Source organism: Streptomyces sp. MUSC 14, assembly GCF_001866675.1.
Classification (GTDB): Bacteria; Actinomycetota; Actinomycetes; order Streptomycetales; family Streptomycetaceae; genus Streptomyces.
On record NZ_MLYN01000012.1, the window covers coordinates 1 to 48,898 of the forward strand.

General features: G+C 68.5%; 43 protein-coding genes. 24 read left to right on the forward strand and 19 right to left on the reverse strand.

All coding sequences use genetic code 11. The features are described from left to right. Window positions 1-246 precede the first annotated feature (246 nt). From BIV25_RS05920 to BIV25_RS05970, 13 genes are all read right to left on the reverse strand, one after another. Window positions 247-972 carry a DUF6308 family protein gene (locus BIV25_RS05920; protein WP_256255608.1) on the reverse strand — a complete coding sequence of 242 codons (726 nt, stop codon included), beginning with the start codon at window positions 970-972 and terminating at the stop codon, window positions 247-249. Between the two features lie 85 nt (window positions 973-1,057). Then, complete coding sequence (locus BIV25_RS05925; RefSeq protein WP_071371087.1) at window positions 1,058-2,494, reverse strand: DUF6177 family protein; 1,437 nt, start codon at window positions 2,492-2,494, stop codon at window positions 1,058-1,060. A gap of 375 nt (window positions 2,495-2,869) precedes the next feature. Beyond that, window positions 2,870-3,517, reverse strand: a complete 648-nt coding sequence (locus tag BIV25_RS46440) for a hypothetical protein (protein WP_177235168.1) — start codon at window positions 3,515-3,517, stop codon at window positions 2,870-2,872. A gap of 9 nt (window positions 3,518-3,526) precedes the next feature. Beyond that, window positions 3,527-5,899 (reverse strand): hypothetical protein, encoded by a 2,373-nt coding sequence (locus BIV25_RS05930; protein ID WP_079176439.1) that lies wholly within the window; start codon window positions 5,897-5,899, stop codon window positions 3,527-3,529. Continuing rightward, a complete protein-coding gene (locus BIV25_RS05935; protein WP_071371088.1) occupies window positions 5,899-6,300 on the reverse strand; it encodes a DUF6507 family protein in 402 nt (133 codons plus the stop codon). Before BIV25_RS05935 ends, BIV25_RS05930 begins: the two co-directional genes overlap by 1 nt. Before the next feature lie 409 nt (window positions 6,301-6,709). Continuing rightward, complete coding sequence (gene eccCa, locus BIV25_RS05940; protein ID WP_071371089.1) at window positions 6,710-10,717, reverse strand: type VII secretion protein EccCa; 4,008 nt, start codon at window positions 10,715-10,717, stop codon at window positions 6,710-6,712. Further along, a complete protein-coding gene (locus tag BIV25_RS05945; protein WP_256255609.1) occupies window positions 10,714-12,021 on the reverse strand; it encodes a type VII secretion protein in 1,308 nt (435 codons plus the stop codon). The genes eccCa and BIV25_RS05945 overlap by 4 nt, the downstream gene beginning before the upstream one ends. Window positions 12,022-12,031: 10 nt before the next feature. After that, window positions 12,032-13,396, reverse strand: coding sequence for an EsaB/YukD family protein (locus BIV25_RS05950; RefSeq protein WP_079176441.1), 1,365 nt, complete (start codon window positions 13,394-13,396; stop codon window positions 12,032-12,034). A gap of 13 nt (window positions 13,397-13,409) precedes the next feature. Then, the gene (locus BIV25_RS52390; RefSeq protein ID WP_079176442.1) at window positions 13,410-13,718 is read right to left on the reverse strand and encodes a hypothetical protein; all 309 of its coding nucleotides are present in this window, start codon (window positions 13,716-13,718) and stop codon (window positions 13,410-13,412) included. Between the two features lie 211 nt (window positions 13,719-13,929). Next, window positions 13,930-14,529, reverse strand: coding sequence for a hypothetical protein (locus BIV25_RS05955; RefSeq protein ID WP_071371117.1), 600 nt, complete (start codon window positions 14,527-14,529; stop codon window positions 13,930-13,932). Window positions 14,530-14,721: 192 nt separating this feature from the next. After that, window positions 14,722-15,036: a hypothetical protein gene (locus BIV25_RS05960; RefSeq protein ID WP_256255611.1), complete on the reverse strand. Its 315-nt coding sequence runs from the start codon at window positions 15,034-15,036 to the stop codon at window positions 14,722-14,724. Window positions 15,037-15,603: 567 nt separating this feature from the next. Then, window positions 15,604-15,915 carry a pore-forming ESAT-6 family protein gene (locus tag BIV25_RS05965; protein WP_071371090.1) on the reverse strand — a complete coding sequence of 104 codons (312 nt, stop codon included), beginning with the start codon at window positions 15,913-15,915 and terminating at the stop codon, window positions 15,604-15,606. 58 nt (window positions 15,916-15,973) lie between these two features. Continuing rightward, complete coding sequence (locus BIV25_RS05970; RefSeq protein WP_071371091.1) at window positions 15,974-16,306, reverse strand: hypothetical protein; 333 nt, start codon at window positions 16,304-16,306, stop codon at window positions 15,974-15,976. A 554-nt stretch (window positions 16,307-16,860) separates the two neighbouring features. Here BIV25_RS05970 and BIV25_RS05975 point away from each other — a divergent pair. The 5 genes from BIV25_RS05975 to BIV25_RS05995 all read left to right on the forward strand — a co-directional run bounded on the left by BIV25_RS05975 (window position 16,861) and on the right by BIV25_RS05995 (window position 22,638). Then, window positions 16,861-17,637 carry a class I SAM-dependent methyltransferase gene (locus BIV25_RS05975; protein WP_071371092.1) on the forward strand — a complete coding sequence of 259 codons (777 nt, stop codon included), beginning with the start codon at window positions 16,861-16,863 and terminating at the stop codon, window positions 17,635-17,637. A gap of 5 nt (window positions 17,638-17,642) precedes the next feature. Further along, a complete protein-coding gene (locus BIV25_RS05980) occupies window positions 17,643-20,288 on the forward strand; it encodes an SUMF1/EgtB/PvdO family nonheme iron enzyme (RefSeq protein ID WP_256255618.1) in 2,646 nt (881 codons plus the stop codon). Beyond that, window positions 20,285-20,551: a hypothetical protein gene (locus BIV25_RS05985; RefSeq protein ID WP_071371094.1), complete on the forward strand. Its 267-nt coding sequence runs from the start codon at window positions 20,285-20,287 to the stop codon at window positions 20,549-20,551. The genes BIV25_RS05980 and BIV25_RS05985 overlap by 4 nt, the downstream gene beginning before the upstream one ends. After that, window positions 20,548-21,831, forward strand: a complete 1,284-nt coding sequence (locus tag BIV25_RS05990; RefSeq protein WP_071371095.1) for a hypothetical protein — start codon at window positions 20,548-20,550, stop codon at window positions 21,829-21,831. The genes BIV25_RS05985 and BIV25_RS05990 overlap by 4 nt, the downstream gene beginning before the upstream one ends. A 210-nt stretch (window positions 21,832-22,041) precedes the next feature. Next, entirely contained in the window at window positions 22,042-22,638 is a 597-nt protein-coding gene (locus BIV25_RS05995; protein ID WP_071371096.1) for a nucleotidyltransferase family protein, read from the forward strand. A gap of 251 nt (window positions 22,639-22,889) precedes the next feature. Here BIV25_RS05995 and BIV25_RS06000 read toward each other — a convergent pair whose 3' ends face one another. Then, window positions 22,890-23,447, reverse strand: coding sequence for a GNAT family N-acetyltransferase (locus tag BIV25_RS06000; RefSeq protein WP_071371097.1), 558 nt, complete (start codon window positions 23,445-23,447; stop codon window positions 22,890-22,892). Then, a complete protein-coding gene (locus BIV25_RS06005; RefSeq protein ID WP_256255612.1) occupies window positions 23,447-24,757 on the reverse strand; it encodes a hypothetical protein in 1,311 nt (436 codons plus the stop codon). The genes BIV25_RS06000 and BIV25_RS06005 overlap by 1 nt, the downstream gene beginning before the upstream one ends. Window positions 24,758-24,931: 174 nt before the next feature. Between BIV25_RS06005 and BIV25_RS06010 the strand changes: the two genes are divergently transcribed. The 19 genes from BIV25_RS06010 (at window position 24,932) to BIV25_RS06100 (ending at window position 41,896) form a co-directional block, all read left to right on the forward strand. After that, window positions 24,932-25,465, forward strand: coding sequence for a hypothetical protein (locus BIV25_RS06010; RefSeq protein ID WP_071371119.1), 534 nt, complete (start codon window positions 24,932-24,934; stop codon window positions 25,463-25,465). 4 nt (window positions 25,466-25,469) lie between these two features. Next, on the forward strand, window positions 25,470-26,036 hold the full coding sequence (locus BIV25_RS06015; protein ID WP_107485948.1) for an ATP-binding protein: 567 nt from the start codon (window positions 25,470-25,472) through the stop codon (window positions 26,034-26,036). A 230-nt stretch (window positions 26,037-26,266) separates the two neighbouring features. Next, window positions 26,267-26,479, forward strand: coding sequence for a hypothetical protein (locus BIV25_RS50260; RefSeq protein WP_143076585.1), 213 nt, complete (start codon window positions 26,267-26,269; stop codon window positions 26,477-26,479). Window positions 26,480-26,832: 353 nt separating this feature from the next. Further along, the gene (locus BIV25_RS06025) at window positions 26,833-28,053 is read left to right on the forward strand and encodes a phosphotransferase (protein ID WP_071371100.1); all 1,221 of its coding nucleotides are present in this window, start codon (window positions 26,833-26,835) and stop codon (window positions 28,051-28,053) included. Further along, window positions 28,050-28,976 carry a lactate dehydrogenase gene (locus tag BIV25_RS06030; RefSeq protein ID WP_079176445.1) on the forward strand — a complete coding sequence of 309 codons (927 nt, stop codon included), beginning with the start codon at window positions 28,050-28,052 and terminating at the stop codon, window positions 28,974-28,976. Before BIV25_RS06025 ends, BIV25_RS06030 begins: the two co-directional genes overlap by 4 nt. Further along, window positions 28,973-30,109 carry a hypothetical protein gene (locus BIV25_RS06035; RefSeq protein WP_071371101.1) on the forward strand — a complete coding sequence of 379 codons (1,137 nt, stop codon included), beginning with the start codon at window positions 28,973-28,975 and terminating at the stop codon, window positions 30,107-30,109. Before BIV25_RS06030 ends, BIV25_RS06035 begins: the two co-directional genes overlap by 4 nt. A gap of 451 nt (window positions 30,110-30,560) precedes the next feature. Then, window positions 30,561-31,055, forward strand: coding sequence for an ATP-binding protein (locus tag BIV25_RS06040; protein WP_079176446.1), 495 nt, complete (start codon window positions 30,561-30,563; stop codon window positions 31,053-31,055). A 273-nt stretch (window positions 31,056-31,328) separates the two neighbouring features. Then, on the forward strand, window positions 31,329-31,874 hold the full coding sequence (locus BIV25_RS06045) for a hypothetical protein (RefSeq protein WP_256255613.1): 546 nt from the start codon (window positions 31,329-31,331) through the stop codon (window positions 31,872-31,874). A gap of 293 nt (window positions 31,875-32,167) precedes the next feature. After that, window positions 32,168-32,719 carry a hypothetical protein gene (locus tag BIV25_RS06050; RefSeq protein WP_256255614.1) on the forward strand — a complete coding sequence of 184 codons (552 nt, stop codon included), beginning with the start codon at window positions 32,168-32,170 and terminating at the stop codon, window positions 32,717-32,719. Between the two features lie 224 nt (window positions 32,720-32,943). After that, the gene (locus tag BIV25_RS06055; RefSeq protein ID WP_256255615.1) at window positions 32,944-33,498 is read left to right on the forward strand and encodes an SAF domain-containing protein; all 555 of its coding nucleotides are present in this window, start codon (window positions 32,944-32,946) and stop codon (window positions 33,496-33,498) included. 41 nt (window positions 33,499-33,539) lie between these two features. Further along, on the forward strand, window positions 33,540-34,352 hold the full coding sequence (locus BIV25_RS06060) for a hypothetical protein (protein ID WP_256255616.1): 813 nt from the start codon (window positions 33,540-33,542) through the stop codon (window positions 34,350-34,352). After that, window positions 34,349-35,698 (forward strand): CpaF family protein, encoded by a 1,350-nt coding sequence (locus BIV25_RS06065; RefSeq protein ID WP_071371103.1) that lies wholly within the window; start codon window positions 34,349-34,351, stop codon window positions 35,696-35,698. Before BIV25_RS06060 ends, BIV25_RS06065 begins: the two co-directional genes overlap by 4 nt. Continuing rightward, window positions 35,698-36,615, forward strand: a complete 918-nt coding sequence (locus BIV25_RS06070) for a type II secretion system F family protein (protein ID WP_071371104.1) — start codon at window positions 35,698-35,700, stop codon at window positions 36,613-36,615. Before BIV25_RS06065 ends, BIV25_RS06070 begins: the two co-directional genes overlap by 1 nt. Further along, window positions 36,612-37,511 carry a type II secretion system F family protein gene (locus BIV25_RS06075; RefSeq protein WP_079176449.1) on the forward strand — a complete coding sequence of 300 codons (900 nt, stop codon included), beginning with the start codon at window positions 36,612-36,614 and terminating at the stop codon, window positions 37,509-37,511. Before BIV25_RS06070 ends, BIV25_RS06075 begins: the two co-directional genes overlap by 4 nt. A gap of 49 nt (window positions 37,512-37,560) precedes the next feature. Next, a complete protein-coding gene (locus BIV25_RS06080; protein ID WP_071371105.1) occupies window positions 37,561-37,758 on the forward strand; it encodes a hypothetical protein in 198 nt (65 codons plus the stop codon). A 3-nt stretch (window positions 37,759-37,761) separates the two neighbouring features. Beyond that, window positions 37,762-38,178, forward strand: a complete 417-nt coding sequence (locus tag BIV25_RS06085; protein ID WP_071371106.1) for a TadE/TadG family type IV pilus assembly protein — start codon at window positions 37,762-37,764, stop codon at window positions 38,176-38,178. A 50-nt stretch (window positions 38,179-38,228) separates the two neighbouring features. Then, window positions 38,229-38,609, forward strand: coding sequence for a TadE/TadG family type IV pilus assembly protein (locus tag BIV25_RS06090; RefSeq protein ID WP_071371107.1), 381 nt, complete (start codon window positions 38,229-38,231; stop codon window positions 38,607-38,609). Then, on the forward strand, window positions 38,606-39,055 hold the full coding sequence (locus BIV25_RS06095; protein WP_371272994.1) for a Tad domain-containing protein: 450 nt from the start codon (window positions 38,606-38,608) through the stop codon (window positions 39,053-39,055). Before BIV25_RS06090 ends, BIV25_RS06095 begins: the two co-directional genes overlap by 4 nt. A 45-nt stretch (window positions 39,056-39,100) precedes the next feature. Then, entirely contained in the window at window positions 39,101-41,896 is a 2,796-nt protein-coding gene (locus tag BIV25_RS06100) for a BTAD domain-containing putative transcriptional regulator (RefSeq protein WP_071371108.1), read from the forward strand. Window positions 41,897-42,170: 274 nt separating this feature from the next. On the opposite strand, the gene BIV25_RS06105 is transcribed toward BIV25_RS06100, so the two are convergent. The 4 genes from BIV25_RS06105 to BIV25_RS06120 all read right to left on the reverse strand — a co-directional run bounded on the left by BIV25_RS06105 (window position 42,171) and on the right by BIV25_RS06120 (window position 48,750). Further along, window positions 42,171-42,503: a hypothetical protein gene (locus BIV25_RS06105; protein WP_071371109.1), complete on the reverse strand. Its 333-nt coding sequence runs from the start codon at window positions 42,501-42,503 to the stop codon at window positions 42,171-42,173. 14 nt (window positions 42,504-42,517) lie between these two features. Further along, window positions 42,518-46,450 (reverse strand): polymorphic toxin-type HINT domain-containing protein, encoded by a 3,933-nt coding sequence (locus BIV25_RS06110; RefSeq protein WP_371272995.1) that lies wholly within the window; start codon window positions 46,448-46,450, stop codon window positions 42,518-42,520. Between the two features lie 162 nt (window positions 46,451-46,612). Beyond that, window positions 46,613-48,169, reverse strand: coding sequence for a S1 family peptidase (locus BIV25_RS06115; protein ID WP_071371111.1), 1,557 nt, complete (start codon window positions 48,167-48,169; stop codon window positions 46,613-46,615). 56 nt (window positions 48,170-48,225) lie between these two features. Then, the gene (locus tag BIV25_RS06120) at window positions 48,226-48,750 is read right to left on the reverse strand and encodes a hypothetical protein (RefSeq protein WP_256255617.1); all 525 of its coding nucleotides are present in this window, start codon (window positions 48,748-48,750) and stop codon (window positions 48,226-48,228) included. Window positions 48,751-48,898: the final 148 nt, after the last annotated feature.

Consider the following 48,898-nt stretch of genomic DNA (forward strand, 5'->3'; position numbering starts at 1 on the left):
CAACCGTCTCACTGGACTTGAAATCTTCCGATTGAACCGCTAGGCGGTCAGCGCTTGGCCATAGACACGAGTCTTCGGCTGGAGCCGCGAGCAAGGGCTGGGCTGGCGCTTCAGGCAGGTTGCGGTCTTCGGGCTCGCCCCGTCATGCGGGCGAGCAGTCCAGCTACCGTCGCCGGCCAACAGAGAATCTGCGTCGGTAGGCGAGGAGCCTGATGTGAGCGTGGCCGGAGTCGCGGCCGTGGTAGCTCAGGTTGCCACAGCCTGGCTCTGCCTGCCTTGGTGCATCCAGGCGATGACGTCGAATACGCGCAGAACGCCGATGTCCTCCCCGATGCCTGCCTTGCGCCGGAGATGGACCAGTTGGTTGAAGAAGGTGCCGTTGTCCGCCCGTAGGGCCGCTGCCAGCGAGGCCCAGAAGGAGTGATCGTTCTTCGGCCGCTGGAAGAATTGTTTGACACGGATGTCATAGATCGGGATCAGGTGGGGACGCTTGCGGGCCAGTAGCTTGCCTGCGATGACGGGGCCGCTGCCGTCGGGCTTGTTCGGGTGCTTGTTGTCGGCCAGGCGTTCCCACAGCTCCCACGCGGGGCCGCCTTCCGCAATGAGGGCATCGCTCCCAGCATCCTCCAAACGGGCGTCGCGAGGGATGAGCGACAGCAGCCGCGCCCAGTGGCCGTCGGGATCGGTGAGCAAGTTGATCGCCCCGTGCGGCTCAAGGGAAACGCTGAGCATGGTGATGGCTACCAAGTCGTTGGTGTCGAAGCGGTCGGCGACGTGCTCGGCGTCACCGCCCCCACCCAGGCGCTCGAAGTGCGCGCCGGAGTAGAACAGGTCGCCGCTTGTGCGCCGGTGGGTGAAGTACTCGACCAGCAGACGTACGGCGTTCTCATCGTCCCAGTAGATCTCCGGGATGTTCAGTTCGGTCACCGCGAAGCCCCCATCGCTCTGCCCGTGGTGATCGGTGTGGTGCACGGTACACCGGTGGAGGCTATCCGTGGCTCACAGATACAACCCTGCGCAGAGGAAGTGGATTGCTCGGGCGGTGTGCACAGCGAATTCAGGTTGGCCGTGCAGCCGCCCGGCTTCCGCGCTCGAGGTGCTCGTTGATGTGTCGCAGGCGTTGCCAGGCGGTGGGGTCGGTGCCGTCGCCGAGGGGGTAGTGCAGGGCGGGGCGAGTGGCCGGGCCGAGTTGGGTGGGGGTGTGGTCCGGCAGGGCGTTGCGGGCACGGGTGATGCCGAGGGCGGCCACTGTGTCGGGGCCGAGAGTGAGAGCGACCGGGATCGGCGGTGGTTCGTAGTGGGCCGGCGTGGTCAGGTCCGCGCGCGCCGCACGCAGTTCGCTGATCATGGTGGCGAGGTTGTGCTTGGCCGCGAGGGATTCGGCGAGCTTTGGCAGCAGCTCGATTGGCGCTTTCTCGTCGGCGGTGTAGCCGAGGGCCAGGGTGATGTATTCCTCTATGCCTTCTTGCGTGTGAGCGATGCGCAGGGCGGAGATTGCGGGGCGGTCGGTGGCGCCTATGGCGACGGCCCAGGTGGGCTGGGCCTGGCGGGCGCGGTTGCGGGCCAGGTCGGTCAGTTGTCTTGGCGACCAAGGGACGTTGACGGGCTCGGCGGTGGCCCATCCGGTCGGCGGCAGTCCGGTGAGGGTCTGCCAGGCGTCCTCCAGCGCGCCTCCCAGTACGAGGTGCTCGTGGGCGGGGTGGATGGTGCGGATGGACAGCAGCAACTGCCGTTCACCGCTCTTGCCGGGCGGGGGTTGGAAGGCGTCCGCGATTTGGAGGCCGTTGTCGGTAGCCGGGGTGAAACGTGCGTTGTGCCAGCGCAGTAGGGCTCCGGAGAGGCCGTCGTAGTAGCCGTTTTCGGGGTGGCGTACGACCCAGCGTGCGGGTATTCGCTCCAGCACGGTGCGGGTGGGCAGGCTCAGCCGGGTATTTGGGGATGTGACGAGATACAGCTCTCGTCGGCCCTCTCCCACGGTTCGTATCGCCTCGGTCAGCCATGTCGTGGCGGCAACGACCGGGCGGTCGTAGATGACGATGACGCTCTTGTCAGTCAGCACATCCACGTCGGTCAGTACGTTCACGTCAGCGGGTGGGACCGTTGCCCCGTCTGTTGCCGGGATTGTCACGACGTCGGTATGGGCGGCTTCGGGCGGCCATGTGGTGCCGCCGAGCAGCGTCGTCAACCGCCCCGCGACGGAGCCGGCCAGCCGCCTGGCCTCCGCGATGCCGGTGGTCGCCCGTACCTCGGTCCACCACACCGGTCCCTCTGTCTGAACACCGGGTCCCAGCAGCCGCGCCGTCTCGCCCGGCACCTGCAGGTAGCGGGGGGCCTCCACGGAGACCAGGAGTCGTCCGTCGTCCGTGCACAGCTGGGCGACGGCTCCTCCACCCGCCCGGTTCACGCGAAGGTCCGGGCCGCCAGCATGCAGCGCGGCCAGCAGCGTCTTGATGTCCGGCATCTGCGGGGTGAGGGCGATGACGTCCTGGGGCATGGGTTGCTTTCCTACGGAATGAGACAGGATCAGAAAATCAGTGCCGACCTGACAAGCAAATCAAGAGTTTGGAACGGCGATTTACCCCGACGAGAGGCGAGGAGCTTTCATTCCCGGTCAGGCAAGTCCGCACTTACTCCGGCCAGAGGCTGTGCGAGTGATCCGGCTACTAATGTGCCGGATCGGTTGGTTCCCCGCCAATGCGTGGCCTCGCGTAAGGCCTCCACTGAAAACAGTCCGTGCTCGCTAGCCTGGCTCAGATGCGCCAGCCAGTCCGCCGCAGCATCGAACGCAATGTGGCCCGTGGGTATGCTGTACCGGGCTTCACGCAGTTGCTGCTCCGCTTCGCCGTCGAGTGCGAATGACCCCTCGCTATCAGAGTCGGCCGGTCAGGTCAGGGCCAAGCCCATTTTCATCCGGGTCGGGATTGGCGACCCCGTCAACGATGGACGCTCCGAAATAGGTTCGTTCGCCAGGCTCGGGGGGCATGCCGAGCAAGGTGGTGAGGTCTCTTAGTGCGGCAGTGAGTCGTGGGGCATTGTTCTGGCAGATCTCGGGGTGCGGCTGACCTGCGAAGTCGTACAAGCCCCAGATGTCGTGATGTACGGACAGTTCGGCCGAGAGGCCAACGGGGGCCGTGGAGAGAGACAAGTCAACCAGTCTGTATTCAGTCTTTGGTTGCCCTCCCCGGTCGATCCATTTTCCTGCCCCGAGCACTTTGACTCTGGCGATATCAGCTGAAGGATGTGCAGCGGGACGGCTGCCACGTACCCGTTCGGGAAGGCTTGCATCTCCCAACGGCGACTTGGCGAGTTCAAGGGTTGTTTTGATGCCGGTGGGTCCAGAACCCAGGACGAACCATCTGTATTCGAGCTCGACGGGAGTGAGGAGTTCATGTCGAGCCAGCACGTCACACATGCGGGCCGCGATTGAGAGGGACGACTCCAGTCCAGGCGCAGCGAAGTCGTCAAGATCCCAGTACCAGGAGCCGCGTTCCTTTGGCGAGCGCAACAACGTCGACATAATCTGTCCTTAGGGGAATATAGGTGAACGCGGGGGGATCGTTATTGAACCATCCGTGAAGCGGAGCAAGAATGATCCGTTCATTTGCTCGGCCTGGTATTCAACCCATCTGAACATTCGAGGCGTGAGGTCGGTCATCGACTGATGGATGTCCAGGACACCCACTCGATGGTCAATGCCGTCGTATGTCAGCTGCTCCACAGACTTTTCCGCTGCTTTCTTGATCGCCTTGATCGTGTCGACGTCCTTGAGTTGGTAACCATAGTCGACTGAACCATCAGCGTGCCGCGTGTAGACGTCGAGATCGAAGGTTTCTGTGTCAAGTTCCACACCGACGTGTCCAATACCGCGTTCCTGAAGTTCGGTAGCGAGCCTCATGGCCATATGGGCGGCTGGCACCATGCCCTTATCGGCCTTGGTCGGGCCCTGCTTGCACATGTCCAGCAACTTTCTGTACCCGTCGATGTCGCGCAGGTGACCCCGGGTGATCATCTCTGCGGCACCGGCTCCGTACGGGGACTTGCGCAGAGCCTGAAGTACCCTCTGCCGGTCTGGCTCAGGCATCTTGGCACGGGACAGCTCATCGAGGACTCCGGCTTCCTGTCCGGGCTCCATCCGGCCCGTGTGGGTCTGCGCGAAGTCATCCGTGTTCTTGGTGTATTTGGCTGGGTCGATGTCTGCAGGCCCGTCCGGGGCGCCGCCATGGCCATGCGCTTCACCCGACGCAACTGGGCCGTCGTGTCCTTGAGTATCGCCGTGCCCAGGGTCTGCTGAATGCCCGTCGGGTAGCCCGTGGGGAGATGAACCCGGTGACGGTCCGGCTGATGAAACGGGCCCGTCATGCCCGTTTCCTACGCCGTGACCGCCAGTGCTGCCATCGTGGCCGGGGCCGTGGCCTGGAGTTTGATCACGGCTGCCGACACCAGGAGTCTCATGGCTGGCGGAATGACCATGTGTGACGTCGACCTCACCGCCCTGAGGGAGGTGGGATGCTGTGCCACCTGCGCCACCTTCCGCTGCGTCAGACAGGTTGTCTCCGACGTGGGATCCCGCGAACTCGGGGGTGCGAGCACCGGCACCAACCAGCTCACGATCGCCAGCCAGAGAGCCACCCGTTCGGTCAGCCGCGGCAGGCTCGTGCGTGACCGGGCTGGTGTCGGGCATGCCGTCGGATTTGAGGGCGATGAAGTTGCCGTCCTTGTCGACCCTGTAGCGGTTGCTGAGGTCGTCCAGGGCGCCGTCGGGGAACCTCGTCTTGGGCAGCCGCAGGTGTTCGCTGACGTTGGTCAGTACCTCGGAGACCTTCGGCAGATCGGACAGGGCTCTCGCCGCCCGCGCGGCGCCGGAGATCGGGTCCAGGGCACCTCCGACCTTGGCCACCGTGCTGGCCGCTTCCGCAAATCTGCCGGCCTTGCCCAGCTTGGCGAGCGCCCCGCCGGCGCCCCCCACCATGGTGAGGAGGTTGAAGCTGGTGACGGCGTGAGCACGGGCCGGGTCCTTGTGCCACTCGTCGTAGGCGATGAACTGCTTGCCGAACTCCTTGGCGTACGCCTCGCTGCCGCGCTGCCAGTCCGAGAGGTGGTCGCCCTCGCCGGCCGCATCCATGCCGTAGGCGTAGGCACCGACGATGGTGCGTTTGAGGCCGTCCCAGGTCTGGTGCTGTGCGTCGGAGCCGTTGATGCCCAGGATGTTGTCCTCGAAGGTGCCCAGGCCGACGAAGCCGCCCCAGAGGCTGTCCTTGACGAGGCCGTCCCACGCCCAGCTCTTGATGCCGTGGCCCCACCAGTCCAGGCTCCAGCGGTCGTAGGTGCGGGCAACGGGAGTACCCCACGGCAGGTCGGGCATGGACTCGAGCGTTTTGACGCTGACGCCGTACGTGCCCTCGTCGCCGACGGGGCGGCACAGTGCCGGGCTGATGGCACCGATCTTGACCGCCGCGTCGTGCTCCGCCTTCCTAAAGCCCACGACGGCCGCCGCCACGCCATGCATGAGGGCGTCGTGCTCGTCGGCCTTGTGCTGGTCCGTTGTCCAGCCGTCGTCGCCTTCGACGCTGTCGACGAAGGCGATCGCCTTCTCCTTCAGATGCTTCAAGCGGTCCGCATACGGCTTCGCTTCGCCGACGAAGGTGTCCAGGGCGTCGCCGAGGGACTCGATGTGGCCGGCGAATTCGTCCGCCGTGTCCATCACCGGCTGGGTGGAGGAAAAGAGCTGGTCAGCCTCCGGCGCCTTGTAGAACGCGGCCGTCGCCTGGAAGCGTGAGTGGACGTCCTTGCCGGCGTCACGTATGCCGATCGCGTGTTTACGCAGCTCGGTGACTGCTTTGGACAACGTGTCGAAGTCGCCGGTGTACTGGGGTATACCCCCCGGCTCGATCATGTCCACTACGCCCCACCCCCGTGGTGCTTCGTCTGCTCGCCCACGGCCCGAAGCTCGGCCGGGGTGGGCGCCTTGGCAGCCTCACGCTGGGTCCGGGCGGCCATCGCCAAGTCGCCGTCGACGTACGCACCGGTCGCCTCGACCGTTCCGTCCATCGTCTTCTTGATACGGGCCGCCATGAACTTGATCGAGCTCTCGGTGTCGGACACGAAGTTCGCGACCGCGGCACCCACTGGCCCCACTGGCGGACCGCCGCAGTACGGGCCGCTGATCGTGCCCGCGGACTCCGCCGCGTCCTGGACGCTCGTCCCGTAGCCCTTGATGTCCTTGCCCAGGTCGTCGGCGGCAAGCCCCACCAACGACAGAATGGAGTCCACCCCGCTGGGACTGATGTCCCACCCCGTCACGTCAACCCCCGTCTATCCGCTGTTGATACGTTTCCTCAGCGGCACTCAGCATCACACAGGCCACTGACAACAGGACATTCATCCCTATCAGATCAGTTCTTGCAGCATCTACACGCTTCAAGCCAAAGGCGCTTCGAACCGATCAGTGACCGCTCGGGTGTCGGTAGCCGGTGACCTCCTAGGCGTGATGGATTCAGCGCGAGGCTGAGGCTGCCGCATGCGCCATCCAACCAGGTCGGGCGGCGTTCCAGGTTCCAGTACTCGCGGATCAACTTGCCGGGCCGGTCTTGGCATACATGTCCAGACAAAAGACCCGCCCGGGATCTCCAGGTCGGAGCCGCCGGTGCACAGGGCGTTGAGCAGCGTCGCGGGGGCGGCGTCTTCTCGGTGAGCACGATGATGTCCTTGGTCATGCTGGCGCCTGGGTGGGCTCGGGCTCGGGTGCGAGGGCGGTCTGGATCAGCTGGTGGCGGTGTCCGCGGCGGACCAGGGTGCCGCGGCCGGGTGGCTGGGCGGAGGCGTACAGGCCGGGGAACAGCTGGCCTTCGGTGCGGTCGCCCGTCATCACCAGCGCCGTGGTGCCGGTTTCGCGCAGTGCTGTCAGGAGCGGCTCGTACAGGGCGCGGGAGGCCCCGGCGACCCGGCGGGCGACGACGAAGTGCAGGCCGATGTCCCGGGCCGAGGAGATGTACGGCAGGAACGGGTCGAGAGGCTGCTGTCCGGCCGCGGTGAGGATGTCGTAGTCGTCGACGAGGATCACGATCCGCGGGCCGGTGAAGGACGGCTCGTCGGTGAGGGCGTCGGGGTCGGCGGTTTCCGGCAGGCGTTTTGCCAGTTCGGTGGTGATGCCGGTGGCGAGCGCGTGGGAGAGGGCTGCGTTGTGGGCGTAGCCGCCGCGGTAGGGCTCCGGGATGACGCCGCGCAGGCCACGTCGTGGATCGAAGACGCCGAAGACCAGCTGGTCCTTGTCGTAGCGGTCGATGAGGGAGTGGGAGATCAGCTTGAGCAGGTTCGTCTTGCCGCACTCGCTGTCGCCGAGGACCAGCAGGTGCTGGTCGCCCCCGAACAGGTCGAGGACGCTCGTGGAGAGGGTCTCCTGGTCGACACCGATCGGGATCGCGTGCAGCTGCGCCCCGGTGGAGAGCAGCCGCTCGGCAGGCAGCCTTGTCGGCAGCACCCGTATGGGGGCGGCGAGTTCGCCGTGCCAGGTGGCGCGCAAAGCGGCTGCCGCCTGCTCCAGGGCCGGACCGAGGTTTTCCGTGGTGGGGTGAGAGTCGACGCGGGGGAGTGCCGTCTGGGCGAACAGTTTGCCGTCCGTCAGGGCCCGGCCGGGTGTGTCCGCGGACAGGGTTGCGGAGAGCTTGCGGTCGATGGAGGAGTCGGCGGGGTCGTTGAGGCGCAGTTCGACGCGGCTGCCGAACAGGGACTGAGTGGCGATGCGGATGTCGTTCCAGCGGAGCATGCCCGCCACGACATGGATGCCGTAGCCGCTGCCCCGCTTGAGGAGGTCGGCGATGTCGTCGTCGAGGTGGGCGAACTCGTCGCGCAGAGCCCCGAATCCGTCGATGAGCAGCACCACGTCGGTAGAACCGAGCTCGGGAAGTTCCCCTCGTCCGCGCAAGGCCCGCAGCTGCTCGGCCGAGTCGATGCCTCGCCCACGGAAGATCACCTCGCGCTCGGCGAGCATGCCCCGCACCTCGGCGACGGTACGGGTGACGCGCTCGTGGTCGGCGCGGGTCGCGATGCCGCCGACGTGCGGCAGGTCCGCCAGAGCGCTCAGCCCGCCGCCGGCCAGGTCCAGGCCGTAGACGGCCACGTCGCGCGGCGTGTGGGTGAGGGCGAGGGAGAGCGCCAGGGTGCGCAACAGGGTCGTCTTGCCGGAGGCAGGACCGCCGATGACGGCCGTGTGCCCGCCAGCGGTGTTCAGGTCGTGCACCCACGGGCCCTGCCACTGCCTGGCCGGATTGTCGAGGACACCCAGCGGCACCCGCAACGGGCCATCGGCGCCAGCGAGTCGGAGACCGTCGGGGGATGGCTGTACGGGTCCTGCGGCCGAGTCGAGCGTGAGCGCTTCGGGCAGCGGAGGCAGCCAGATCCGGCGTACCGGTTCGGCGGCGTCGGCGAGTCGGCTGACCGTGAGACCCAGGACCGTCGGCCCCGACGTATGCTCACGCGGCGCTGGTGCGTCCTCGCCCGACGCGGGCGCCTGCGCAGTGGCGGGGGTGGTGAGCGCCGGATACGTCCAAGCGAGCGGTTCGGCGTCGAGCGTGCTTTCGTGCACGACGGGGCCGCGGTGCACACCGGAGACGAAGCCGGCCTTGAAGCGGGTGTACGTGGAGGTATCGACCTTCAGATAACCGAAGCCGGGCAGGGGCGGCAGATGGAAGGCGTCGGTGGTCTCCAGGACCGTGCGCGACTCGTCAGCCGAGAAGGTGCGCAGACCGAGCCGGTAGGACAGATAGGTCTCCAGGCCCTTGAGCTTGCCGCCTTCGATGCGCTGGCTGGACAGCAGCAGGTGGACACCGATGGAACGACCGATACGCCCGATGGACAGGAACAGATCGATGAAGTCCGGTTTGGCGGTGAGGAGCTCGCCGAACTCGTCGATGACGACGAACAGATGCGGCAGCGGTTCGAGGTCAGGCCGGGCTGCGGCGCGTAGCGCGCGGTAGTGGCCGATGTCGGCGATGTTGCCCGCGTCCTTGAGGACCTGCTGACGGCGCTTGATCTCACCGGCGAGGGAGGTGTGGACGCGCTCGACGAGGCCGGCCTGGTTCTCCAGGTTGGTGATGACGCCCGCCACGTGTGGCAGATCGGCGAAGGGGGCGAAGGTGGCTCCGCCCTTGTAGTCGACGAGGACCATTGCCAGATCCTCCGGCCCGTGCGTGGTCACCAGCGCGAGCACGAGGGTGCGCAGCAGTTCGCTCTTGCCGGAACCGGTCGCGCCGACGCACAACCCATGGGGGCCCATGCCCAGTTCGGCGGACTCCTTCAGGTCGAGCAGCACCGGCTGATGCCGGTCGTCCAGGCCGATCGGGACGCGCAGGAAGTCCCGTTCCCCGCGCGGCGCCCATTGCCGGGCCGGGTCGAGGGCGGCCACGTCGTCGATGCCGAGCAGCTGCGGGAAGTCGACGGGCCCGGAGACGGGGGTGCCCTCGGCGGCGGACTCGGCGGACAGCCGCAGCGACGCCAGAGCCCTCGCAAGGGCCTCGGCAGCGGTGAGGCCGGTACGGTCGGCCACCCCGTGGGTTCCTGCGCCATGCTGTCCGCGCAGGTCCTCTACCGTGACCTGGTCGCCATTGACGGTGATACGCACCGAGACCTGATCGGGTTCCTGCACCTGCTCGGCGAGCAGGTGCAGGACTGTGACACCCATGTCGTCCAGGGCGACAGCGGCGTCCGGACGCGGAAGGTCGACGGCGTTCTCCCCGTACGCGTCGCTGACCACGAGCAGCCGGTCGGTCAGCTGCAACGCGCTCTTGTCGGACAGGCCGCGGCGCACCTCGGCCGCGTAGGCGGCGCGCCGCCCCAGATCAGCGCCGATCACCTGCGCCAGTTGGACCAGATCGGTAGCGATGCGCCGCGCGGCGACAAGGCCGTCATGGTTCTGAGGGTCGAGGACGTGCGGGAGCCACTTCACCCACTCCCACTCCTCGATGCGGTCCCCGGGCGCGGCGAGCGCGACAGCCACGTCATCCGGGGCATGTGTCACGGCAGCCTGCACAAGCAGGGAGCGGGCAACGCACAGGACACCCGCACGATCCCCGACGATGCTGACGTTGCCGACCCGGTCCAGCGGCACGGTCAGCGGATGGTCCGACACAGTGGTGTATCGGGCCTGCAGAGCGCGCGCTTCGTTCAACATGAACGGGTCGGGCGGCGTGAGCACGCCGCTGACCGCCTGCTGGCCGATGGCCAGCTCCTGCACGGGTACGTCACCGACACCCACCCGCACGTCAAGGAAGTCCGCATCCGCGCGGCGCCGCTCCCACAGGCGAGCCGGATCACGCAGGACGTCGTACAGGGCCGGGGGGCCGGGGTGCAGAGTCCGGGCGACACGACGACGCTCACGCTCGGCCGCGCTCAACTCGGCGCGCAGTTCCTCCAGATACTCCAGGTACCGCTCGCGCTGGACGCGTCGCTGCCGCTGCGCCTTGCCGCGCTGCGACAGGAACAGGGCGACCGCGCCGAGCAGCGCGATGACCAGTACGACGGCCCCGAGCCCCGCGAACTGGCTGGAGCGGATCACCGTCATCATCACGACCGAGCTCATCACGCCGGCCATCGGCAACAGTGCGGTCGCCGGGCTGCCGGTCTTGCCTTCGGGCAGGTTCGGCGGTGGCTCGATCGTGCGTGGCGCGGGCGGGAGCAGAGGGCGCGTCGAGCGGGCCGGGCGGTGTACCTGTTGCTGGGTCACCGGACGTGCACCGCCCGCTGGAGCGTCTCGGCGGAGAGCTGGGTGGCGGCACGGCGGGTGGCAACGCCGAGCCGGTCGGTCATGATCGGTCCGCCACCGGCCAGGTGCCGGTCGTAGGGCAGATGCACGAGGGTGACTCCGGTTTCCCGCAGATGGGCCGTGGCGGCCTTCAGATCGAGGTTCGCGTCGGGCGTGTTCGAAGTGAGCGCCACGACGGTGGAAGCGAGTGCGGCGTGCGGCAGCTGACCGAGCCAGTCCAGGACGATCCGGGTGCCGCCTACGCCTTCGGCGGTGAGCGGGGCGACGACCACCCGTGCGTGCGCGGTGTCCATCGCGGTGCGGGCCACCTCGCCGGGCAGCGTCTCGCAGTCCACGACCGTGACGGCGAAGTAGCGGCGCAGCGCCAGCGTGACGGTGCGGTAGGTCGCAACGTCCAGCGGGGCACCCACCCGCCCCTGACTGGCGGGCAGCAGCCAGCCGCCGTCCGCCACCGGCACCAGGTATCCGGTGATGTCGGTCAGTTGCATCGACGGGGTGAGGATCCGGGCGAGTTCGGCGCACGACCAGCGGACGGACTGCGCTCCCATCCGCACCGGCAGCGTGCCCAGGGCGGCGTCCGCTTCCAGGGCCAGTACCGGGTCGTGCCGGTAGTGGCTGAACGTCCGCGACAGCAGCGCGGCAGTCGTGGTCTTGCCGACGCCACCGCGGATCGACGTCACCGCGATCACCCGGCCCGTGGTCACCGGCTGCTGCACCATGCTGCCCAGTCGGCTCTCCTCGGCGACCTCCTGTGCGGCCGAGGAGGTCAGCTTGCGCAATGACCGGCCCGAACGCCGGGCCAGCGAGTCGCCGTGCTGGGGCGAACCGAGCGCTATGGCCAGGCGCGGGTCGAGCGTCGGTACCGGCTCGGGCGCCGCCATGGGCAGCCGGGCCTGGTGGGGTGGCCGTACGGCGGGGGAGGTGCTCGATGGCGCCGTCTGGGTCTGGGGTGTCGCTCCGGCGCCGGGAGCGGAGGAGCCGGTACCGAGGTGGGCCTGGACCTGCGGCGTCGGCTGAGCCTCAGCCGCGGGGCGCGGTGGTGCCTGTGCCGGGGTATGCGGCGCGTCGTCCGCGCCCGGGGTAGAGGTGTGCTGCTCGCGGGGCAGGTTGCCGGGATGACCTGGGTGGGGACGCTCTTCGTCCGGGTGGCGCACGGGCAGGCGAGGCCTCGCGTCCTCCGGCGAACGCTGCTCGCCCACCTCCCCGGCAGAGCCGGCATTCAGCTCGCGCAGCACGTCGTCCTGCCAACGGCCGGAAGTCGTCATCACCGCCACCTCACGCGAAGGTGCCGAGCAGCCGCGCATAGACGCCGAACACCCCGAGCACCAACGGGAACAGAGCGATCACACCGGCCGACTCGAGCGTGTCGCCGGCCCTGCGCAGTCGTACCCGCACATGCTCGGCAGGCTGCACGGCCAGCACACCCAAGGACAGCACGACCAGCACGCCGAGAACGGCGAGCGGAACCGTCGCCCCGGAGTGCTGTAGCCACAACCAAGCCAGACGCAGTGCCACCACCATGGACGCCGCGAGCAGCGCGACGACCTCCGCGACCAGTGGGTAGGCACGGGCCCGCAGCGCGAGGACGGACGTGACGGCGACGGCGAGCAGCACTGTCCAGATCGTCACCGTACGCACCGCCAGCACTCCGGCGACGGCACCCGAGATCGCGGTGACAACCGTGGCCAGCGCCAGCCCCCGATGCGTGGCGGCCAACGCGGTTGCCACCTGATAACGACTGACCGACGCCCCGGCAGAGCGCCGGTCGTCCAACCCGGACAGACCCGACCCCGCCAACGCCAATCGGGGCAGCACACCCAGCGCCACCACGGACACCACGGCAAGCAGAGCCCCGGCGCGCGCCGACCCGATCGGGCTGGCCCCGCCGGACTGGAACGCGAGCGCGACCTCCCAGCACCCCCCGGCCCCGCCCAGGGCCCCTGCCCCGACCAGCGCACCCCGCCCGAACGGCGAGAACCAGCCGAGCAGCAACAACGCCACCACCACGACCGAGAGCACCACGGCCAACCGCACAGCCCCCGACCACGCCTGCGCGTCGGCAACCGCCCAGGCACCCTGCGCACCCACAGCCGCACTCACCACGACCAGGGCAGCGGCAAGCCCCTTACGCCCTGCCCGCCCCAGCAGCACACCGGCAATCGCAGCCACCGCCGCCGTCACGAGAAGCGCCGATCCGGCGGCCTTGGCCTCAAACCCCTGCCGCGCCATGAACCCAGCGGCCAACGCCCAGCCCACACCCGCGCCCGCGGCCACGATCCGACGCGCCCGCGCGCCCCACCGCCAGGCCCGCACATCCAGATCGCCGGCCGCCTCGTCACTCACGTCATGGACCATCGGAGCGGAGGGTGCGTCCTCGACGCGCACGAGCCGGAGCACGGCACCGTCGGGCACTCCGGCCGACTCCAGCGTGTCGTCTGGCTCCAAGGCGCTGCCGTTGGCCGTCACCAGGTTCCGGGCCTGAGGCCACTCGCCCACCCGGTCGTCGAGAAGCCTCATCACCTCGGGCAACAGCAGCCCGATCGGCTCCCGGGACGGCAACACGAGATCCACCCGCCGCCGCTCACCGACCAAAGTGACTCGGCTCAATGCAGTACGGCTCACAGTCCCCCGGGATATCACGCGTTCGAACCTATCATCGGGCCGAAACCGCAGGCTGCGGTGTTCCAGTGACCTGTCCGCGCGCGGGCGCGGAGGGTGCGGTCGGCGCAGGCACAGAAGTCCCGTAAGGACTCTTCCCGACCACCCGGTGCGCGATGAACGACCACCCCACACACCCGGCACACACCACCGCGGCGATCACCACACCCGCGAACACCTTCCCCAGCCGCTCTTCCACGGTGCGCCGCTGCCGCTGCGCACCGAACAACACGGCGTCTCGCAACCGCCGACGTCGCACCGCCACGGACTCAAGAAGCTGACTGTCGTAATCGTGAGCTGACACGTATGGATTCCGGTTCGCTGGGTACGGGCCACTACTTCTGCGCTGCGGTTGATGTGTGATCGCTGTTGCGTCACTGGGCCACACAGGCCTCACAGCTCATCGAACATGCTGTCCCATGCCGCGTTGCAGGCGCAATGCGGTACAGGGCGGAGTGGCCTGATCTCGCTCATCACAACATGCCGATGGCATGAATGGTGGCCCGGCGTGGCGGTCAACAACGCAGGCCGACGATGCCCCAGCCACGGCGGTCCGCCTCCGTGACCACCTCGCCCCAGTCGCTGAGAAGGTCGGCAAACGATTCAAAAGTACCGATCCTTCCGCCGGGCTCTGCAGCGTGCTGGACGAACGGCTCGCGCAGAACCTCCAGTTGCGTTTCCACCTGCCGCCACCACCCGGCGATCAATGGCACATGATCGGGCGGACACCACAGCAACAGGTCCGCTTCCCAAGCGTACGGCCGCTCCGGGAGCTCCGAAACGACCCCGGCGGTGTCCTCCGAGCCGTGCCAGAACAGCGCGTCGCTGAACCCGTCCAGCACCTCACGCACCTTCGGCTCAACGAACTCGCGCATGTACTCCCAGCGAAAACCAGCCCAGACGTGCGGCTTGTACGAGCCATGCGTGTTCCGAAAGGCATACCTGGCGAACCAGCCCTCACCGGGCTGCGCCGAGCACGACCAGCCGTGCTCGAAGAGATCGTCGCTGTACGCCTCGCCGAACGCGGCATCGCTCAACAGCTCTTCCCGATCGCTGGGTGCTGCTGCCTCTACGCGCGGCCAGTCCACGATCAGTAGTTCTATTGCGACGCCCACCACGCGAGGGTACCGGCGCGGACACGGACCTACGACGGCCAGACGGCTGTGCCGTCACACACGACCAGTGGCTCGGGCTGACGCTCCTCGTGGAACCGGATCCACCCCAGGTCAACGCTGCCGTCGGGGCCTCGGTGCCGCTCGCCGGCCCTGGCCGCGAGCCAGCTGAGGAGTTCACCGACGCGCTCGAAATCATCCGGATGGACTTCCTGCGGGTCTGGTCAACGCCCAAGCAGCAGACCCAGTCTCCTGCCGACGGAACAGCACCGAGACAAGTGCACCCCCCACCTTGTAGCCACCACCGTGCTGGCCCAGCAAGGGCTCAGGATGGTCCTCGATGACGAAGTCTCCGTGCTCATCCTCTACCACGACCGGAAACTCGGTCACAATGCGGAACGTCTCCGGCGCGGGGCCAGCTCCGAGATGCCAGCGCAGCTCCGCGAGTTCCTCCACCGACAACGCGTCGCGCAAATCCAAGGCAAGCGTGAGCTCATATATGTCAGACATAGCTGCACAGGCTACGGACTCCGAACGGGCGGTGCCGGTAGGCCCTCCGTGAGCAGGCCGGGTGGCGGCGAGGTTGCTGATCTCGCCGCACGGCGCTCAGGTGCAGATGCACGTCGGCCCAGACCGCCGGGGGCGGTCCATTGCCGGTACTTGCGCATGGCGTAGATCCGTCGTGGACCGCTCGCACGGCGCGTGGCAGACCGTCCCGGCTACTGGCACCCGACCAGCGCCGCGGTTGCGCTCTTGTACCACGGGCATTTGCCCGAGGCAGCGACGGTGCGAGGTCTCGGCTCGAGTGGCTGGGTGAACTGGCTCAGCGTCGCGCCGACCAGCCTGGCCGTGCTGGTGTAGGGCACTACTGGCTCGTCGGTGTGCTGGCTGGGAGAGCGGCCTCCTCCGGGTTGTTGTGCATCACGGTGCCCCCGTCCGACGTGCTCTTCGCAGCGGTGCCATGATCGGACAGCAGCTTGTACATCCCGGCGGGGTGAACGTCCCGCGCCGTCAGGACAATCACCCGGTCCCTGCTTCACGTGCTTGCTGACGTCCGTCCGCGGGCCAACCCCTCGCTCAGCCGATGTTGTCGACAGCCGCCTTGGCCTTGGCGAGGGTGGCCTGAGCGGTGCCGTCGTTCTGCTCCAGCGTGTTGCGCACCAGATGGATGATCTCGCGCACCTCGGCCGCGGCCCGGTGCCAGCGGACCTCCTTGCCGTGGTATTCGTCCGAGACCCCGTCGGCTTGGAAGTTGGCCATCGCCGCCTTGACCGCCCGGTCGCGGTCGCTCAGTACGCGCTCCAGATGACCGATGATGCCGGCCAGGCTGGTCTGTACGTCGGCAGAGGCGCCGGTGTCGTACGAGCGGCGGTCCTGGTTCTGTGCCATGGTCGAGTCCCCCTTGAAAACGGTGACAGATGGGCGGTGAGTTCGCGTGCGAGATCGGTTATCGCACGCCGAAGCGGGCCGCGTCGAAGTTGGCCATGCCCATGTTCTGGTGGGCGTTGTCGCCCAGCTCCGTGTCACCACTGCCGAACGCGGTGTCCATACCGGACTGGCCGCCCAGGATCGCGCTCAGCGAGCCGTTCAGATCGGCCGTGATCTCGTCGGTGTGCGCCTTAAACGTGTCGAAGGCGGCTTTGCCGGCCCCGTTGAACTTCCCCTCCAGCGGCTGGGCCGCCTGGACCAGCAGCCTGATCAACGTGCCCAGATCGTCGCTGGAGCCAGCAGTGCTCTTGCCGAGCTCGGACAGGGTCGTCGACCCCATATCGAACTTCATTCACCCACCCCGTTAAGCGTGTTGTGCGCCGGGACTGCTAAGTCGGCGCAGTCTCGACTGGCACCGCGTAGAACGCGCAGCGCCTCGAACATCTTCTCGCATCCTGCGTTGCAGACACAACGCGCAGGTGGCCGAGTTGGCGTAATCCGGTTCATTGGGTAGAGGACCATGGGGAGTTCTGGCCCTCAGGGTGAGCTCGCATTGCGTTGACGATCGACGAGCGTGAGGGTGCGATCAGGTACGAGGCGGTCGAACCGGCGCCGCACCCTGAGGGCCCTGCGTGCGCGAACGACCTCGTACTGACGCTGCTCTACCGGGCAGTGACCGGCCCCACCTGCGCTTCCGTGATTTGGCCGCGTGGCGGGGTGAAACACAAGCCGTCCATCGGCCCTGGAGGTCGACAGTTCTGGCTTCCGCCGGACTTGGTGGTGGAGACCAGTTGATCAACGCCCAACCGGCGAATTACAGACTGTTGCCTCATGAACACGCGCGATAGCCTGCCGTGTGCCGTGTGCGGCACAACCGGCGACACGCGAGGGGCACCGAGGGGGATCGTGGAGCAGCGCGATGTGCGAGGGCATTACGAGGAGCTGGCAGCCGAGTACGACGGGCACTGGGTTTACGGTCCGCACTACATTCCCTGGATGTCCGCCCGGATCGCCGAGGCGCTGCGGCTCGCCCCCACGGACAGGATCGCCGACGTCGGCTCCGGGACGGGCCTGTTTGCCAGGGAAGTGGCCAACCATGTCCAGCCTCATCATCCCATTCTGTGCGTCGATCCTTCAGAGGCGATGCTCAGCCAGCTCGGCACGCCGCCTCCGGCCGATCTGCGTCCGGTCGTTGCTTCGGCTGAGGACATCGCCGAAGGACGTACTCGTGTGCCGTACGAGCAGCTCGACGCGATGTGGCTGAAAGAGTCGGTGCACCACGTGGCCGATCCGGCACGCACGCTCCGCGGCTTGGCCGACCGGCTCGCGCCTGGCGGCCGACTGTTGGTGGTGATGCTCCCGGCCACCATCCAGTATCCGCTGTTCGAGGCGGCCCTCGCGCGCTTCGAGGAGCTGCAGCCGGACCCGGCCGTGATCGAGGGACATCTGCGGGCGGCTGGACTGGCGGCAAGTCTCAGCCACGTCGAGCATGAGCTGCGCATCGACCGGGACAAGTACCTGGGCATGGTGCGTGCCCGCTACATGTCCGTGCTCTCCACCTTCAGCGACAGCGAGATCGACAAGGGCATCGAAGAGATGCGCCTGGCTCATCCGGAGCCCGTGCTCGCGTTTTCCGATCGGTTCGCGTTCATCCTCGGCTGGCGACGTGAGGAGTCCACGTGAGCACGATGGTCGATGAACGGCTGCGACGCCTGCGGAGCGAACTCGACGACCACTCGCGGATCGCTGATCGACTGGGGCTCGATCTGGAACGACCGTTACGGTCCCTCAACGACGGCTATCCCGAAAATGCAGTCGCCCTGGTCGGGAAGCTCACCGAGAAGCTTCTCAAAGAGTTGTGGCGCCACCATGATGTCGAGGGCGACCCTTCGACGAAAGCCCTGAACGACCTGGTCAAGCGCTGCCGTCCGTACATTCGCAGCAGCACGGTTCTGGACGCGCTCGAAGACATTCGACGGCTGCGCAACCGGTCCACCCACGACGGGTACGACATCAGCGATGAGGACGGACTGCTGGCGGTCCGCAGGCTCGTCGACGTGCTGGTCTGGTTCACCGATACCGGGAGCGCGGCGCTCCTCGGCAGTGAGCCCGATATGGCCCCCGAGGTCGCCCACCGCTGCGAGTTCCTCGCAGGGCTGTACGTCACCCTCGGCTACCGGCAGGCCAAGCGATTCGTCCTCAGCCCGGACACTGTGTACCAGCTGTTCTGCCGTGAGTCCGGGATGCGGCTGGAGTATGTGGAACTGATGCTCTCCCGAGACGCCGACGACCTGAGCACCGTCCTTGCCTCCAGCGACGGGGAGCTGCTGCGCACCCGGCTGCCCAAGCTCACACGGTTCGTCGTCCTGGACGACGACGGCGGCGCGGAGCCCGACGCCCTCCACCGGATGCTGGGTCTGGACTTCCGGATCGTGCGCTACGACGGCTTCGTCGACACCATCGTCGACCTCGACACCCACCTCGCCGGTCTCACCTCCGCTGGCGACCCGACGGAGCCGCAGACCGCGGTCGCCGCGGCGGCGCTCACCATCGACCCACGCACCGGCGAGTCGACCATGGAGCAGGCCAGCGATGCGGCGAAGCTCCTGACACGCCTGGCGTGCGGTAGCGCGAACATCCTGGTCACCGGCCGTCCAGGGAGCGGCAAGAGCACACTTCTGCGTTCACTGGCTGCCAACCCCGAGGTCCGCCGCTTCCGCTTCTACTTCGACCTTGGTCTCAAACCGAAGGACGAACCCTTCTCCGAGTACGCAGCCCGCCTCCTCGCACCGGCCATGACGTCGGACCGCTCGCGCGCCTATGACCTCTTCCTCTACCTCATCCGTTCCGGCACCGCGCTGTGCGTCCTGGATGCCGTCGACGAAGGCGTCGACGAACCAAGCTCTGCCGGCTTCCTGCGCCTGTTCACCGATCTCGCGGCCGTCCTGTCCGCCGAATCAGCCGTGGTCATGAGTTCACGGGTGTCCTTCCTCGCGGACTCGCCCCAGGTACGTCAACTGCTGGACAGCGGTGCGGGCCGTTCCGAGCAGCTGGTCGAGCAGATGTACGCCAACGGCCTCGACCCGTCCCGCGTGCCGCACTTCCACGTCGTACGCCTAGCCGAACCCGACGCAACTCCGCTGGAGAAGCGTCTCACCAAGGCGCTGAACCTTCCCGCGGGGAAGCCACTCGCGGACATCCTGAGCGCTCACATCACGCGGACGTTCACCGAGTGCGGGCAGCTCGATCTGGAGCAGCGCCTTCCCGCCACGCTGGGACACGCCTTCCTCACCGACCGCACCGTGTTCTCCCTCCTCGACCTGCACCGCCAGCTGGGGGCCGACGCCTTCAAGGACGGACGCCTCCACCTCGACGCCTGTGTCCTCGCACCGCTGCTGCGGCCCGCTGGGTCCGATCACGTCGCCTTCGTGCACACGGCCTACCAGGAACTTCTGGCCGCCAGGTTCCTGACCGAGTCGGCGAACCGGGACCTGGCAGCTGACCTTCCCGGCGGCGCTTTCCTCACCGAGCAGGTGCGCGCCTTCCTCGCCGGTATGCCCAGCAGCCCGGAGACCGACGACTGCGTGCTGCCCGTCGGGGCCTACCTGGTCGGACCGGCCGAACGGCTGCTGATCCGCCGCGTCGAGCGCCCCGTACGCTTCGACCGCCACGCTGTGACCGTCGCGCGCTACCGCCGCTTCCTCGACGACCTAAACGCGGACGGCACCTCGCCGTGGGACCACCCCGACCAGCCCGCCGACGTCACACACCACCCTTGGACCGACCGACTGCGGCGGCCCGACTACTACGAGAACCCGCGCTACGACGCCCACCCTGCCATCTGCGTCAGCTGGTGGAGCGCGTACGCTTTCGCCGCGTTCGAAGGTAAACGCCTGCCGACCTCCCTCGAGTGGGAAGCCGCTGCCCGCGGCACTGACGGTCGCCTGTTCCCCTGGGGCCACGCTCCTGACGGCACCCGGATCAACTGCGCCGACACCTGGGTCGGTCGGCCTGTGGTGACATATCAGGCGTGGTACCGAGACTTCGCAGGTGATGCCGTACGGCGAGCTGGGGCGACCCCCGTCGACGAGCGACCGGGCAACCGTTCCCCGTTCGGCGTCGTCGACATGGTGGGCAACTGCTGGGAATGGACATCCACCAGCCTGGACGATCATGGCGAGGCCGTCATCTGCGGTGGCAGCTACGACAACCCGATGCGGGCGGTGCAGAGCAGCAGCAAGGGCATCTACCGCAAGCGCGGCGCAAGCAACGCAGTCGGCTTCCGGTGCGTGCAAGACCTCGATACGCCACAGGCAGAGGAGACGACGGCATGAGCGGAAGCGGGCCGCGTCACGGAACCATTGTGGACAGGCGACCAAGCGGCGGAGGGGTAAGCGGTGCGCTCGGCTCCTACATCGTCCGGGACGACGAGGACGAGCGTTACTACAGCTTCGACTACCGACAGATCGTAACCGAAGGATTCCGGACCATCCGCACGGGTGAACACGTCCGCTTCCACGTCAGCACAGAAATCCCCGACCGCGCGCAATTCGTCATCCGTCTCAACCAGCCCGACCCAGCAGAGTACTACCGGTGACCCCGCGTGAAGCTCCACTGCTTGAGGAGGTCACGGGCGCACGTCAGGAGCTGACGGTCGTCCTGCCGGTGCGGCTGTTACGCGTCCCCGACTGGTTCGACGGTCCTTTCCCCTTCGAGCTGGGCAGCCGCCGCACCGACGCCCGCACCCGGTCCACCTACTTCGCCCCGGCCTCTGCCCGCGCTCTCTACGGGTCACCCGGGCGGCCACGTCGCTGGCACCTACCGCTGGACGTCAAGCAGGATGGGCTGCATCTGCTCGGCATGGAACTTATCCGCGCGGTCACTGTCCGCAATCCGGAACACGCGCTCGCCGTCCTGCACTTGAGCGTGGAGAGACCGCTGCTGCCCATACTGCGGGCTCTGGCCGGCCGACGGCGGAACGCCGTAGACGACCCGCTCACCGGGCCCTTCGACCCGGCCAGGCTGCTCGCCGGTATCGCTGACGTCCGCGACCCCAACGCACCCTTCGCCACAGCCCAGCCCTACACCATCGCCTTCATGACCCCGACGCCACAGCAGACCCCCGCCCTGCGCTCCGGGCTGGAAGGGGCGCTGCCTGCGAGCGCGGATCGCTGGCTGTGGCAGCTAGCGTCACGCTCCACCCCGGAGGACTTTCCCCTGCCCCCAGAGACTGCCGGAGATCAGCTCAAGGATGTTGTCAGGATCTCGGCAGACTGGAGTGCCCTCGTACTACGTCAAGGGGCCGCCTTCCTCGGTCACCGGTCTGACACCGGCGCGGGCGACTTCTTCGAATTCGCCGCCCTGCACTCCCGTACCGTCTACCTTGACGCCCTGCTTCTCGGCGCGCTCCAGCGCGACCACATCGACGAGCTCACCGACGAACTCTCCGAGGTCTTCAACTCCTCACAGTTGGCACGCCAGGTTGCCGCACTGGAGAGGAACATCGCCGTCTTCCGCAGCACTTACTGGCGACAGCACCTCACAGCACACGGAGCAGCGAACGATCTGCTGCTCGCCTTCCAGAACCAGCACCGGCTCCCCGCGCGCTTCCGCGAAATCCTCGCAGAAGCGGCCGACTACAGCAGACTCGTACAGACCCAGGAAAGCCAGCAGATCAGCGGCGCCCTGGGAGTCCTCACTATCCTCGGCCTGCCACTTGGCACGGCCCTCAGCATCCTGCAAGTCCTCGGCGACAACTCTGTGACAGACCTGCTCGTCGCGCTGACACTGTCGGTCGCCGCCGCAGCCGGAGCCCTCACCACACGCTATGGGCGCCTGGTCCTGTCATCTCTACGGGGTGGGGAAGGCAAGACGTAGGACGCTGTGACCCGCGGCGTATAGCACGGCAGCGCTGTACGAGCCCGGATCGGACGTGAGCTCCGGTCCGCACGTGAGGCTTCGCCAATCCCACCAAAATGCATCCGCTTGGAGACCTGGACCTGCTTCATGTGCTCGCCTCGCGGGCTGGGACGCCTGCTTGCGGTCAACGCGCCTTGTGAGAGCGGCCATCCGTGATAGGGAGTACGGATGTTTGGTCGACTCCCGTTCGTTGAGCAGCTCGATGGCTTGCGGTCCGTGCTCTCCCAGAACGAGGTCCTGACCGACGTGCTGACCAGGGCGGCGACGATGGAGCTGCCCGGCTGGTATGTGACGGCGGGCTGCCTGTTCCAGACGGTGTGGAACGTGGTCACCGACAGGCACCCGACCAGCGGCATCAAGGACTACGACATTTTCTACTTCGACGGCACTGACCTGTCCTGGGAGGCGGAGGACGCCGTGATCAAGGCAGGGCAGGAGGTGTTCGCCGGGCTGCCGGCCGAGGTGGAGCTCCGCAACGAGGCCCGTGTGCATCTTTGGTATGAGCGGAAGTTCGGGGTGCCCTGTCTGCCGCACAAGTCCACTGAATCCGCGATCGACTACTTCGCTGCGACGACGTGCTGCCTGGGCGTCCGGCTGGAACCCGATGGAGGATGGCGCGTCTATGCGCCTCACGGGCTCTCCGACGTGTTCAACCTTGTCGTTCGACCCAACCCGCTCCTTGCCCCGCGGGAGGTCTATGAGACCAAGGCGGCCCGTTGGAAGATCGAGTGGCCGGAGCTCACAGTCCTGTCATGGACAAACTGATGGCCTTCGCGAAACTGCGGACAGAGCCATTTTCAAAAATCCCTATCATCCAACAGGGGGCGAGCGCGGTCCGGCCCCCGTTTGGAACCCGGCGCAGGTCACGGGGCTGTCGAAGACCTTTCGGGGCAGAGGCACGGCGGAATCGCTTAGGGTCTGGAAGACTTCCAGGAAACGGCCAGCAGCACGGTTCGCTCACCAGCCAGACCCGCTACTACCCTTGCGGATGAGGCTTCCGGCAAGCACAAGGTCGGCTAGCCTGCCGACAACTCCCTCACCATGCAGTCGTACAGCGGGGCGTCCTCCCACGGGTGGGAAGTGCCGATCTTCTGGTACCCCCATGCGAGGTAGGCGGCGCGGGCCGGGTCTGCCTCCGTCTCCGGTCGTACAGTGAGGGTGACCCGCTCAGCGTCGACGCTGTCGAGGAGATGGGCGTGCAGGCTGGCTGCGACACCACGGCGACGCCACGCCTTTCGTACGGCGAGTTCGATGATGACGAAGGATCGGTGGCCGTCCTCCCGCATGTACGCGTCTGGCAGGGTGACGTCCTGGAGGTTGTGCCACCATCGGGTCTCCGGGGCGAGGAAGTATCCGTATGTGAAGCCGACGACCTCCTCTTTGTCTCGGGCGATGATCAGCCGCATGCCCGGGCGGCGGGTGTGGACCTGGTAGTGGTCGATGAACTCGGCGATGTCGCGCGGGCCCTCCAGGTAGGGCGGCTCGGCGTAGATTTCCTCGTACGCCGGGAGGAACGTGTCGAGTTGGGCGACCGCGGCCTGGCCCTCGTACCGGTCGAACCTCACATCGGCCATCAGGCGGCCCCTCGTTCGTGGACGTATTCTCGGAGTTCTTGAGTGGCGTCCCTCGCGCTGACGGCATTCCGTTGATCGAGCAGGTCGACCACCTCGTTCAGCCGTCGCATGACGCGCTCGGATTCGACTTCTTCCAGGTGCCCCAGGCTCTCTACGGCATGGGCAGCGCCCTCATCGACATTGCCGGCGGTGACCAGGCTGCGGGCCAGAGTGAGCCGGTAAAGGGCGCGATTGCGGCCGTACGTGCGGTCGTGGTGATCGAGCGCAGCACGGAGGAACTGTGCGGCGCGGTCGTGATGACCGCTGTCGTTGTAGAACAGGCCTTGCGCGTAGTCCAGCTCGGCCGCGCCGTGGAACGCTGCCCATTCGGGGCTGGGACGGCCTCGTCCTTCGCGGTCCGCGAATCGCATGGACTCTGCCAGGCTGCGCCGTGCGGAGGAGGAATCGCCCATGAGTGAGAGTGCCCGTGCCTCGCGGGAGGCGAGCAGAGATTGCAGGACGGGCGCCCCGAAGCGGACAGCGCGCTCCTTGGCGGCACGGGCGAGGTCGTAGCCATCCCGAGGGCGTCCCTCGTAACTGGCCTGCATGCTCAAGGAGGCCAGGACGAGGATTTCCAGGGAGGAGTCTCGCAGCATGGTCGCGGTGGTCAGTGCCTCGCCCCAGTAGCGGCGGGCATCCTCCTGTTCGTCCGCGTCGTAGTGAAGCCAAGCGCAATGTTCAGCGGTCTCGCCGGCCAGGAGCTGGAGTTGCCGACCGATCGTGTCTGGGTACTTGCTGGTGTTGATGACGCGTCGAATCCGCTTCAGGTGACGGACGGCCAGTGAGCGGAGGTCTCCGCCTCCGTAGGCGTTGTCCAGGTGGTACAGGGAGCGCAGGCCTTCCCGTAGCTCGATCAGGTGGGCGGTGCCGATGGCGCCTCGTCTCCCGGATGGTGGGAGCTGGGCTGCAGGGGTCGGGAGCCCCGCAGCCGTCGCTACGCCGATTGTGTCGGCGAGGAACACCCGTCGATCCACGCTGGTGCCTTCCTGTGCGAGGAGTGGTGCGCTCTCCACGGTGACACCGGCGGGGCGGTTGAGAAAGCCCAACTCGATCGGGTCCACGCCCAGCATCGCGTGGATGACGCGCCAGGCGCGAGCGCGTGGTGTGGGTGGGGGGACCTCCCGCCACCAGCGCCGGACATGCCGTGTGGTCACAGTGGTCGGCTCGCCGAGTAGGTCTGCTGTGTCCTCGAATCGGCGGATGAACTTGCTGGGAGCATCCAAGCCCTGGGCTGCGCAGGCCTGTTCAAACAGTGTCATCTCGTCGACCACGCCGTACCTCCGCTGATCCACCCGTCTACCGACCGTAACGGCTACAGCGGGCGTGGAATGTCCCCTCGCTTGGAATGTCCGCCGAAATGTCCCCCCTAACGTCCCCAGCCCCTTGGCGAATGGGAGTTTCCTCCTATTGGAAGCGCAAGGACGGAGGGAGATGCGACCGTGAAGATGCAAGAGCGCCAGGGCGAGCACGTCACGACGGGCGCGGAGCGGTCTTTGGCCATCGAGCATTGGCTGCTGATGGCCGCCGAGGACTGGGGCCGAGCACGTCGGGAGTGGCGGACCGAGGGCGTGGCTCTGCTGCGTTGCGGCGGTCTCTTCGGCGTCGTGCGGATCAGCGCAGAAGTCGTACGCACGGCAGCCGGAGCTGAGGACGTCACCGCCGTGGACCACTTCCTGGCCCAGGCCTTGCTCGGCGGCCCGGTATTCCTAGACCAGGAACTCCTGCGGTACTACGCCTTGGTGGGAGCCAGTACAGGGTGTCGTCAGGAGTGGGCACGGGCGCGAGATGACGTCGAGTTCATGGGCGTAGGCCACTACCTGGGCGTGCCGGCTCTGGATGCCACCACCCCGAAGGCGCGTCGCTACTGGTGTGTGGAGATGGGCAGCGCTGGTGAACTCGCCCCGGGGGATGCCGTGGCCCGGCTCGTGCGCGTCGGTCGCTCTAAGATCGCGCGAGGGGACAGGCAGCTCGGTGGGTAGCGCGATGCTCCGACGCAGTCACCCCAGTGCCGGGCGCCGTGGGGTGACGGAGGAGGGCGAGCATCAGGTAACTGCTGCGTTGCCTCGTGTCCCGGAATCGGTGTCCGATGCGCGCCGCCTGGTGCGCCACACCATGGCGGACTGGCGGCTTTCGGACCTGGCGGACGTTGCCGAGCTTGTGGTGTCCGAGCTGAGTTCGAATGCCGTTGAGCACGCCAGGCTCGACACGTTCCGGGTGACGGTGCAGCGTGGCACTGGTGACCGTGTACGCGTGGCCGTGACGGACAAGAGCACCGTCCTGCCCGTGGTGCGCCCGCTGGACGACAAGGCCGACGGCGGCCGGGGCCTGGCTCTGGTCGACGCTGTCTCCTGCCAGTGGGGCACAGACCGACTGGGCTGGGGCAAGCGCGTGTGGGCAGACCTGGAGCCGCCCGCGCCCGGCGCCCCGACCTCACCTGGCAGCGTCCCCACATACGCCACGGTCAGGGCGTACGCACTGTACGTGCAGATGCTGATAGTGATCGCGCTCGGCGGCCTGATCGCTCTGGCCGTCGTTTTCGACACGCGGTGAGTGCGGACTGGGTCATTGGCGCGTGCTGGCGCTGCGACGACACCGACGTGCCAGTCGTGTGGGTCGGCCCCGCCACATCGTGCGGTCAGCATGCTCCGGTCCACCTGTGCGAGGACTGCCTGATCGCGCTCGAACGGCGCATCCTTACTCACTTCCTGGAACACCAGCCTGGGCCACCGCTAGCCGCCACCATTGCCCCCGCCCCCACTGTCCCGCTTGTGAGGACCGCCATGGCAAAACGCCCCACCGACCGGCCGCCCGCACAGCTCGTGTCCATCGAGCTGGGGCTGTTCGGCCTGCGCGCGCAGGCCGACGGCCGCACCGGCCGCGAGGCTTTGCGCATCATCCGTGAACGCCACCCCCGCGTGGCACTGGCAGCCGTGGGAACGTCCGCGCTGATGTTCGCCATTCTCGTCGTGGTTGCGGCGTGCTTGGTTGCCTGACCCACCCAGACACCTGTCTCCGGCCGGTCGTGGCGGCACGCCTGCCTCCCCACCGCCCGACCGCCGCACCCATCGCAGCCTCGCGACCGGGACAGGCAACACATCCCGGCTGTCCCTTCCCAGGGCAGCGATGGCAGCACGGGACGAGGCGGGCCCCGTCATGACCTGTCCGGGCCCATCTTCCCCCAGGCTGTAAACGACAGCCACGTGCTGGCTCCATGCCCGCTCCCGGCGGCGCTCTGCCCGGGACGACCCACCAACCCCTCCCTCCTCGTAACCCCGTCGGGGAGGGAGGCCCGCTCTCCGACGGGAGCGCGGGCCCGAACGGATAGACGCAACCATAGGAGGCGTCCGTGACCATCAACACCGTTGCCGGTTCGTCCCATCGCCTGGCGCAGCCCAGCGTTGCGGATGTCTTCGTGCACGAGGCCGCGAGGATCCACCGGGCCGCCGCCGAGATATGGCCCGGTAAGCCGGTCCGTCTGGAGCGGCACATCCCCGGCGTTACTGGTTACGTGCATCGCGCCCGTGTCGGCGAGCGCACGCTGTACGCGAAGACGTCGCTGCTCGGCGTCTCCTTGGTGTCGCTGCTGCGCGGTGTGTGCGGTCCCTGGCACGAAGTGCTGCGAGCGCAGCAAGCGTACGTGGAGCGGCCGGACGGGCTGCTCCAGCGCGAGGCCGCACAGTTGCGGCTGCTGTCCGAGCTGGGCGGTCCGAGGGTTTGTCCGCTGGCCGGGCTGAGCAGTGGCGTGATCTTCACGGAGCGAGTGCTTGGCCCGACGTTGGGGGAGCTGCTTGTGGAACGGCCGAGTGACACCGTCGTCCTGCTGGACTGTACCTTTGCCGAGCTGCGACCGCTGCACCGAGCGGGTGCTGCCCGCCAACTGGCGACCTCCGGCGTGATCGAGGACCGCAGCATCGCCGGCACGTTCCTCCGCAAGTTCAACGGCTTGTCCGGGACGCTCTACGTGGACCAGCTCGGTTCGGAGCGATGCGAGGCGGAGCAGCGACAGGAGGTTTTGAGGCTGGTACATCGCGCCGTGAGTCGTCTGCGGCGGCTGCGCATGAGCCTGCCTTCAGCGAATGGCACGTCCCTTGCCTACGGGGACCTCAAGCCCGATCACGTGGTGTTCCCCGATGGCGCCGATGGGCGCCCCGTGTTTCTGGACCCGGGGCTGCTGTGCGCGAGCCGCATGGTGGACATCGCGAAGCTGGTCAGCCGTACGGAGCTGGCCCTCGCCGCCTGGCGGCCGGGAGCACCGGTCGCGGGCCGAGTGCTTCAGGGTCTGGGCGCCTTCGTGGAATCTCAGGTCCCGATGTTGTCCGGAAGGGAACGGCACCTCTGGCTGCGGAACCTGCTGGTGCTGTGGCTGATGGACACGGTGAACATCCTGACCACGTACCTGTCCGCGCCCTTGGCGCTTCCTCTGCCTCCCGTCGGAGCGACGCTGGTCGATCGCGCTGTGCCGGTCTTCTCGATGGTGGAATCGGTAAGCGCCTCCTTGGAGGCCGGAGCGGCAGTACACGACACATGGGACCACGCCTTGAACGCTGCCTTGGTGGTGGCATCATGACACCACAGGGCGCGTGCGTCGGCATGGTCGGCGCAGGGGCGGTCGGCCAAGCCGTCGGCACGGCGCTGATGTCCGCCGGACTGTGCGGGCGGCTCCTCATCGTCTCCCGGACGGTCGAGCAGGCTGCCGCGCTGGTGGCCGACCTGGACGACATGAGGACCGCCATTGGTTCGCCTGTCGTCACCTACGCTGTCGAGGTGCCCCGGCTGTGGGACTGCGACGCGGTGGTGATCGCCGCACGGGCCCAGTTCACCAACACCCGCAGCAGCGAGGTCCGCATGGGCGGTGCCCAGGTGAACACGCCTGTGGTCGCCAGGCTGGCGCGCAAGCTGAGCCACTACCCGGGCACGGTCCTGATGGTCACCAACCCGGTGGATCTGATGACGCGGTTGTTCGCCGAGCAGTCCGGATGTCCTCGCGTCTTCGGGATCGGCTCCAACCTCGACACAGCCCGCTACCGGCACACCCTCGCCCGGCTCATGGCCGTGCCGGTGGGTGCCGTCCGCGGCCATGTCATCGGCGAGCACGGCGACAACGCCGTGGTGTGTGCCTCCTCCACCACGGTCCATGGCAGGCCCATCGCAGTGCCGATTGAGCGGATCCGGGAGGAAATCACGCTGCGGCCGGGCCGGATCAGCGCCGGTATCGGCCGTACCCGGTCGGGGCCCGCCGGTGCTGTGGTGTCCGCGCTGCGCCTGACCCTCGGTCTCGATGACGGGCTGACCGAGCTGTCGACGCTATACCGGGGCGGCTGCCTCGGTGTGCCGCTCCGGTTCTCCGCTGGCCTGGCGCGGCCATGCATGCCGTCACTGGACGGGGCCGAGCAGCGGCAGCTGCTCCTCGCCCGCGACAAACTCCACACTGCCTATCAGGCCGTGTGCGAGGTCCTTTCCCATCCTTCTTCGTCAGTGAGGAACCCATGACCAGTTACGCCACCCGTCTGCAGGCCGCCGAAGCGGCTGTGACTGTCCTGTCCGCCGACAAGGACGTTACTGACTGGTCGACCCGCTACTTCGGGCCGTGGTGGAATGCGGCCGACGTGAAGTCTGAGAGTGTCTGCCTGGGGCCGCTGGTCATTGCTGTGGTGGACGAAGATGCTTACGGGGTGACATCTCTGGCGGTGACGCGGTCCCCGCATACGAGCACCACCTACGCCAAGGCTCAGACCCTGGTGGCCTGCGACGATGCCTCGGGTGTCATCAGTGCTGTATCCCCGGGGGAGTTGCTGGGCTACCGGTCCGAGCCCGCTTCGGGGAAGCTGACGGTCTACGGCTGCGACACCGAGACGGTGGCTACGGCCACCGCCCGTCTGGCCCGGGAAGTGGTACGGGGCGTGCTGCTGCGGGCCGGCTGGTCCGTGCTGCATGCCTCGGCGGTTGTCCGGGACGGCCGTGTGGCGCTGACGTTCGGCAAGAAGGGAGCCGGCAAGACCACCACCGCGGTGGCGCTCGCGGCACGGCACGGGTGGAGGCTGCTGGCCAACGACCGCGTGTTCGTCCGTCCCAACGACCGGGACGCAGTGGACGTCCTTGCGTGGCCGTCGGCCGCCGCCATCGGCCTGGGCCTGCTCGACGCCCTCGGCTGGTTTGAGACCGTGCGGGAACGGCTGCACGGCGGCGAGACCCTTCATCCCACACAGGATCCGCGTGTGACGCAAGCGCTCCTTGCGGGTTCCCGGACGCCACTGTGGGAGAACGGCAAAGAGCTCAAGGTTCAGATCTTCCCGGATCAGTTCGGCCGCTGGTTCAGTGTTCCGCTGGCGACCGGCGGCGAGGCGGCGGCTCTCCTCTTCCCACATGTCCTGGCAGGAGGGGTTCCCGCCGAGAAGGGCGCGGCACGGGGCCTTGACGAAAGCGACTTCATGAACGGGGCGACCGAAGACCGCTACCCCGACATCTTCGACCTGACCCGTGTCGACGGTGGAGGCAGTGAGGAGTCCCGGCGCGAGGTCGCACACCGGCTGGCTGCGCTGCCGCACCACACCATGGTCCTCGGGCACGACGTCACCGCCAACGCGGACTTCCTGGCCAAGCTCCTCGACCTGCAGACCTTCTGAACCCACCCCGCACTCACCACGCTGCCCCGGCCACGCACAAAGGCCGGGGCAGCGCTGTTCAAGGCCACCCGGCACCAAGAAACAGACTCTCCTGCCCATGCCGTGGACGGAACATTCTGCCCGGGCTTATTCATGAATTACGGGTAGTAAGCCGGAGGACTTGCGGGCTTTCCGGGCCCTCGGAATTGGGGCGTGGTCAAAATTCTCGAAAGACCTGGTCAGAGGGGCCTTCCGCTCTTCGGAAGCCCACGGTGTGGTGGTCGCGACACAGACGCGATCACCGGGAGGTTCTTGCCGTGGCGCCGATTCTATTCACCGCTGTGCTGCTACTGCCGTTTGTGACGGCGGCCGGCTCGTTCGCAGTGCGAGAGGCACGCAACTGCGCACGCCCGGGACGTGGCCGTCACCGCCGCGTCGTGCACGGGCGTCACGCCGCCTGGGGAGAACCGCGATGAACGCATACGACGCGTTGGGCGCCCCCGTGTATGTTCTGTTGCGCTGGACGAGCTGCACCCCCGACGCCGCGGCCCAGGCACGCGCCACTCTGCGGTGTGCCCTCGATGAGCTCGGCTACGGCGGCGAGGTGATCAGCAATGCGGTGTTGGCCGTCTCGGAGTTCGTCACCAACGCCACCACACATGCGGTCGGACCGTACGAGATGCGTTTACGCCGTACCTCGGCAGGGATCATCTGCGAAGTCGAGGACCATGACCCGCGCATCCCAGAGGTTCCCGCATTCCCTGCCGCGGCGCCGTACACCCCTGTGGAGGAGAACCGTGGGGGCGGCTTGCAAGCGCTGTGCATGTTGTTGTCCGAGCATGGGCGGGGCCTGCACATCGTTCATGAACTCACCGGCGGCGACTGGGGTTTCAGGGGGCAGAGGAGGGTGAAGACGGCGTGGTTCGCGGTCCCGCGCGCTTCCGGTGACCGGGGCAAAACTTCGTAGTGCTTCGCCCTCGGTCAAGGATTGGGGCGGGACGGCTTATCGGCCTTGCGGATGAGCCTTTGAAAGTGGTGCTCGTCGCTCATTCGAGCGACGAGCACCACTTTTTGGTGAGGAAGCCGGTTAGCAAAGTGAAGCGTTCCGTAGGTAACGGGTCGAAACGGGAGTGGAATTCACCCTCCGGTCATGGTTGGTCGGAGCGACACGGGGTATCTCCAGTCGCATCTGATCACCGACGGTTCTTATCCGAGTACAGAAGGCGACGAAAGGTGGGGGATGTCGAGGACGCAGCGGAAGGTAAGGGTGCTTCTGGCGAAGGCGGTTGCTGTGGTCATGGGGCTGCTACTGGCTGGCTGTGCGCACAGCTCGTCAGACGCCCGACCGTTACCCCAGGGAGTATCTGACGCGTCGGAGTCTCGGACGCCAGATGCCGAGCACGCGGATGCAGTCGCCGCGTACAGGGCCATGTGGCATGACCTGACGGTGGCATCGAGAACCTCGGATGCTTCTTCTCCGTTGCTTGATGACCATGCGAGCGGAGGCGCGCTGGAGCTTCTGAAGTACGGGCTCTCGAAGTCCAAGAAGGATCGGGTGGTCAGTAAGGGGGCACCCCGGGTGGATCCCGAAGTGGTGTCAGCCACCGACCAGAAGGTTGTGCTCGTCGACTGTGTGGATGACCGGAACTGGCTGCAGTACAAGCTGAGCGGTGAGTTGAAGAACGACGTCCCCGGCGGGCACTACAGGACTGACGCCACTGTCCGGCGCAACAATGGGCTCTGGAAGGTTACGGACCTCTATATGCACGAGGCCGGATCGTGTTGATCCGTGGCCGCGTGACTGCAGGGAGTGCGGCTGCCGGTGCCTTGGCCCTTCTCGCGGTTGCCTCTTTCGCCCCTGCTCAAGCTGACGGAAACGGCTTGCACTTCGCTGGAGTTGCGTGTGGCTCGGGAGCCTGTGATGTGGAGGCGAGGAGCGTCACGAGGAGCCCGGGCAGCTCGGGGAAGAGCGAGCCGGCCCCCCGTGGAGGACCGGCGAGGCCCGGCGGCGGTGGAGGAGGGCCGACAGGGCCGCCGACGATCGCGTCGACCGGTTGGGAGTATGACCTCGGCGGTGGCATGGGAATCCTGCCGCGCTTCGACCCCGCGAAGCAGAAGGACCCGAAGCCGGGCGGCGCCGCGCGACAGGTGCCCGTAGAGGTGGTCGCTCAGCAGGCGGTGAGGCGGCTGAAGTTGCCGACCCCGGTGATCCATACGAGTCCGGCCGAGGACTTCGTGCAGGTGGTTCACGTGCCCACGTGGATGTGGGTGGAGCACTCCACGTGGGGGCCGGTGTCGGCGTCGGCCGCGGTGGAGGGCGTGGAGGTGACGGCGACGGCCCGGCCGCGGCAGGCGGTGTGGTCGATGGGCGAGGGCGGCCAGGTGGTGTGCCGGGGACCGGGCACTCCGTACTCGGACGTCTACAGCCCCAAGGATTCGTCACCGGACTGCGGTTACACCTACCAGCGGGCTTCGCTTTCCGTGCCGGGCCGGGCGTACACGGTGTCGGTGCAGGTCACCTGGGATGTCGAGTGGCATGGGGGTGGGCAGGCCGGGGTGGTTCCGGGGCTGGCGATGACCGCTGAGCGGCAGCTGGTGGTGGACGAAGTGCAGACCGTTGTCACGCGCTGACGGTTCGACGTGAGCGCGCGGCCTGTCCCTGGCGGGACGGGCCGGTGGACGTTGGAATTCTCTTGATCGCGAGGTGAGTTGTGGGTGCCCCCATGTCTTCTCCGGCCCTGAGCGGTGGTGGAACGCGAGTGCCGGGCGCGCGCCGGTCCGGGCCTGAGCAGCCGCCGACGGTAACGGGCATCCGGCGTCGCAGGCTGGGCTGGGTGTGGGCCGGGACTGGGGCGGTGGTGGTCTCGGCGGTCGGCTTCACACTGGTCGCGCAGGCGATGGGGGAGCGGCAGCAGGTTCTCGTGCTGGCCCGTGATGTGCCGGCCGGGCGGGTGCTGAAGTCCGGCGATCTGCGCGCGGTGGAGGTCGCGGCGGACACGGGCGTGGTGCGTGTCGCGGATCGGGGCAGGGTGTTGGGGCGGCGGGTGAAGGTGCCGCTGGTCGCGGGGGCGTTGCTGGCTCCTGGTCAGGTGGGCACGAGTGCTGTCTTTCCGCCGAGGGGGTTCTCGGAGGTAGCGCTTGCCGTGGAGCCAGGCGGTGCGCCGCCCGATCTTGCTCGTGGAGAGCGTGTCGCAGTTCTTCCCGGCCCGGCCGGTGCGGGAGCGGTGGGTGATGAGGAGACGGCGCCTTCGGCGGTGGCGGGGACGGTGACGGGCGTGCGGGAGCCGGAGTCGGTGGGTGGGCCGCGGGTGGTGACGGTGCTGGTGGAGACCGGGGCGGCCCGGCGGGCGGCGCAGCTTGAGCACCCGCGTGTTGTGGGGCTGCCTGCAGAGGGGCGTGAGGCACCGTGAGGCGGCTCGTCGTTCTCGGGTCGGTCACGGGCGCACCGGGCGTGACGACAACGGCGCTGGCGCTTACAGCCGTGTGGCCGCAGGAGGCGGATGGCGGGGTGCGGCCGGTGATGGTGGAGGCGGACTCCTCCGGCGGCGACCTCATGATCCGCTTCGGTCTGCCGTCGGCTCCCTCGCTGCTGGATGTCGCGGCGGCGGCCGGGCAGCCGTATCCGGGTTCCTTGCTGGGGGCGGCGAGCGAACTTCCTTTCGGTGTCCGGGTGGTGGTCGCGGTGCCTGGCCGTGGACCGTGCCGGGAGGCCGTTCGGCTGCTGGCCGGTGAGGCCGGTCGGCGTGTGCTGCTCGGGGACGCCCATGACTGGGGCACGGTGGTACTGGACGCCGGTCGCCTGGGTGAACACATCGAGCCGCTGCTGGCGGCAGCTGACCGAGTCGTGCTGGTCACGCGGGGCGGGGCGGAGCCGCTGACCCACGTGTCCGCCTGCGGCCTGCACGCTGACGCGTGTGCCGGGCGGCTGACGCTTGTCGTGGTCGGGCCGTGCCCGTACCCGGCTGAGGAGATCGCGAACACGCTCGGGATCGAACGGGTCGTCTTCCTGCCCTGGGACGCCAAGGGTGTGGCTGCGATGAACAACCCCAAGCAGAGCGCGCTGCGCGTGACCGGGTTTAGGCCGTCACCGCTGATGACCGCCGCACACGTGCTGGCACGTCAGCTGACCGAACCCATGGACAACGTGACCAGGACCAGGGTCCCGGACGGCGACAGCCTGACCGAGAACCGCCCGCCGCAACTGGCAAGGCGCGGCGGGGCGGCTCTGGTTCAGGGGCCGGGCGCCGAGGAGGGCGGATCGTGAACGAGTTGCTGATGCCACCGGGTGTGATGCCCGCTGGTGATGAGCGGGAGCTGGCGTACGTCGTGCGGCAGCGTGTGTCGGCTCGGCTGGCGGTATACGCCGGTGAGCGGGAGTCGGCGGGTTTGCCGCCGGAGGACGAGACAGCGCGGCTGGCCACCGTGGGGCTCCTGCTGGCCGAGGAACTGGGGGAGCAGCGGCGTCAGGCGCTGGCCCGGGGCGGACCGGTGATCGATGCCGCGGTGGAGGAGCGGATCGCACAGGCGGTCAGGGACGAGCTGTTCGGCACCGGCCGCCTGGAGCGATTGCTGGCCGATGAGGCGGTCGAGAACATCTGCGTCAACGGCTGCGATGTGGTGTGGGTCAAGGACGCGGCAGGCGTATGGCGCCGTGAAGCGCCGGTGGCCGCCTCGGATGAGGAACTGGTGGAACTGGTCCGCACCCTCGCGTCCCGTACGGGCGGGGAGGAGCGCCGCTTCGACCGGGGCATGCCCCGTCTGAACCTGCAACTGCCCGACGGGTCCCGGATGTTCGCGGTGATGGCGGTGACGGGCCGGGTGTCGCTGACGATCCGCCGCCACCGTTTCCCCGCTGCCTCAATGGCGGAGCTGGTACGCCTGGGCGTGTGCGACGAACGGCTCGCGATGTTCCTGCGGGCGCTGGTGCGGGCGCGCAAGAACATCGTGATCGGCGGCGGCACCAACGTCGGCAAGACCACGGTGCTGCGGGCCTTCGCCCACGAGATCCCGCCCGCAGAGCGGCTGGTGACGATCGAGGACACCTTCGAACTCGGTCTGGACGCCGACCCGGTGGCGCACCCGAACGTGGTGGCCATGCAGGCACGGGAGCCGAACATCGAGGGACAGGGCGGCATCGACCAGGCGGAGCTGGTGCGGTGGGGACTGCGGATGTCCCCGGACCGGGTCATCGTCGGGGAGATCCGCGGGGCCGAGGTCATCCCGATGTGCAACGCCATGAGCCAGGGCAACGACGGCTCGCTGTCCACCATCCACGCCTCCACCTCGCGCGGGGTGTTCACCAAACTCGCCTCCTACGCCGCACAGGCTCCCGAACGCCTCACGCTGGAGGCGACGAACCTGATGGTGGCCTCCGCGGTCCACTTCGTCGTCCACCTGGGCTGGGATCTCGCGGGCCGGCGGGTCATCGATTCGGTGCGCGAGGTCATCGACGCGGACGGGACGCAGATCGTCTCCAATGAGGTCTACCGCCCTGGCCCTGAGGGGCGTGCCGTGCCCGCCACTCCCTTGCGCGCCGAGACTCTCAATGACCTCGCCGTGGCTGGGCTGGATGCCCGGGACGCCGCGTTGCAGTGGTGGGGTGCCGTGTGATGAGCAGCCTGTTGGGCCCCGCTGCGTGGACGGGAGCCGCGGTGGCGTGCGGGACGGTGTTCGGGCTTGGCCTGGTGGCCATCGGCTACGGCGCGGTACGGCGGGCCGTCCGCGAGGAGCAGCACAGGCTGTGGCGTGCGCTGGCGGCGCGGCTTCCCGCGGACTGGACCACGCGGCGCGTGGTGGCCTCCGTGACGGCCGGGGCGGTCACGGGGGTGTTGACGACATGGCCGGTGGCGGCGGTGCTGACCACGGTCGCCGTCCTCACTCTTCCCGGACTGCTCGGCCCGGACCGGCACGCGGCACGGCGCACAGAGCGGATGGAGGCGCTGGCCACCTGGACGGAGATGCTCCGCGACACCCTCTCCGCCGCCGCAGGTCTGGAGCAGGCCGTGCTGGCGACCGCGGACATCGCCCCGGCCGCGCTGGAGCGCGAGATGCAGGAACTGGCCGCCGCCATCCGCTCCGGGCATCCCTTGTCTACCGCCCTGCGGGCGTTCGCCGAGGACGTCGATGACCCGCTGGCCGATGTGGTCGTGGCCGCCCTCGTGATGGCGGCGGAACAGCAGGCCAGCCACCTCGCGCCGCTGCTGGGCGAACTGGCCGAGTCGGTGCGCGAGCAGGTGGCCATGCGGCAGCGCATCGACGCCGGCCGGGCGAGTGTACGCACCGGGGTGCGGGTCACAGTGCTCGTCACCCTCGGCATGGTGGTGGGGCTGGTGGTCTTCAACCGCCCCTATCTCGACCCCTTCAACACCCTGACCGGCCAGATGGTGCTCGCGATGGTCGGCGCGCTGTTCACCGCGAGCTTCGCCTACCTGACCGCGATCGGACGCATCGAGGAACCCGTCCGCCTCATCAGCCCGACCGCATCCAGTGCCGCCCTGGCAGGGAGCGAACCGGGAGGCGCCCGGTGATCGTCATGCTGCTCGGCGCCCTGTTCGGCACCGGGGCGACCGCCCTCGTCTACGGCCTGCGCCCACCCCGGCCCACACTCGCCGATGTCCTCACCGCCCTCAACACTCCCGCACCGCAGGCGGATTCACGAGTGCGGGAGACGAACGACGCGGAGTGGGCAACCCGGCTGGGCCGACGCGCCGTACCGCTGGTGCGGGCCCTCGGCTTCCCCACCGACTCGCTGCGCGCGGACCTGGCCGTGTGCGGCACGGATGAGGAACGGCACCTGGCGGGCAAGGCGGTCTGCGCCGCCGCCGGACTGGTCGCCCCGTGGGCCGCCCTGCTCCTGCTGCGCCTCGGGGCCGGCACCGACACGGGCTGGTGGGTGCCGCTGGCCGGCTCACTCACCCTGGCCGTCGTACTGTTCTTCATCCCCGACCTGTCGGTACGCCAGCAGGCCGCACGACGGCGTCGCGAGATGCGCCACACTCTCAGTCTCGTCCTGGACCTGACCGTAATCGCGCTCGCCGGCGGCGCAGGAATCCAGCAGGCCCTAGCCCAGGCCGTGGCCGCACCCCAGGGGTGGGCGGCGGCGAGACTGCGCCACGCCCTGCACGTCGCCCAGCTCACCCGCACCAGCCCCTGGTCCCACCTGGGCGATCTGGGGCGGCACCTGGCCGTGACGGATCTGACCGAGCTGGCCTCGACGCTGAACCTCGCCGGAAGCGAAGGCGCCAAGATCCGCGGCTCGCTCGGGGCGAAGGCACGGGCGATGCGCCGGCGGAGGATCTCCGAGGCCGACGGGGCCGCCCAGGCGGCCACCGAGCGGATGTCCCTGCCGGTGGTCGGACTGTTCGCCGCATTCCTGCTGCTGATCGGCTACCCGGCCCTCGCCCACGTCATGTCGATCACCTGACGCACCCACCCCTCCCACACCAGCACGAAACCGACAGAAAGAGCACGGCGTGTTCCACCTCGACACCCTGGCCCGCCTCGTCCGCGCACACCTGGCCGAAATCCGCGAACAGACCCACTCGGACGCGGGCTACACCACCGAGACCATCATCGTCACCGCTCTGCTGGCGATCCTGGGCCTGACCGTGGTGGGCATCATCGTCGCCAAGGTCACCGCCAAGGCGAACGGCATCGACCTGGGCGGCTAGAACATGTCGACCACGATGCCTCGCTGGCTACGCGGTGACCGTGGGGCGGCCGGCACCCAACTGGTGCTCGTAGTCCCGGCGCTGCTGCTGATCGCGCTGCTGACGGTGCAGTTCGCGCTGGTCTGGCACGCACGGCACATCGCCCAGTACGCCGCCCAGCGGGCCCTGGCCGCCGCCCGAACTGAACACGGCACCGCGGCGGACGGCCGGGCACAGGCACGACGAAGCCTTGCCGCGCTCGGCAGCCGGGTCCTGACCGCACCGTCCGTGACCGCCGACCGCACCGCCACCCAGACCACCGTGCACGTGAAGGGCACAGTGATCCGCGTCCTCCCCGTCCCAGGGCTCCTCCTGCACGCCTCCGCAACCGCCTCCGGCCCCACCGAGAGGATCACCACCCCCACCGGAGGCCAGCCGTGACCGGGACCCTGCGCAGCACACAAGACGACAGACAACGGGGTTCGGCGGCAGTGGAGCTGGTGCTCGTCACACCACTGCTCATCCTCGTACTCCTGGTCGTGGTGGCCTTCGGGCTGCTCACCGACGCCCGCCTGGTCGTGACCGACGCCGCTCACCAGGCTGCCCGAGCCGCCTCTCTGGCCCGCACCGACAAGGACGCCCATGCCCAGGCCGAGCGGGCGGCCGACGCGGCACTGCGCGAGGCGGGAGCGTCCTGCACACGCCCGACGGTCCGCCTCACCACCGGCAAACTCGCACCGGGCGCCACGGTGACGGCCCGAGTCTCGTGTGTCGCCGACCTGGGCACCCTCACCCACACCGGTCTGCCCGGCCACGTGACGCTGACCGACACCGCCTTCTCCGCCGTCGACACCTTCAGGAGCGCTCCGTGAAACGACGCGAGCGCGAACAGCCGATGCAGCTCTTCGTCAGGCTGGCGGCTGGGGACGACCGAGGGCAGGTCACGGTGTTCGTGATCGGCATCTTCGCCGCGCTGTGGCTGTTCGCCGGGATCGTGGTCGACGGCGGCCTCGCCCTGGCCGGCAAGGCCCAGGCCTTGGACACGGCGCAGGAAGCCGCCCGCACCGGCGCCCAGCAACTGGACATCGGCTGGCTCCGGCGCGGCGAAGAGGTCCGCCTCGTAGGCGACAAGGCCACAGCGGCCGCCCGCGCCTATGCCGCTTCCACCGGAGACAGCGCCACCGCCTCCGCCGAGGGCGACGCCGTCACCGTCCACGTCACCCACCACCAGCACACCCAGATCCTGCAACTGATCGGCCTGCGCACCCTCACCGTGCACGCCACAGCCACCGCACACGCCGAACCCACCAACCCCTGAGAACCCTTCAACCACCCCTTTCCGGCCAACGAGAGCGAACCGGCGATGACACACCCACCGCAGCTGCGCCAGCGCCTGACCGCGGCTGCCACCGCCGGCGGGACCCTCGCCGTCACGCTCGCCCTGCTCGCCGGAATGCCCTACGTCCTGTGGAGAGCCACAGGCCTGCCCTGGCCCGAACACGTCACTTCCTTCAGCGAGTTCGGGCAACGGCTGGCGCAGCCGGTCAGCGACCCCCTGATGATCGAGCTGCTGGCCGTGGTCGGCTGGGTGTGCTGGGCCGCCTTCGCCTGCACCGTGGTCCGCGAGACCATCTGGTACACCACTCACCTCCCGCAACTGCTGCGCGACCGTCACGTGCACCACGAACATGTCGCAGCCCTGTCTGTGAAGGGCTCGCTGGCCGCGCTGTGCATCGGCACCCTCGTTGTCGCCCTGATCGGCCTGTGCCGCCCCCAGACAGCCAGTGCCCAGCAGCCGTCCCTGGGCGAGGCCCGGCCGTACACCGCCGCGACAGCTCCTCTCACTCCCGCCCCGGTCCAGCAGCCCGTGCCTGTGTCCCGAGCCGGGCCAGCCCCGGCGCCGACCACGACCGCCCCGCCGGCTCCAGCGCGCTTCGCGGCGACCGGAGGGACCGTGCCGGCCCGACATTTCGAGTACACGGTCATCGAGGGCGACACTCTGTGGGACATCGCACGTACACACCTGGGCGACGCGCTCAAGTGGCCGCGCATCTACGCGCTGAACAAGGACCGCGTCCAGCATGGCGGAGCCCGACTGACCGATCCGGACTTGGTCCTGCCCGGGTGGCGACTGACCATCCCCGTCAACCGGACTGCCACCGCACCGCCGACGCCCGCTCCTGCTCCGGCACATCCGGTGCCGGACACCACACCCATGAAGCCCACCGAGACCACGCCATCGCCGCCAACTCCAAGCCAAAGCAAGGAGATAGATCGAAGGGAGGGCGGCGAACACGCTCCCACCGAAGTCGGCCGGCATGACAGGGCCACGACCCGGAAGATGGCTCCACCATCCGGCCCGGCCGCGGTCAGCCTTGGGGAGGCGGGCCTGATCGGCATCACCGCGGCGGCCGGTCTGCTGGCTGCACGCCGCTACTGGTACTGGCACCAACACCGCCGGCGCGACGCCGACCGGGAAACGGAAGTACCCACCCTGAGCCCGCTGGTGGACAAGGCTGCACAGGCTGCCCACGCGGCCATCCGGCCCCGCCGTCCAGGAGCCGATAACGGCCTCCTGGCCCCCCGGCGTCCTGTTCCTCAGCAGCCCCGCACGAGCGGCACGGTTACCATCGGTGTCCGAGAAGGCGCAGAGGTCTGCCTCGATGAGCTTGCCGTGCCCGGAGGTTGTGCCTGGACCGGCCCTGGCGCTGACGGCGCCGCACGCGCCCTGCTGGTCGGCATCCTCACTGCTGCCGAACGACAGCGCCCTGCGTCTTCGCGCATCACGGCGGTCGTTCCCCACGACCTGGGTGAGCATCTACTGTCGACACTGCCCTCCCAGTTCACCGCCCTGGCCCAGAGCGCCGACCTCGCGGAGGCGGTCTGCTCCGCAGAACAGCACCTGATCACCCACGCCCGCGCACACGACGAGCAGCGCACCGCGCCTTCGACAACCGGGCAAGCGAGCCCTGACTGCCCTTCGGAAACCGGGCCCGGCACTCTGCTCCTGCTCGCCGCGCCGGACGCCGCCCACACTGGACAACTGCAAGCCCTGGCCGCCCGCAGCAGACCCGGAACACTGATCGTCCTCACTCTGGGAACCCCACTGCCCGGCACGGCCGCCTGGCACATCGCCGCCGACGGCACCACCACCGCTGTCGGCGCAACCGGTCCACATCCCGCGCCGCTCAAACTGTTCCACCTCACCCCCGACGCCGCACGCGACGTGACCGAGGTCCTCCTCACTGCCCACGGCCGGCGCCCGCGACTGCATGCTCTTCCTGCGCCCGGCCCTGACACAGACAGCGAGCATCCTGAACCAGCAGCAGAACCCCCGCCGCAGAACCCACGGCCCCGCCCGCCCGCAGCCGAGACATCACGACCAGCACAGACCAGGCCCGTGCGTCTGCACGTCCTCGGTCCCATCACCCTCTACGCCCGCGGCCAACACGACCCCGTCGGCACGAATCTCCGCGGTGAAGTCCACGAATTCCTCGCACTCTTGGCCGCACATCCCGCCGGACTCCTCGCCTCCGACATCGCCGACAAACTCCACCTTGCACCCGGCAGCGACCAGAACGCACTGAAGAACCTTCGCCGCGCAGTGAGACGCGCACTGCGCGCCGCGACCGGAACCACCTCCCAGGAATTCATCGTGCTCCAAGGAGAACTCCACAAACTCCACCCGGAACTCGTAGACACAGACCTCGCGGATTTCAGCCGCGCCCTGAAAGAAGCATTCTCCGCCTCAGACGAGCAAAACCTGAGCGATGCCCTGGACGCTGTGAGCGCCGCCCTGGACCATTACCGAGGCCCCTTCGCCCAGGGCGGGGACTACCTCTGGGCCGACACAGTCCGCGAACACCTCGCCATGAGAGCCACCGACGCGGTCGTCCGCCTGGCCCGCCAGGCCGAGCACGTTGAGTCCTCACCACGCGAGCGGGACGCCGTCCTGACACTGCTGGAACACCTGGGCACCATCCACCCCGACCACGAACGCCTCGCCCAGCACGCCATCCGCCTGTACCAGGCCTGCGGGCGCAACGACGCGGCCCGGCATACCTACACCCGCCTGGCCAGACACCTCAGCGACCTCGGCCTCGAACCCGAGCCGGCCACCCAAGCCCTCATCACACCCCGGACCCGCCAGACACGATGATCAGTCCGCCGTGGCCAGCTCCACCGACGACACCACGTCGGCCTGGGTCGGCGCCTCGGAGGCGCGGCGCATGCGGCCGGGAAAGGTCTTGTGTGTCGCTTCCTCGTTCTTGGTCCGTCTGGGGTAAGTGATCGGTATTGGGATCGCCCTTCTCGGCAAGGCGTCGCCAGACGGCTCAGAGGGCCCGCCGGAGAAAACCCGACGGACCCTCTGGAGGTCAGCTCTGCCTCATCGCTCCGACTCGATTCTGCCGGTACCGAGGAGAATGGTTCCGCTATTCACGCGAATCTCCCGCCTCAAGGAACTGCCGGTAAACGAGGTCGAGGAGAGCCGCGTATGCGTGTTGTGAGCGGGCCACGGCCTGGTCGCCGTCCGATGCCGTTTCACCGAGCCGATCGATTCGCTGCATCAACTCTTCGAGCATCGCCGGTACGTCGACCGGAGCAGGCTTGAAGATGCCGTTCTCCACGAATCGGACCACGGTCGTCACGTACTCGTCGGCTTCCGCCAGATCGCTGTGCGCCAGGATCAGGTCCTTCGTCGATCCCTTCCGGGGGAACGGCAGGTCGAGCCAGAGAGTGTAGGCGTCCGTGAAACCGAGCATCATGTCTTCCCCCGCTTCTAATGGTTCTCGTCGTACCAGAAGGAGACGATTCGTCCATCCGGCCCGATCATCCCGCCCATGCCCCCGTGGGGATCGGTGTACTTCACGCCCCAATTACCGTCCGGGAAGGGCATCCTCTTCTGATTGTAACCCTTCTTGCCTCCCGGCTCGGCCAGTCGCTTCGCCCAGTCCGTCGCATCCTGCAAATACTTGTCGGGCGGGACATTCAATGTCTCACCGTGCTTTTTCCAGTGGTATTGGAAGCTTCTCCCGGGGTTTTGGAAACTTCCCTCGTGCCAGACATCGTCGAGATTCGCCGGGCACCCTGAATTGTGCACCAGCACCGGCGTGCGGCCGGCCAGCACGTAGTAGGTGTGGAGGTCGTCGACGGTGAGGTTGTAGGTGCGGGTCTGCTGGTCGAAGGCGCGGTTGGCCTGGCCGCGGACGGGGGTGCCACCGGTGCTGAGGAGGGTGCTGCCGGGGGTGAGGTCGTGGGCCTTGACCCACTGGTGTGCCGAGGGGCTCCAGAAGGGGTGTTCGTAGGTGGCGGTGAGTTTCCGGGGGCCGTCGGGGGTGGTGATGGTGAGTTCGTCGAAGTGTTTGTCGCCGTCGGTGATGATGAGACGGCTGACCTTGCGGGGCGCGGTGCGGCCGGTGAGTGGGTCGGTGGCCAGAACGGTGTCACCCGCGTGGATGGTTTCGATGTTCTTGGTGTCAGCGTCGGCCATCAGGACTTCGGTGCCGGCCGGGAAGCACTGGGTGCACTCCTTCATGTAGCGGAGGCGGCGCAGGTCCTGAAGCGCTTCCACCCCCTCTTCGAGGAGCTTCCACTTGCTACGGAACGCCTGGTCCTCAGCGACTTGCGTGCAGGCATCGAGGTCGCCCTTGCTGCAGGGATACCAGTTTCCGAGGCCGAAGGCCTTCTCCACGGTCCATAGCTCTTCGGCCGCGACCTCGGCACCGGGGCCCATGGAGGCGAGGCCGCACAGCACCTCGTTGTGCTGGCAGTAGCGGGCCGGGCGTTCCACGGCGTCGCAGCCGAGCATGCCGCAGCGGTAGCGTGCTTCGGCCTGGGCTCCGGTGTCCTTCTCGGCGGCCTTGCGTTCGGCTTCCTTCTTCTCCACGGCCGTCTTGAAGGCGTCCGCGAAGGCCTGGTCGGCGGCCTTGGAGTCCTTACCGGCCGCGATTTCGGAGGCGCGGGCCTGCGCTCCGGCGGTGTAGGCGGCGGTGGCGGATGCCTGGGCCCACTGGGCGGAGCCGGCGGCGTCGACGGCCGAGGTGGCCGCGTCGCTCGCGGCCTGGTCGGCGGAAGCTGCGGCCTTGGCGGCGGTGTGGGCGGAGGCGGCCGCCCGGTCGGCGGAGGCCTGCGCGTCCTTGGCGGACTGGGCCGCTTGGTCGGCGTAGCCCTTGGCCTGCTTGGCGGACGCGTCGGCCTTCTTCGCCCAGTCGGCCGCCTGGTCCTCGGCCCGCGCCGCGGTGGCGGCGGCCCTGTGGGCGTCGGCGGCGTTCTGCTGGGCGGTGGCCGCGACACCGGCGGCGTCCGCGATCAGCTGGGCGATCTGCGCGATGTGGGTGGCACCGAGGAAGTCCTGGCGCTGGGCCTTGTACTGCCCGACCCGGATGAACTGGTCGAGCAGATCGTCGGGTCCCTCCAGGGCGATACGGGCCGCGGACTTCACGTCCGGGCCGCTGCCGCTGTTCTTGGGGTCGGCGAGCTGGGCGGCGCGGACGCGTTCGTCCTGGGTACGCGCCTGGTACTGGCCGCTGGTGAGGAACTGCCGGAATTTCTGCGGGTCGTCGGAGTCCAGTGCGGCCCGGCCGGTCTGCCGCACCACCGGTCCGCCGGCGTCGATGATCTGGGCGATGTTCACCCGGAAGTCCTGCGCCCCGGCCTCGTACTGCCCGGTGGCGAGGAACGCCGAGACCTGCTCGTCGCTGCCCTTGAGCGCGTCCTCGGCCGCGCTGCGCACCGAGGCCAGGGAGCTCTCCTGGGCCAGGGTCTGCACCCGGTAGCGGTCGTCCTGGTGGACGGCCTGGTCGCGGCGGGTGGTGAGATAGTCGACGACGTCCTGGTCGGTACCGGTCAGGGCGTCCTCGGCGGCGCCCCTGCTCCAGGGTCCGCCGGTCTCCAGCGTCGCCAGTGCGACCTTGCGGCCGGCCGGGGCGAGGGTCTTGGGGTCGGCTCCGGGCTGCGCGGCCTGCACCGCCAGGCTCTTGGCCTGGTCGTCGGTGTCCTTGACCTGCTGGGCGGCTGCCGCGTCCGCGGCTGCCCGCTGGTCCTGCCTGGCCTTGAGGTCCTTGGCCTGGGCGATACCGGCGTTGGTGCGCTCGGTCAGTTCCTCCGTCTCGATCTTGACGGCGGTGTCGTGGGTCTTCTTGGCCTTGGCGACGGCCGTGGTGGCGGCGTCGGCCGCATCCTGGGCTGCCTTGGCGTGGGCAGCGGACTGGGCTGCGGCGGTGGCCGCCTGTCCAGCGTGGGCTGCCGCGTCATCGGCGTCCTTCGCGGCGTTGTCCGCATGCGTGGCCGCCGCGTTGGCCGCATCGCGCGCGTCGTTCGCCGCACCGGCAGACTCCGCGGCCAATGCTGCGGCCGCGTTCGCGGCGCGGTTGGCCTCCTGCGCGTGGCGGTGGGCGGCCGCCGCCTCGGCACCGGCCTCGGACGAGTGGACACCGGCCTGGGTGGCATAGGTGTTGGCTGCATCGGCCGCGTCCGCGGCGGCATCGGCGTTGCTGCCGGCGTCGGCGGCGGCCTTCGCCGCATTGCCGGCATCGGCCGCCGCGTTGCCTGCCTGCGTGGCGGCGTCGGCCGCCAGCCGTGCGCCCTTGGCCGCGGTGCGGGCGTCCTCGGCTGCCTTGCGCGCAGCGGAGGCCTTGCCCGCGTCATTGGCCGCGTCCGCTGCGGCGCTCTGGGCTCGGGATGCGGCCTGCGCGGCGCCCACCGCGGCCGAAGCGGCCTGCTCGGCGGCGCTGGCCGCGAGCCGGGCGGAGTTGTTGGCGGCGGACGCGGCGTCGATCGTCTCCTGCGCGGCCTCCGCGGCCTGCTTGGCCGCCGACGCCGCCCGGCCTGCCGCCGAAGCGGCGTGCAGGGAGTCGTTCTTGGCCGCCTGGGTCTCGGCCGCCGCATTCTGCGCGGCCACCCTGGCCAGCTTCGCCGCCTTCACCGCCCGCGTGGAGGCGTCCTTGGCCGCCTTGGTCTGCGCCGCCGCCTTGGCGCCGGCCTTCGTGGCCTGCGCCGCCAGCTGCGCGACCGTGGCGTGCTCCTGGTCACGGGCACGCGCCACGTACTGGCCGACCTCCAGGAACTCGTGGATGTCCTCGGCCGAGCCGTTCAGCGCGATGCGGCCCGCCGCCACCACGTTGGAGCCGCCCACGCTGATGATCTGCGCGACCTCGACCCGCTCGTCCTGCGCCCGCCGGTCGTACTGACCGGTGGACAGGAACGCCTTGATGTCCCCAGGCGTCCCGTTCAGCGCGGCCTGCCCGGCCTTCTGGACCTCCGGGCCGCCCACGTCGATGATCTGCGCGACCTGAACCCGTTGATCCTGGAACAGCGGGTCCTGCCAACCCTCGTCCAGGAAGTCCTCGAGGTCGTTCTGGGTTCCGTCCAGAGCCTTTCGGGCGGCCTCTTGCAGGTTCAGCCCGCCCACGCTGGCGAGCTGGGCCACGGTGATGCGCTCGTCCTGGAACGTGGCATCGTTCACCGTGTCGAGGAAGTGCCGTACGCCGTCTTCGCCGCCGGTCAGAGCGACTTCCGCGGCGGCACGCACCCCGGGGCCGCCCGACGACCACAGGTCGAGCGCCTGAGAGCGGTCGGCCACCTCGTCGGTGGCAGCACTGCCGCCACCGGTCGGGGTGCCGTCGGCCGTCGCGCGGGAGGCCGAGCTCCCGAGCAGGCCGACTATGAGGGCAAGAGGCAGCAGACACAGACAGAGCATCCGTGTCGCATGCACACCCCTTCTCACCGCGATGCCCGCGGGCTTCTTCGTCTTCAACTGTCTCTCATATCATCCGTGTTCAGCTGGTAGTCACGCTCGGAGACGTCCGGGCAGGCGAGGACCATGGGCCGGCTCGCCGTTTGTCCGGGTGCCGCCCCCAGAGGGCCGCCGGGTGTGTCAGCCGGCGGGTGCGAGCTGGATCTCGTCGTGGAGGCCCTTGGCGTCGACGCCGGTGAAGTAGCTGACGTGGCCGTCGTTCCAGCGGACGAGGATGTCGTTGGCGCTGGTGTCGGCGCTGAAGGCGCCGACAGTGATCGCGGCCGCGTTGGTCCAGTACGACTTCTCGGGCCGGATCCTGATCTCGCCGGGCAGGCCCTTGCCGGTCATGCCGGGGTAGATGGTGGTCTCACCGTCAGTCCAGCGCACCAGCAGGTCGTCGGTGGCCTTGCCGGTGAAAGAGCCGCTGGCGAGTATCTGCGCGTGGGTCCAGGTGGTGTTCTTGGCGACGGTCTGTGTCTGCTTGTTCAGCCCGTTGGCCGCCAGGTCGCTGAAGAGGGAGACGTGGCCGTCCTTCCAGGTGACCAGCAGGTCGTCGCGCAGGCCGTTCGCGGTGAACCGGCCGGCGGTCAGCTGCTGGGCGTCGTCCTGCCATTCGGTGTTGTGGGGCGGGGCGAGCTGCTTCTCGCCGTGGAAGCCCTTGGCGTCGACGGATGTGTAGAGGGTCATCTCGCCGTCGGACCAGCGCACCACCACTCCGTCGGTAACGCTCCCGGTGTTGACGCTGGTCACGTTGACGGCGTGGGTCCAGATGCTCTTCTCGGGCTGCAGTTGGTGTTCCGCGGCGAAGGGGCGGGCGGGGTCGTTGCCGTAGCCGCCCTGGTAGAGGGTGACCTTGCCGTCGTCCCAGACGACGATCAGGTCCATGTGGCGGGTGCCGCCGGCGGAGTCGCCCGCGTAGTAGCCGGCCGTGATCTGCACGGCGTGCTTCCACGGGGCGGCCGCGAAGACGGGGGCGTAGGCGACCTGCTGGACCCAGGAGGCGAGGTCGTCGACCCGGGCGGCAACAGCACCGGTCCGGGTCTCCGCCGGGTCGGTGCCCAGACAACCACCCTGCCAGGACAGGCTGCTGACACCCACGACCGCTCCGGTGGTGCTCAGTACCGGACCTCCGGTGTCGCCCTTGCAGATCGCGGCGCCGTCGGACTTGGCGGCCAGATCGAGGGTGGTGGCGGCGGTGTTCTGGACGGTGAATGCGGCCGCGTGGACGTGGTCGGGCACCCACTCGTCGTGGGTACGCCCGTACCCCGCAGCCTGGACCTCGTCCCCGGCGGCGGGCGCGGCGGCCGCCAACTGGACGGGGGTGATACCGCTGACGGGCTTGGCCAGTTGGGCCATCACCACGTCACGGTCCGTGCGCGGCACCAGGTTCACGACTTGCTGGGCGCTGCCACCGATGGTGGCGGTCGTCTTCAGCTTCGGCGCTCCGGACGTGAGCGTGCCGCCGGGTGTGTCGGTGAAGCAGCTCGCGGCGGTCAGCAGCCACTGCGCGGCGACCAGGGTGGCCGAACAGCCGCGCTGACCACCGGCATCGAGCCGGGCGGTGGCGGCCGAGACCGTGTCAGAGGCTGTCGGGCCGGATACTGCGGTCGCGGGTGCGGCGGTCAGGGCGACGGCCAGCGAGGTGGCGGCGACAAGGCCGCCGGTCCACGCGGTGCGTGGACGAAAGCCGGACATGAAGAATTCCTTGCTGTCGTGCGGGAGAGGAGAGGGCAGGCAGGCGGATGGGCCGGTCAGCCGGTGACCCGCAGTTCCAGCAGCACGGTCGGTGCGCCACCGGCCGCGCCCTCGCCCACGCTCTGGTAGCCGTTCTTGTCCACGGTCACCGTCTTCACCGGCGCCGAGGGATCCGCCTGCGGCCTCAGGTCCGCGCTGATCGGGTGGTCGGCGGTCTCCAGCGCGAACACCCGCGCCAGTTCCAGGGTGAGATACCCCGACTTCGCGCTCGCCTTGAAGCAGTACGCGCCCTGCTGATTGCCGCTCTGCCCTTGCACGGTGAGGACCTTGACCTGCTGGGCGGAGTCGTCGCACGTGGCGAGGGTGATGTGCCCGTCGCCCTTGATCAGCTTGATGCCCTTGTCCCGCTGGATCTGATCCGCGTTCGGATAGGCGTAGTCCTCCACCGCGGACGGCGGCGTGGCCCCGGCAGTTCCCCCTGTCGGCTGCGGGTCGGCGGACGCGAGCATCGGCGTACCTGCCAGCGCCAGCACGGCAGCAACCCCCGCGACGGGGAGCATCCTGCGCATACGAGGAGTCACCCGAATTCCTTTCCAGGCACGGGTGACGGCATGACGAAACGACATCTGCGGCCCCCCATGCACAGATGTAAAGCAAAAATAAGTGGTCGAGCGTGAGAGTAATGCGCTGCCAGAAACGATGGTGTCCCTTGTCGTGGTGTACGGGATC

Excerpts from the sequence above, each read along its gene's own strand:
- BIV25_RS05985 (WP_071371094.1), top strand. The coding sequence starts at position 20,285 with ATGAGCGGAAGCGGGCCGCGTCACGGAACCATTGTGGACAGGCGACCA.
- BIV25_RS06070 (WP_071371104.1), top strand. The coding sequence starts at position 35,698 with ATGAGCAGCCTGTTGGGCCCCGCTGCGTGGACGGGAGCCGCGGTGGCG.
- BIV25_RS06100 (WP_071371108.1), top strand. The coding sequence starts at position 39,101 with ATGACACACCCACCGCAGCTGCGCCAGCGCCTGACCGCGGCTGCCACC.
- BIV25_RS05945 (WP_256255609.1), bottom strand. The coding sequence starts at position 12,021 with ATGACGACTTCCGGCCGTTGGCAGGACGACGTGCTGCGCGAGCTGAAT.
- BIV25_RS05960 (WP_256255611.1), bottom strand. The coding sequence starts at position 15,036 with ATGTCTGACATATATGAGCTCACGCTTGCCTTGGATTTGCGCGACGCG.
- BIV25_RS06045 (WP_256255613.1), top strand. The coding sequence starts at position 31,329 with ATGTCGAGGACGCAGCGGAAGGTAAGGGTGCTTCTGGCGAAGGCGGTT.
- BIV25_RS06085 (WP_071371106.1), top strand. The coding sequence starts at position 37,762 with ATGTCGACCACGATGCCTCGCTGGCTACGCGGTGACCGTGGGGCGGCC.
- BIV25_RS06040 (WP_079176446.1), top strand. The coding sequence starts at position 30,561 with ATGAACGCATACGACGCGTTGGGCGCCCCCGTGTATGTTCTGTTGCGC.
- BIV25_RS46440 (WP_177235168.1), bottom strand. The coding sequence starts at position 3,517 with ATGTCGACGTTGTTGCGCTCGCCAAAGGAACGCGGCTCCTGGTACTGG.
- BIV25_RS05980 (WP_256255618.1), top strand. The coding sequence starts at position 17,643 with ATGGTCGATGAACGGCTGCGACGCCTGCGGAGCGAACTCGACGACCAC.
- BIV25_RS05995 (WP_071371096.1), top strand. The coding sequence starts at position 22,042 with ATGTTTGGTCGACTCCCGTTCGTTGAGCAGCTCGATGGCTTGCGGTCC.
- BIV25_RS06030 (WP_079176445.1), top strand. The coding sequence starts at position 28,050 with ATGACACCACAGGGCGCGTGCGTCGGCATGGTCGGCGCAGGGGCGGTC.
- BIV25_RS50260 (WP_143076585.1), top strand. The coding sequence starts at position 26,267 with ATGGCAAAACGCCCCACCGACCGGCCGCCCGCACAGCTCGTGTCCATC.
- BIV25_RS06115 (WP_071371111.1), bottom strand. The coding sequence starts at position 48,169 with ATGTCCGGCTTTCGTCCACGCACCGCGTGGACCGGCGGCCTTGTCGCC.
- BIV25_RS05965 (WP_071371090.1), bottom strand. The coding sequence starts at position 15,915 with ATGGCACAGAACCAGGACCGCCGCTCGTACGACACCGGCGCCTCTGCC.
- BIV25_RS06105 (WP_071371109.1), bottom strand. The coding sequence starts at position 42,503 with ATGATGCTCGGTTTCACGGACGCCTACACTCTCTGGCTCGACCTGCCG.
- BIV25_RS06015 (WP_107485948.1), top strand. The coding sequence starts at position 25,470 with ATGCTCCGACGCAGTCACCCCAGTGCCGGGCGCCGTGGGGTGACGGAG.
- BIV25_RS05925 (WP_071371087.1), bottom strand. The coding sequence starts at position 2,494 with ATGCCCCAGGACGTCATCGCCCTCACCCCGCAGATGCCGGACATCAAG.
- BIV25_RS06050 (WP_256255614.1), top strand. The coding sequence starts at position 32,168 with ATGGGAATCCTGCCGCGCTTCGACCCCGCGAAGCAGAAGGACCCGAAG.
- BIV25_RS06000 (WP_071371097.1), bottom strand. The coding sequence starts at position 23,447 with ATGGCCGATGTGAGGTTCGACCGGTACGAGGGCCAGGCCGCGGTCGCC.
- BIV25_RS05970 (WP_071371091.1), bottom strand. The coding sequence starts at position 16,306 with ATGAAGTTCGATATGGGGTCGACGACCCTGTCCGAGCTCGGCAAGAGC.
- BIV25_RS06035 (WP_071371101.1), top strand. The coding sequence starts at position 28,973 with ATGACCAGTTACGCCACCCGTCTGCAGGCCGCCGAAGCGGCTGTGACT.
- BIV25_RS06010 (WP_071371119.1), top strand. The coding sequence starts at position 24,932 with ATGCAAGAGCGCCAGGGCGAGCACGTCACGACGGGCGCGGAGCGGTCT.